This window comes from Proteiniclasticum ruminis (assembly GCF_900115135.1).
Lineage (GTDB): Bacteria > Bacillota > Clostridia > Clostridiales > Clostridiaceae > Proteiniclasticum > Proteiniclasticum ruminis_A.
In genome coordinates, this window is record NZ_FOVK01000012.1 from 1 (window position 1) to 57,671 (window position 57,671).

At 43.2% G+C, this 57,671-nt stretch carries 42 protein-coding genes (1 of these 42 running past the window's edge); 5 read left to right on the forward strand and 37 right to left on the reverse strand.

Annotated features, from left to right (window positions below; genetic code table 11):
• Positions 1–35: 35 nt before the first annotated feature.
• The 4 genes from cas2 to BM243_RS12535 all read right to left on the reverse strand — a co-directional run bounded on the left by cas2 (position 36) and on the right by BM243_RS12535 (position 5,594).
• Positions 36–344: a CRISPR-associated endonuclease Cas2 gene (gene cas2 / locus BM243_RS12520; RefSeq protein ID WP_207646202.1), complete on the reverse strand. Its 309-nt coding sequence runs from the start codon at positions 342–344 to the stop codon at positions 36–38.
• A 16-nt stretch (positions 345–360) separates the two neighbouring features.
• Positions 361–1,263, reverse strand: a complete 903-nt coding sequence (gene cas1 / locus BM243_RS12525; protein WP_074912689.1) for a type II CRISPR-associated endonuclease Cas1 — start codon at positions 1,261–1,263, stop codon at positions 361–363.
• The gene (gene cas9 / locus BM243_RS12530; protein ID WP_074912690.1) at positions 1,214–4,459 is read right to left on the reverse strand and encodes a type II CRISPR RNA-guided endonuclease Cas9; all 3,246 of its coding nucleotides are present in this window, start codon (positions 4,457–4,459) and stop codon (positions 1,214–1,216) included. Before cas9 ends, cas1 begins: the two co-directional genes overlap by 50 nt.
• 661 nt (positions 4,460–5,120) lie before the next feature.
• On the reverse strand, positions 5,121–5,594 hold the full coding sequence (locus BM243_RS12535) for a GNAT family N-acetyltransferase (protein ID WP_074912691.1): 474 nt from the start codon (positions 5,592–5,594) through the stop codon (positions 5,121–5,123).
• Positions 5,595–5,873: 279 nt separating this feature from the next.
• Here BM243_RS12535 and BM243_RS12540 point away from each other — a divergent pair, with 279 nt between their 5' ends.
• From BM243_RS12540 to BM243_RS12550, 3 genes are all read left to right on the forward strand, one after another.
• Positions 5,874–6,173 carry a hypothetical protein gene (locus tag BM243_RS12540; RefSeq protein WP_074912692.1) on the forward strand — a complete coding sequence of 100 codons (300 nt, stop codon included), beginning with the start codon at positions 5,874–5,876 and terminating at the stop codon, positions 6,171–6,173.
• Positions 6,174–6,481: 308 nt separating this feature from the next.
• Entirely contained in the window at positions 6,482–7,387 is a 906-nt protein-coding gene (locus BM243_RS12545) for a helix-turn-helix transcriptional regulator (protein ID WP_074912693.1), read from the forward strand.
• 126 nt (positions 7,388–7,513) lie between these two features.
• Positions 7,514–9,496, forward strand: coding sequence for an FAD-dependent oxidoreductase (locus BM243_RS12550; RefSeq protein WP_074912694.1), 1,983 nt, complete (start codon positions 7,514–7,516; stop codon positions 9,494–9,496).
• Positions 9,497–9,647: 151 nt separating this feature from the next.
• Here BM243_RS12550 and BM243_RS12555 read toward each other — a convergent pair whose 3' ends face one another.
• From BM243_RS12555 to BM243_RS12620, 14 genes are all read right to left on the reverse strand, one after another.
• Positions 9,648–10,682, reverse strand: coding sequence for an NAD(P)H-dependent amine dehydrogenase family protein (locus tag BM243_RS12555; protein ID WP_074912695.1), 1,035 nt, complete (start codon positions 10,680–10,682; stop codon positions 9,648–9,650).
• Positions 10,683–10,775: 93 nt separating this feature from the next.
• Entirely contained in the window at positions 10,776–11,609 is an 834-nt protein-coding gene (locus tag BM243_RS12560; protein ID WP_074912696.1) for a MerR family transcriptional regulator, read from the reverse strand.
• A gap of 228 nt (positions 11,610–11,837) precedes the next feature.
• Entirely contained in the window at positions 11,838–13,172 is a 1,335-nt protein-coding gene (nox, locus tag BM243_RS12565) for a H2O-forming NADH oxidase (RefSeq protein ID WP_074912697.1), read from the reverse strand.
• A 361-nt stretch (positions 13,173–13,533) separates the two neighbouring features.
• The gene (locus BM243_RS12570; protein WP_074912698.1) at positions 13,534–14,466 is read right to left on the reverse strand and encodes an ABC transporter ATP-binding protein; all 933 of its coding nucleotides are present in this window, start codon (positions 14,464–14,466) and stop codon (positions 13,534–13,536) included.
• Positions 14,456–15,544, reverse strand: coding sequence for an ABC transporter ATP-binding protein (locus BM243_RS12575; RefSeq protein ID WP_278335460.1), 1,089 nt, complete (start codon positions 15,542–15,544; stop codon positions 14,456–14,458). The genes BM243_RS12570 and BM243_RS12575 overlap by 11 nt, the downstream gene beginning before the upstream one ends.
• Positions 15,545–16,600, reverse strand: a complete 1,056-nt coding sequence (gene opp3C / locus BM243_RS12580) for an oligopeptide ABC transporter permease (protein WP_074912699.1) — start codon at positions 16,598–16,600, stop codon at positions 15,545–15,547.
• Positions 16,593–17,534 carry an ABC transporter permease gene (locus BM243_RS12585; RefSeq protein WP_074912700.1) on the reverse strand — a complete coding sequence of 314 codons (942 nt, stop codon included), beginning with the start codon at positions 17,532–17,534 and terminating at the stop codon, positions 16,593–16,595. Before BM243_RS12585 ends, opp3C begins: the two co-directional genes overlap by 8 nt.
• Positions 17,535–17,649: 115 nt before the next feature.
• The gene (locus BM243_RS12590; RefSeq protein WP_074912701.1) at positions 17,650–19,311 is read right to left on the reverse strand and encodes a peptide ABC transporter substrate-binding protein; all 1,662 of its coding nucleotides are present in this window, start codon (positions 19,309–19,311) and stop codon (positions 17,650–17,652) included.
• 461 nt (positions 19,312–19,772) lie between these two features.
• Positions 19,773–20,822 (reverse strand): SAM-dependent methyltransferase, encoded by a 1,050-nt coding sequence (locus tag BM243_RS12595; RefSeq protein ID WP_074912702.1) that lies wholly within the window; start codon positions 20,820–20,822, stop codon positions 19,773–19,775.
• 30 nt (positions 20,823–20,852) lie between these two features.
• Positions 20,853–22,415, reverse strand: a complete 1,563-nt coding sequence (locus tag BM243_RS12600) for a phytoene desaturase family protein (RefSeq protein WP_074912703.1) — start codon at positions 22,413–22,415, stop codon at positions 20,853–20,855.
• Positions 22,408–24,363, reverse strand: coding sequence for a phytoene desaturase family protein (locus BM243_RS12605; protein ID WP_207646203.1), 1,956 nt, complete (start codon positions 24,361–24,363; stop codon positions 22,408–22,410). The genes BM243_RS12600 and BM243_RS12605 overlap by 8 nt, the downstream gene beginning before the upstream one ends.
• Positions 24,308–25,036 (reverse strand): EFR1 family ferrodoxin, encoded by a 729-nt coding sequence (locus tag BM243_RS12610; RefSeq protein ID WP_074912704.1) that lies wholly within the window; start codon positions 25,034–25,036, stop codon positions 24,308–24,310. The genes BM243_RS12605 and BM243_RS12610 overlap by 56 nt, the downstream gene beginning before the upstream one ends.
• 61 nt (positions 25,037–25,097) lie before the next feature.
• Positions 25,098–25,595 carry a glycosyl-4,4'-diaponeurosporenoate acyltransferase CrtO family protein gene (locus BM243_RS12615; protein WP_074912705.1) on the reverse strand — a complete coding sequence of 166 codons (498 nt, stop codon included), beginning with the start codon at positions 25,593–25,595 and terminating at the stop codon, positions 25,098–25,100.
• Positions 25,596–25,608: 13 nt separating this feature from the next.
• Positions 25,609–26,706 (reverse strand): glycosyltransferase family 2 protein, encoded by a 1,098-nt coding sequence (locus tag BM243_RS12620; RefSeq protein ID WP_083422798.1) that lies wholly within the window; start codon positions 26,704–26,706, stop codon positions 25,609–25,611.
• Positions 26,707–27,271: 565 nt separating this feature from the next.
• Here BM243_RS12620 and BM243_RS12625 point away from each other — a divergent pair.
• Positions 27,272–28,225 carry an L-lactate dehydrogenase gene (locus tag BM243_RS12625; RefSeq protein ID WP_074912706.1) on the forward strand — a complete coding sequence of 318 codons (954 nt, stop codon included), beginning with the start codon at positions 27,272–27,274 and terminating at the stop codon, positions 28,223–28,225.
• A 140-nt stretch (positions 28,226–28,365) separates the two neighbouring features.
• Here the strand turns inward: BM243_RS12625 and BM243_RS12630 are convergent, their stop codons facing one another.
• From BM243_RS12630 to BM243_RS12675, 10 genes are all read right to left on the reverse strand, one after another.
• Positions 28,366–29,487 carry an anaerobic sulfatase maturase gene (locus BM243_RS12630; protein ID WP_074912707.1) on the reverse strand — a complete coding sequence of 374 codons (1,122 nt, stop codon included), beginning with the start codon at positions 29,485–29,487 and terminating at the stop codon, positions 28,366–28,368.
• Positions 29,488–29,616: 129 nt separating this feature from the next.
• Positions 29,617–31,221: a sulfatase family protein gene (locus tag BM243_RS12635; protein ID WP_074912708.1), complete on the reverse strand. Its 1,605-nt coding sequence runs from the start codon at positions 31,219–31,221 to the stop codon at positions 29,617–29,619.
• An 89-nt stretch (positions 31,222–31,310) separates the two neighbouring features.
• Positions 31,311–32,771: a GH39 family glycosyl hydrolase gene (locus BM243_RS12640; RefSeq protein ID WP_074912709.1), complete on the reverse strand. Its 1,461-nt coding sequence runs from the start codon at positions 32,769–32,771 to the stop codon at positions 31,311–31,313.
• A 65-nt stretch (positions 32,772–32,836) separates the two neighbouring features.
• Positions 32,837–35,050, reverse strand: coding sequence for a glycoside hydrolase family 2 protein (locus BM243_RS12645; RefSeq protein ID WP_074912710.1), 2,214 nt, complete (start codon positions 35,048–35,050; stop codon positions 32,837–32,839).
• Between the two features lie 129 nt (positions 35,051–35,179).
• A complete protein-coding gene (locus tag BM243_RS12650; protein WP_074912711.1) occupies positions 35,180–36,019 on the reverse strand; it encodes an HAD family hydrolase in 840 nt (279 codons plus the stop codon).
• Positions 36,020–37,771: a glycoside hydrolase family 3 protein gene (locus tag BM243_RS12655; protein WP_074912712.1), complete on the reverse strand. Its 1,752-nt coding sequence runs from the start codon at positions 37,769–37,771 to the stop codon at positions 36,020–36,022.
• The gene (locus BM243_RS12660; protein WP_074912713.1) at positions 37,771–38,805 is read right to left on the reverse strand and encodes an ABC transporter permease; all 1,035 of its coding nucleotides are present in this window, start codon (positions 38,803–38,805) and stop codon (positions 37,771–37,773) included. The genes BM243_RS12655 and BM243_RS12660 overlap by 1 nt, the downstream gene beginning before the upstream one ends.
• Before the next feature lie 26 nt (positions 38,806–38,831).
• Positions 38,832–40,106, reverse strand: a complete 1,275-nt coding sequence (locus tag BM243_RS12665; protein ID WP_074912714.1) for a hypothetical protein — start codon at positions 40,104–40,106, stop codon at positions 38,832–38,834.
• Positions 40,107–40,123: 17 nt separating this feature from the next.
• Entirely contained in the window at positions 40,124–41,083 is a 960-nt protein-coding gene (locus BM243_RS12670) for an ABC transporter permease (protein WP_074912715.1), read from the reverse strand.
• Between the two features lie 9 nt (positions 41,084–41,092).
• Positions 41,093–42,613, reverse strand: a complete 1,521-nt coding sequence (locus BM243_RS12675; RefSeq protein WP_242943563.1) for a sugar ABC transporter ATP-binding protein — start codon at positions 42,611–42,613, stop codon at positions 41,093–41,095.
• A 243-nt stretch (positions 42,614–42,856) separates the two neighbouring features.
• On the opposite strand from BM243_RS12675, the gene BM243_RS12680 reads away from it, so the two are divergent.
• Positions 42,857–44,080, forward strand: a complete 1,224-nt coding sequence (locus tag BM243_RS12680) for a helix-turn-helix transcriptional regulator (RefSeq protein WP_074912716.1) — start codon at positions 42,857–42,859, stop codon at positions 44,078–44,080.
• 277 nt (positions 44,081–44,357) lie between these two features.
• Here BM243_RS12680 and BM243_RS12685 read toward each other — a convergent pair whose 3' ends face one another.
• From BM243_RS12685 to BM243_RS12725, 9 genes are all read right to left on the reverse strand, one after another.
• Positions 44,358–45,599, reverse strand: coding sequence for a zf-HC2 domain-containing protein (locus tag BM243_RS12685; RefSeq protein WP_074912717.1), 1,242 nt, complete (start codon positions 45,597–45,599; stop codon positions 44,358–44,360).
• A complete protein-coding gene (locus BM243_RS12690) occupies positions 45,596–46,078 on the reverse strand; it encodes an RNA polymerase sigma factor (RefSeq protein WP_074912718.1) in 483 nt (160 codons plus the stop codon). Before BM243_RS12690 ends, BM243_RS12685 begins: the two co-directional genes overlap by 4 nt.
• 357 nt (positions 46,079–46,435) lie before the next feature.
• A complete protein-coding gene (locus BM243_RS12695; RefSeq protein ID WP_074912719.1) occupies positions 46,436–47,119 on the reverse strand; it encodes an RloB family protein in 684 nt (227 codons plus the stop codon).
• A gap of 10 nt (positions 47,120–47,129) precedes the next feature.
• On the reverse strand, positions 47,130–48,311 hold the full coding sequence (locus tag BM243_RS12700; RefSeq protein ID WP_074912720.1) for an AAA family ATPase: 1,182 nt from the start codon (positions 48,309–48,311) through the stop codon (positions 47,130–47,132).
• 196 nt (positions 48,312–48,507) lie between these two features.
• Entirely contained in the window at positions 48,508–49,527 is a 1,020-nt protein-coding gene (locus tag BM243_RS12705; protein WP_074912721.1) for a type II toxin-antitoxin system antitoxin SocA domain-containing protein, read from the reverse strand.
• Between the two features lie 401 nt (positions 49,528–49,928).
• Complete coding sequence (locus BM243_RS12710) at positions 49,929–54,350, reverse strand: SMC family protein (RefSeq protein ID WP_074912722.1); 4,422 nt, start codon at positions 54,348–54,350, stop codon at positions 49,929–49,931.
• On the reverse strand, positions 54,334–55,047 hold the full coding sequence (locus BM243_RS12715; protein WP_031577952.1) for a DUF6063 family protein: 714 nt from the start codon (positions 55,045–55,047) through the stop codon (positions 54,334–54,336). The genes BM243_RS12710 and BM243_RS12715 overlap by 17 nt, the downstream gene beginning before the upstream one ends.
• Positions 55,034–56,653, reverse strand: a complete 1,620-nt coding sequence (locus BM243_RS12720; protein ID WP_074912723.1) for a hypothetical protein — start codon at positions 56,651–56,653, stop codon at positions 55,034–55,036. The genes BM243_RS12715 and BM243_RS12720 overlap by 14 nt, the downstream gene beginning before the upstream one ends.
• Positions 56,646–57,671 carry the 3' portion of a Wadjet anti-phage system protein JetD domain-containing protein gene (locus tag BM243_RS12725; RefSeq protein ID WP_031577950.1) on the reverse strand. It continues 18 nt past the right edge of the window, so only the last 1,026 of its 1,044 coding nucleotides appear in the window; its start codon lies off the right edge, out of view — the gene reads right to left on this strand; the stop codon is at positions 56,646–56,648. Before BM243_RS12725 ends, BM243_RS12720 begins: the two co-directional genes overlap by 8 nt.

Below are 57,671 nucleotides of genomic sequence, written 5' to 3' on the forward strand. Positions count from 1 at the left end.
ACCAAAGGCTTCAGGGGTTCTAGGCCCATTAAATTCTAAAAAAATGAGATTTGACTTGCACTGACTTTCACTTCTTTTTTTGTTGGTTTTCCTACCAAAAACTTAATCTCACCATACTGTTTTTCTGTTATCTGCATACATCTAACAGATCCTTTTGATGGGAGATTTTTTTCTAATCGCCCTAAATGCTTATTTACACTTTCTTGACCGTTACAGATTCTCGAATACACTGAGAATTGAACCATATCATAACCATCTTTAAGAAGAAACTTCCGAAACTGAGTATATCCCTTTCTATCTTCCTTCTTTACAACAGGTAAATCAAAGAATACTATTAATCTCATAAATCTCCTCATCTGATCACTCATAGTCATGTACCTGTAGTTCAATAATTTTAGGGAGAATCAGGTCCGTATAATTTCCAGTTAAGCAGACCTTCTGGTATGTTTCTACTACGCGATCGATTGCGTTAAGCACAGAAATCTTCATTGACTCCATCTCAATTTGATAGTTTAGTAGATTTACAAGATGCCCTCTTAACTCCTTACTTAATTCTTCGTCCTTACTTCCATACAAATGAGTATAAACGAACAAATCTACCAAAGGTCTAAATACCTCTATGATGTCATCTGCAAGATTAAATGCATTCAGCTCACTATAATGTCCAACACCAATGGTTGGTAATAGACCATATGAAACTAATGACCTTGAAATTGCCCCTCGAAGTATGGCATATCCATAATTAAGTCCAGCATTTTGTAAAGTATCCTCTCTTCTTGACATATCAGGAAACAAAACCCTAAAGTATTCTCTTGCAGCAATACCCTCTCTTCTAGATTTATCACCTGATTGTACTTTGTTCGAATATAGCATCAAAGTTTTCGCCTCATTAAACCCAATTATCTCTAAGACACGACCCTGGTTCCAGATTTTTCTTTCGATTATCTTCTGCCAGACCCGATTCTTTGTTGGTTTGGACATACTACACTGTGCACTTATAATTTTTGTAATTCTAGAATGTTGAATGAAAGGTAAAAAAACACCTTGTGGCAAATGCTTTTCATCACATATAAAAACCAGAACATTTCTCTCCGCAAGCTTACTGAGTGTGTAAGTAGTAATCATCGATTGGAGACTTTCCAACACGATAACGCTGATATCTTCTACTGGTATTTTAATAGAATCATATGATGAAATACAAAGCTGATCTTTCTCAATTGAAAGCTGAACCTTGCTTGAAATGACGAGGCTTCTCCAACTCACGCCTTTGCTCCTTTTTTATTTGACTAATATTTCCCAATACATCAACAGACCACTTTTGAATCTCTTTGCAAGTCATAATTGATTTACGATACTTTTCAGATCTCGCATCATTCTCAATAGTGACACTCGCTACCGAACTATCAATCATTATATAATACCCAAAAATCTCTTCTCCGTTTTTGAATTGCAACTTAATAAGATCGTTTTTGTAAAGAGAGAACAAAAATTCGTAGGTATCATCGAGCTCTTTCCATTCGCTAAAAGGTCTTCCTGGATTTATCACTTTATTTGGTAGCGCTCCGTTCACTATGTGGTGAACATATACAGGAATTGCATAATGTTTTCCTTGTTTTTTGAAAATATCTACACGAATCATCTTTCCGTTATCTGCGACTCCAGTTCCATCATTAATAGGAACTCCTGCACTATAAGTTTCTCCAATCTTAATAGACTTTATTTCTGGTCCATTCGAACCATCCTTTTTCAGTTTATAAAGAGGTTCTTTAAAAGCTTCTTGCGGTTTATTATTATGCTGTAAAAGTCTCTCTTTAATTAGATTGTATGTTAGGCGATCCGTTTCTTTTCCAATCATCTTTTCAAGTTTTTCTAAGGTAATGTTACTTAAAACTTCTTTAGATGTTTTAATATTCTTATCGAGATATTTTGCCCCTCTAATCGTCTCCATATGCGCATGGCCTGTTATTTTTCTAAAAGGCATCCTAGAAACAAAAATCGGTTTTATCAGTTCAATCTCTTCAGGGTCGTAATTATAGAATTTTTTATGTTTCAACCCATACTGAGGATTCTCGGAAAGTCTAATCTCCACTTCTTGTCTAAAATCTACCCATGGCTCATTTAGCTTCGTATTGTTAATTTTCATATAGAGCTCTTCAACAATTTCTCCAGTCTCCGGATCTACATACTCTCGTTCAATTTTTCTCTTATAGAACTCTCTTCTTTTTGACGCACGTTCAATCTCCTGAACCATCCCGTCATTCATCACCCCAACGAGAACCGCATCCAATGCATGATGAAGATCATTACTTCGGTCTTTTGCTTCAAAACCCCATCGGTGACGAAGATAAGCTGTCATTTGCCCTTTATAGGTGAATACTCTTTTCTTTTGGGGTCCTTCAGCAAACAGAAGATTGTCTTCTAAATAGTTCTTCAAGTATCTTGAAATATAACGTGTATCATTGAGTGCTCTGTCTTTCATCTCTATACCCTGGTCTCGTTTCAATTGCATACGTAACAATTTTTGCTTTTTATCTCTAGGTAGTTTTGCCGCATTAACCCAAGCTTCAAATCGATGCCAACGGTCATTATCGTGGCCAAAGTACTCATAGGGTGTTCTGTTCAGTTTGTCACGATTCTCATCTGTTAGAACAAGAACTTTGTTGAAATATGAATTATCAAACGTTCTCGAATACGGAAGAATATGATCAATTTCTGTATACCCTGATTCAGTAAGACGATAGGGATCAATAGTTTTTAATGAATAGGCACATTTCCCGTCCTGTTCTTTCAAAAGTCTCCATTTTAAGATATCACTAGATTTCGGAACTTGGTGATAAAGCTCCTGAAAATGATTCGCAGCTCTTTCCTTCTCAGCCAAATTTTCCTTCTGTTTCTTTTCGATTTCCTTTCTGTCAGTAAATGATTTACTTAAATCTCTTGCAAGCTCGATATGGATTCTATATGGTGATCCATATATTCGTATAATACTATTTATAACTTTTCTGCATTGTGAAAGAGCTCTAAAAACAACTGGATTCTTTATCTCCTCTATTTCTAAAACCGGAAGAACTATATGCTTCTCTTTCGTGTTTCTGACACTATGATGATATCCAGCTTTAGACGCAGCCTCATCGTAACGAAAGCCTTCCATTAAATATGGTATCATCTTATTCATCGCTTTCAAGGATAGATTTTTTGTTCTTGAGAAGGAGAGTTTAAGAACACACTCAACAATCTCGGGATGAATATCTATCTCAGGCCGTATTACGTTTTTTCCATAGTTCTCTATGCCAAAAAAGTAGTTCCTTATATCTTCATCACTTTTTCTGAATGTGAGCGCATAAGCAATAGTATCAATCGACAATGGATTTTCCAATAGCTTTAACCAAGTCACTTCTCCAAGATCCTTCACAATGGTATCTCTCAACTTATGGTAATGCTTCAGCTCAATAAACGGGCTCTTCTCTATCTCTTCCCTAGATAGGAGCTCTCCTGCTTTATTCTTAGAGTTATAGTCCAAAAAGTTGAAGATATCTCCTTCTTCTAACTGAAGCACATTTCTTAAAGATGAGAATGTAACCTTTTTCTTTTTAAGTGCTTCGTCTTTAATCAACCGAATTTCTTCTCTATTGAGCTTTCGTTCGCCTTCCTGATTCTGTATAACGATACTGTTCGCTTTAGTTAGCACCATAAATATTTCAGATGTATACGCTGCTGATGGAGCACGTAACTCTGTTTTTTCGAATGTACATTTTCCAGTTAAATCTTCAATTGCACCAGGTTTTGCAAAGCTGCGTTGTGATGAGAATATTTCTGTAAATTCTCTTTCAAACTCCTCTGTGAGCTTATCATTTCCAAATTCACGTTGTTTCTCAAATATCTTAGTTATTTCATCAATAAGATTAGAGCGGAGTAAAGTGTTTTTATATTCTCCTCTCTTATTTCTTTTTATTTCAAGTTCGTTTAGAAGCTGACCCGGCGTAATTTCTCTTTCCTCAATAATTTTACGGTTCTGATCAATACTAGATAATAGGACCCCCATATCTTTCTCTTGCAGCTCACTCTTTCTATTCGACTTAAACCCACGTCTTTTTGATATGTGGAGAAGAATTCGCGCTAAATCCGCATCTGATATTCTTTCAAATAAAGCTTTATTTCTTAGTTCATATGGATCATAATTTACCAAGTTCATAAATAAGTTCTCTAAACTCACTTCATCTAGCAACCTATACTTCAGATAAAGCCTTCTAATTCGTTCAAGTCTGTGCTTCCTTCTCCGTAGTCGCCTTCTGGTGGATCTAGCCAATCTTCTAGGTACAGCTAACGATGAGCCATCTTTAGGATTTTCCGCAGCATCAAATATCCTGACGCCTAGATTCTCTATTCTTTTCTTCTCGTTATTTATAACAGCCCAACCTATAGAAGTAACTCCAATATCAAGACCTATCGTATATTTCATTTTTTACCCCCAATGTATAATATTAAGAATATAATACATGATATGTAAATTTTTGGGAAGTAAATTACAGAAATAGTTATAATTTTCAAAGAATTTACAAATTCCCCCGATAAAAAAGGATACCCCAGATTATAAATAATCTGGGGATACCTCACAGCATAAAGCTTTATTATAACAACATTAAAACCTTCGCTATGCTTTGATGTTGTTATATTTATTCTATCAATAACCTCGAATATAGTCAAGCTATTTATAGATATTTCTACTTATTTATTTTTCGCTCCTTAATTGTCATAGTAACTTCCACCCCTGACATACAAAAAGTAGAAGTACTATGGCAAATGCAGAGATGAAAATAATTCAGATAAAAGATAGTGTGAAGAAGAGGAACTCTCTTGGTAAGCTGAATCTGTTAGGAACTATATATAACTTGTCTAAGATGATAAGATATGAATCTCCGAGGGAAGAGTAGATCTCATCCTACATGCAGTTCTCATGATCTACACATTGTGAAATACATTCTATCCCCTTTCAAACTCTGGTGTTATCGTAGAGAGTTTTATCCAACAGTAGTCTACGTTCCAATAAATGAATGGTCTAAAAAAAGGTGCCTGGAGAATTGTAATGTCTCTAGGCACCTTCTTATTCTAGTTCTATCCGTTTATAGTTCCAGCAGAGAGATCACTTCTCCTCCAACTACATCCCCCGTTTCTTGAAACCCAAAGGAATTGTAGAGCTTTTTTGCAACTTCATTTTCAGGTTCATAAGAAAGCCAGCAGTACTTCGCTTTTCCGCAAGGAAAGGTTCTTAAATAAGCAAGGCAGGCTTCCATGGCTTTTTTCCCATAGCCTTTTCCTTGATGATTTTCATCGATCATAAACCTCCACAGACCATAGCTTCCCTTGATATATTCAGGATCCCCTTCCTCAAATCCATCGAATCCAAACATCACAAAGCCCACCAGTTCTTCTCCCTCATAAAGGCCAAAAGGAAGGGCAACGCCACCAGAAGTGATGGTGGTATACGCCTGCAGTATACTTTGCGTGTTGGTTGCAACGAATTTTCTCTGGTCTTCTCCCACACTAAGCTTCACAATCTGCCAAAGATTGCTGTCATGCACTTTTCTAAGGTCCATAGAATCACCTGCTTTTATTTTTTTGCTTTTATCATACCATAGGATGGAAAGATCCTCTTCACATCTTCAAAATTTATGATATAGTTAATATGTACAATTCAATAGTTCTTATCAGGAGTTGCGGTAGAGGATTAGCTCTACGACCGCATACCAACCTGCTTTTTTTATAAGTAAGGTGGTTCAGCTAATATCGATGAGGAGATGCATAGCTCCTTAAGAAGGGCTTTTTTTATTGCCTGAAATTCCTGCATAGAATAAAAATTATGAGGAGTGATCAATATGTACAACAGCACAAAAAGAGTCCCAGGAGGCAGCAGCTACGCGGATGCTGTTTTCCGAACCACTGCAGACGCCAAGTCTTATGCACAAAAGATGTTCCACCGGGTGATTGAGAGAAAGAGCTTTAACCCTCATGAAATCCAATTCTTTGCCACAGAAGATTTCTTTATGCTGGCCTATCAAAAAATACCATTTATCGTGGAGGACTTCAGTTTTGTGGAACTGAAAAGAAGTGAAGGTGTCCACGCTTTTGAAGAGTGGCTTTCAAAGACCATCTTTAAAGTCATCAGAGAGAAATAATCTCCATTTTTGAAAAGAGGTCAACTAAACTTCTACTGAAGAACAGATTTGTTACGATTGCAGATCTGTTCTTTTCTTATACAAGAATTCTCCTCGCAGGTTGATATGGCTTATTCTATCATTAGTTTCTATTTTTAATCTTCATTTTTCTCGCTTTATTTGTTCTAATAAGCTGGATAATTTCAACGAAACACACTCAAAAGAATGTTATATGAATCAACTGTATTAGAACACCATTGTTGACACATTAATAACAATGTCATATACTCAGCCTAATTTAAAAGATTGCTTCAGGGAGAAATTTTAAGATGAAATATAAATACAATCAGAGCATTTACGGACTGCAAGAAGATGAACTATCTGCCTTTCTTGGATTATTCACATCAAAAATAACCGGTTGTGGTTACCGCTGCCTTGAAAAGAAAGATCTTCTTCATCAGCTCCCTGTCCCTCAAAACCGTTTGATACTGATTTTAGATGGATCTGCTTCTATGGAAATCTGCGGACAAACTATTTTTCTTGAAAAAGGGGATTTACTGTTCACGAAAGCCTACTGTATTCTCAGTGCCTCTGTGGGACAGGAAGGCTGTAAGTTTGGGTACATCTATTTTCACTTGGACCCATTACATCTGCAAGAAAGCTTCTTTCAAAAACTTGGTATTCAGAAGGACAGCATGTTATGGCGCTCTGTCCAGACTCGGCTGATCTTTTTATTTGAAAGGATTCTAGAAGAATCCTCATCAAAAAAACCTGGATATCTATCCCTTATGGAAAATCTCTTCCACGCCATGGCTGTAGAAGTCTATCGCTCACAAATATCCATACAGAAGACCGATTCACATCACAACTGCTGCGACAGTGTTCAATCAGAATATCTAGGAAGAGCTTCCTCAATCATACAAGAAAATATCCAGAAGAATCTCTCAGTGGAAATCGTGGCCGCTAAGATAGGTATAACGGAAAACTACCTGTACAAAATTTTCAAGTCTATTTTAAAATGCTCTCCAAAAGAATATATTCTATCAGCAAGACTCGATTACGCCAGTAAAATGCTCCTAATGACAGAATACAGCATTAAAGATATTGCATTTCATATGGAGTTCTCTTCACCGAATCACTTCTCAGCTGCATTTAAAAAGCACTATGGACTCTCTCCAAAGGAGTTCCGAAAGCACACGCAGGTTCATAAAGTAAATGAGATTGAAAAAATTTAAACTCAGGATAAGATAACTCAGAGTATTTTCACCTTTTCTATATATTCATTCATGATTACTGTATTTTTAAAGAGCTCAATATTGTTATACTCAAATCGTCAATATTTTAACGATTTGGAGGTTGTCATGAAAAAAATACTATCCTTCGTCATGATTGCAATGCTCGCCATCGGTGCAGCAGGTTGTGCAAAGAAGACTGAAAAAGATCCTGAGGTTCCAGTTTCTCCCAATGAAGAAGAACAGGAACAGACTGCTTATGATGCGGAGCTCTCTGCTGATGTGATTGTCGTGGGTGCTGGTGCTGCTGGGCTTTCCGCTGCTATTAGAGCTGCTGAATATGGCGCTGAAAAAGTCATCATCGTGGATAAGATGCCCATGACTGGAGGCTCTCTTAATACTACCAGTGGAACAATTTCAGGTGCTGAAACCATCATTCAGGAACTGGATGGACTCACCGAAGACTCCCTTGAGTCCTATAAAGAAGATATCATAGCCGAAGGGTCCAAGCTGAACGGAAAGCCAAATGAAGAGCTCATTGATCTTTACGTCAGCGGTGCTCAGAAAATGGTGAACTGGATGTGGGAACAAGGTCTTTCCGATAATGAGTTCACCACAGATAAAGAAGGACATAAATCCGTTTTTGCTCCTGAACATACGCTATACTCCTATCCAAGATCCTACAAAATGAAGCCCCATACTGATCAGTACAAATCTGCAGTCCACGAACTCCTGGATGAAATGGTAAAGAAAAACCCAAACATTGAACTGCTTCTCAACACCGAAGTGACCGCCCTTCTCCCCAACGAGAAAGGACAGGTGCTTAGTGCACTTGCTTCCAGTGAAGGTAAGACACTAAAGCTTACAGGAACTAAGGGAATCATCATGGCAACGGGTGGGTATTCAGGGAATCCAAAGCTGATGGCGGAATTTAATGAATACGGCTCCGTAATCATCACTGGCGGACTTCCCAGCGCAGATGGTCAGGGATTACGCCTGATGCAGACCGTTGGCGGTGCCTTGGATGTGGATTCCATGGGATGGATTCCTACTTATCCGATGGGACTTGAAAGCCTTCAAATTCCTGGAACTGGGCGAATCGCCACCACCAAAACACAATTTGCCGGCGGTATCCTTGTGAATACTAAAGGTAAGAGATTCGTAAATGAAACAGACCAAGACAATGTCGCAAGAGAAGTGGCTCTGGAAAAACAGCCTGGAGGTGTGCAATATGAAATCTATACTGACAAAATCGCGGCAGATATCATCGCTGCAGGCCAAGGCGGTATGCTGCAATATTTATTCATGACAGACGCATTCAAACCTTATGTAGCCAGTGCATCCAGCTTGGAAGAACTTGCCGAAAAACTGGATCTTCCAAAGGATGAGTTCCTCCAGACTGTATCAAAGTACAATGAGTCTGTAGAAGAGAAATCTACAGATGAATTCGGCCGTGATTTTTCTGAGCCCAAAGCTCCCTTCAATGTGGCCATTAACAAAATAGAAGGAGAGACCTTCTATGCTGTCCGAATCAGACCTCTGGCCATCATTACTCTAGGCGGAATCAAGACCAACAACAAAATGCAAGTTCTGGATGAAAATGGCACGGAAATCCCCGGTTTATATGCAGCAGGAGAAACTGTGGGTGGAATCTGGGGAAGATACATTTCTTCCGGTACCGGTGTCATGGGACCTGTAGTGTATGGCGATATCGCCGCAGAACAGATCATGTCCACCACTCTTTCGGAAGGGTATACCATAAAGGAAGCAAGCAATATTCTTTCCGAGGATATATTCAAGAAAGAAACTGCTGAAATAACCCCTTCCGATTTCACCATGGCAGGTGCTAAAGATGGTACCTATGAGGCAGAAGTCGATGGACAGGAAGGAAAAATGACGGTGCAGATTACCATCAACACAGAAAAAATAACGGCTGTTGAAGTACTCAGCCACCATGAGACTGCAACTATTGCAGCTCCAGCTCTGGACACTCTGCCAGATCTGATTGTCAAGGAAAACTCCATTGACTTGGATACGGTCTCTGGTGCTACTCTAACTTCAAAACGCCTCTTAGAAGCTGTTAAAATCGCAGTGGATAATGCCAAGAAGTAGGATCTCTATTTATGGATTCCTTCTAAAAAGTGATTGACTACACCCTGTCACTTCATATACTAAAGTACGCCCCATTACTTCGACTTACTGAAGTAATGGGGCGTATTATCTTAATGTGTTAAGTTATTTTTTACTATTTTCCCATTAGAAATCAATCTAGATACATATGCATCGGATAAGTCAGATACTCCACAGAATCCAGTTTCTCCATGGTGACGAACCCTGGTTTTGCCATAAGCAGGGACGGTATCCGATTGACGATGGTGGCGCAGGTGTGCTCCACTGTGGCTGGTTTTTTCACAAAAAAAGTGGTATCAGGCTCACCTGTAATCTTCCAGTCACACATATCCCCATCTTCCGGTCCATATACTTTACCAATGCACTGGGTCTCTATGACAGGTCCCTGGAATGTTTCTGTAGTAACCACGGCGCTCATACCGATGCAATGTCCTTTAGGAATGATCTTCCCCAAGGTTTCAGAGTAAAGGTCCTCATCGTAAAAATAGGGGACGCACTTCTGGATCTGGGACTTGATGGTCCAGCCCATTTTGGAGCAGAGCGCTTCATTGGAATTCCAAACATAAGATGGTTCAAGGGTCTCCGGATGAGCAATCTGTGCTTCAAATTCTTCTGGCGTATATCCAGCACCATGTGCCTCAGCTAATGCAAGTCCATAATCTTCTACATTATAGCTTACAGCGCCCTCAATCTTCTTAATCGAATGAACTCCGCCAGCCACAAGACCTACCATATTGATCCAGAAAATATCCTGCATGCCGGAACCCGTGATGGTGCAGTGGTTATCCTTAGCCAGCTTATCCAGCTTGTTTGTAAACTCAGAAGCGGTATTCCAAGGGTATATGGCTTCCTCACAGGTGGTGATGACATTTATGCCTCTTTTCAGACACGCTTCGAAGTGAGGATACACATCCCCCATGAAACTGAACAAAGTAAGAACTGCCACATCAGCATCACAGGAATCAAGAACTTTTTCTGCATCACTCTGAATCGTTACGCCAAGTTTCACGCCAAGACCTGCATAGTCTCCCACATCCATGCCCACAATCTCTGGATTCACATCAATGGCTCCCACAATTTCCGCGCCTTTCTCATAGAGATAACGTAATGTGTACTTCGCCATCTTCCCACAGCCATACTGTACCACTCTAATTTTTTCCCTGACCATAAAGACACCTCTTTCAAATTCATTAGAAATTTCTTTCTTGTCTTTATCGTAGAGGTTATACCAAGTATAAGGTCAAGAAGAATTGTGAAAAAATTATCTTATTTTTATAGGAATTTGAAGCTTTAGGTACATAGACCTCTCTTCCCTTTCAATCATTGGTACTTCAGCAATGACCTCACATAGGTAATCCCCTGTGATGGTATAGCTCTTAGCTTTAATTTCCTCTAAAAGCCTTGTGATATACCCCTTCTCTTTGTTAAAATCATCGCAATAAATACATAGATAATTAGATGGAGCTATGGTGGTGGTGCTGGCGCTTTCGCTGAACTCCTCGTCTACAAATACAAAAACTTCTGTGGAAAGCAGTCTGCTACTTAACAAGTTATCCTTACGTAAAATGGATCCCGCATTACAGAAATAAATCTGGGGTAGATTCTCAGATATCAAACTGTCTTTTAGTTCTCTAAGCATCTTCTCGTAAACACTAAGATCATACTCATAAAAGTTGATGCCCGTGTCAATGGCATAGATTTTTCTTTTGGGCAAATACTCCAACACAATGGTTCCATCAGGCGGTGCATTCTCGTAGCGGTCAAAACTCTCTAAAGTGCGTTCGATGGCTCGCTTCTGACAAGAAAGCTCTTTCATCTGAAAATCAATCTGAGCCTGTCTTTTCTGAAGGATGTTTGCCAAATGTGCGATATCATAATCCTCCAACTGTTCTTTGATGTCTTTCAGTGTCATCCCTAAGGATTTCATGTACTGGATCATATCTAGCCTGGCACTCTGGCGGATATCATAAAGACGATATCCACTGTCTTCTTCTCTTTGGCAGGGTTTTAGAAGTCCCATCCGGTCATAAAGACGAAGGGTCTGCTCCGATATATGATTCAGTTTTGCCATCTGTCCTATGGTGAACTTATTCATCTTGCTGCTCTCCTTCCCAAACCATACATTATACCAACTATAAGGTTATCTTTATGATACCCTCATCACTCTATTTTGTCAAAATAATAACAATCTCTGCTAAGTAAACTTTGTTTCTTCGAGAGCGTGCCTTAGATGCGCTGCTGCGTTAAAAAAAGAGACAGGCTTCCAAAGAAACCCATCTCTATTATCCTAGTGAACGTTACCTGCAGTATGCTGGTAGCTTTCTTATTTAGCCCCAAGTGCAGCCATGGTGATGTAATTGTAAGGCTTATTGAAATGAGGGAGGAAGAAAATATCCGTCAGAGCCAGCTTGTCAATGGTGACTCTTTCCTGAATGGCCAAGGAGAATAGGTGGATCCCCATGGAAATATCATAGGTGGAGGCCATCTGAGCCCCAAGAATCACTCGGGTCTTCTTATCATAAACAATTCTAATCTTCACTTTAGGATTGTTTTCTTCAATGAACTCCGGTTTCTGCAGATCATCATAATCTGTGGCAGCTGCTTCAAATCCGCAGACATTGGCTTTTGCCAGCGTCATACCAGTAGACAGCATCTTCAGATCATAGATGCAGATTCCATTGGATCCCTGTACTCCAGCAGATTCCAGTGTTCCCCCACCAGCATTATGAGCAGCCACTATGGCAGTTCGAACCGCATTGGAAGCCAGTGCAATGTAGTTGGTATCCTGAATGCTGTTGTCAAAGACAGTAGCGCAGTCACCAATGGCATAGACATCCTTCATGCTGGTCTCCTGATGCTTATCCACCACAAACGCACCATTTCTGAACAGCTCCAGCTTTCCGTTTCCAAGAGCGGTATTGGGTCTGAATCCAATGGACAGCACGACCATATCAGCTTTATGGACTCCCTTGTCTGTAACCACTTCTCGTACCTTCTGATCTCCTCGAATCTCCAGCACTCTTTCACCAAAAGCCAGATGAATGCCATGATTCTTCAGGTTCTCTCTCATGAGATTGGTGAAAGGTTCATCATAATACACAGGCAGGCAGGTGTCTGCAATATCGATGAGAGTGACCTTCTTTCCTTTTCTTTCAAAGGCTTCGGCCAGCTCCACGCCAATATAACCTGCACCCACCACGACCACATTCTCAATCTCTTCTGTCTTCAGCTTCCTGATTACCTCATCCGCGTGCTGATACAGCTTCACTTTCTGCACATTCTCCAGATCTATGCCAGGAATATTGGGGATGATTGGCGTAGATCCAGTGGCAAGTATTACCTTATCATAGGATTCTTCCACCTTGGTGCCATCCTTGAGCGTTGCGTAAACAACTTTACGATCAAAATCAATATTTTCTACAGGAGCTTCCATATGGACCACCGCTCCTTGAGCTTCCAATTTTTCCTTGTCGGAATAAAAGAGCCCTTCTGCTCCGGCAATCTGCTCACCAATCCATAAGGCCATGCCACAGCCTAAGAAACTGATGTTTGAGTTCGCATCAAAAATTGTGACTTTGGCGTCCTTATAATTTGCCATCAGCGTATTGGCTGCTGCAGTTCCTGCATGATTCGCACCCACAATGACAATTTTGTTCATGATAAAATCTCCTCTCACTTGGTGAAATATTTATTAATAATTATAATTATGGTTATAGTCTAAACTTAAATTCAAACTAACTTAATAACCATTACAATCCAACCTCATTATAGCACTGGTTAAAAAAATAGCAATGAACAAACTGTGAATTGTCCTCCTCTTCCAGCACACCAACCCCTAGATTCATTTTCTCTATTTCATTGCACATCAATCTTTTTCACGATTATACGAGGTCAATTTTTCCGTATTCACTTATTCTGTAAGCATAGAAAAATGACCCAAACCGCTCTGATTTTCCAGCTGTTTGCGTCATTTTACCGTAAACTTGTTTATGTTTTTGTCAATCTTTTGTACTAACTCCCTATCCTACTGCTGTCCATCTCTGCAGTTCCTCTTCCGTTGCCAGAACCTGATGGGTTCCTCCCACATTCTGCAGAACTCCCTTGGCGTAGTCAATGCCACTGGAAGCATAGTCATAGGTCATGGATTTTCTCTCCCGTTCCGTCACAGGATTTGGATGAGGAATGGCTGAGAGCAGAGATTTTGTATAAGGATGAATGGGATTTTCAAAGATTTCCTCCGTGGTTCCTGTTTCCACCAGATGTCCAAAATGAAGGACTCCGATCCGATCAGAGATGTACCGCACCATGGAGAGATCATGAGCAATGAAAAGATAAGCAATGTTGGTCTTTTCCTGAATCTCCTTCATAAGATTGACCACCTGAGCCTGGATGGACACATCCAAGGCACTGATGGCCTCATCGGCAATGATGAGATCCGGATTCATCACTAAGGCTCTTGCAATACCGATACGCTGACGCTGTCCTCCAGAAAACTGATGAGGATACCGGCTGGCATGCTCATGAGAAAGGCCTACCAGGTCCAGAATATCATATACCTTCTTCTTTCTTTCCTCTGGATCCATCTTCGGATGATGGATATCCAGGCCAAGAGCAATGAGATCCAGTACTTTCTTTCTGGGATTTAAGGATGCCATGGGATCCTGGAAGATCATCTGCATCTTCATCCGAAGATTTTTCTCTGTCTTCTTGTCCATCTTTCCGGAAATGTCTTCTTCTTTAAACAGGATGCTTCCACCCGTAGGGTCATAGAGCCTAATGATGGATCGTCCAATGGTGGACTTGCCGCTGCCGGATTCTCCCACAAGGCCGTAGGTCTCTCCTGGATAAATCTCGAAAGAAACGCCATCCACAGCCTTGACACTGAACTTTCTGGAGACTTTGAAGTGCTGCTTCAGATTTCTCACTTCTAGAAGTGGCTTTCTATTTTCCATGCATCTTCATCTCCTTCCTCATCCCTTCGATTCTTTCTTTCAGCTGCTTTGGCATCTCCACCTTCGGTGCGTCCTCATGGAGAAGCCAGGTGCTGGCAAAATGGGTGTCTGATATTTTAAACATGGGGGGCTCTATGCGGTAATCAATGTTCAGCGCATAAAGATTTCTTGGGGCAAAAGGATCTCCCACCACCTGATGGAGAAGATTCGGTGGGCTTCCAGGAATGGCATACAGCGCTCCTTCTGTCTTTTCCAGGCTTGGAATTGCCGATAGAAGTCCCCAGGTATACGGATGTCTTGGATCAAAGAAGATTTCTTCTGTGGTTCCTTTTTCAATGAACTTCCCCGCATACATGACAGCCACATAGTCCGCCACCTTTGCCACAACTCCCAGGTCATGGGTGATGTAGATGACAGAGATGTTCATCTTCTTCTGGATCTCTTTGATGAGTTCCAAGATCTTTGCTTGAATGGTCACATCCAGCGCCGTGGTGGGTTCATCGCAGATGAGCACTTCCGGATCGCAGGACAGGGCAATGGCGATGACCACCCTTTGACGCATGCCACCAGAGAGCTGATGGGGATAATTCTTCATTCTTTTCTCAGGCTCTGGTATGCCTACCAGGTCCAGAAGCTCTATGGCCCGTTTCCTGGCTTCAGCCTTGGACTTCTTATGATGGTAGATCATTCCTTCCATGACTTGCGCTCCAATGGACATGGTGGGATTTAAGGAAGTCATGGGGTCTTGGAAGACCATGGCAATGCGCTTCCCGTTGATTCTTTTTCTCATCTCATTTCGGGAGAGTTTCAGAAGATCCTCATGAACCACCTCTTCTCCTCGATGATAGGTGAAATGAATAGAGCCGCTGTTCACGGTCTCATTGCCCGATAATATGCCCATGATGGCTTTCACGGTAACGGACTTGCCGCTGCCGGACTCTCCTACAATGGCCACGGTATCCCCTTTATATAAAGTAAAATCCACACCGCGGATGGCCTTCACTTCTCCTGCAGAAGTCTTAAAGGAGATGGATAGATCTTTCATCTCCAAAACAGTTTCCTTTTCCACAGTGTTCACCTACCTTTCTTTCATTTTTGGATCAAATGCATCCCGGAGTCCATCGGCCAGAAGGTTGAAACTCAGCATGATCACGCCAAGGACAATCACCGGAAACACAATCATATAGGGATGTGTGGTGAAGGACTTGAAAGCATCGCTGATGAGAGAACCCAAAGAAGCATTTGGTGCCGGAACACCCAGGCCCACAAAAGCTAGAAATGCTTCTGTGAAAATGGCATTGGGCACTGAAAACATGGACATGATGATGAGCTGTCCGAAGATATTAGGGAGAATCTCTTTGAAGATGATGAAGAAGTCCTTGGCTCCAAGGGTCTTGGAAGCGAGGATGAATTCCTGCTCCTTCAGCTTCAGCACCTGGGCTCTGGCCACCCGGCTCATGCCAATCCATCCCGTAAGGGCTAATGCTAGAGTAATGGTGAATAGCCCCGGTTTCATCACGATGATCAGCAGTGTCACGAGAACCAGCGTGGGGATACCATTCAGCACTTCTGAGAATCTTTGCATGGCCATGTCCACTTTCCCGCCAAAGTACCCGGAAATGAGCCCGTAGCTCATACCAAAAAGCATGTCCACCAGCACGGCCACCAGAGCAATATAGAGAGAAATTCTCGTTCCTGTCCAGGTTCTTGTGAAGATGTCTCTGCCAAGGACGTCGGTGCCGAACCAGTAATAGGTGTTTTCAAGACCTGTTTCCTTTTCAGGATTCACATACTTGTTCACTTCCACAACACCTGTGGAGGTACTCATCTTTTCAGATCCGTCGAAAATACCGATGTTCAGGCTTTCAATGGCACGGATTCTTGGTGCCAGATTCTGATGCTGAATGATCTGGGAATCATAGGTATGTTCATTCATGCCAGGTCCCACCACCGCCATGAGGATGATGAGGAAAATAAAGAAGAGACCAATCACTGCTCCTTTATTTTTTACAAATCGAGACAGAATATCCCTCCAGTAGGATTCCTTTGCATAGGCTTCATCCACGAAGTCACTCTGGTCTTCTCGCACCAGCTCGAAGTCGTCGGGTTTAAATAACGTATCCTGATTATTCATGGAGATCCTCCTTTGCAAGTCTGATTCTTGGATCAATGATGCCATATAAAATGTCCACCACCAGCATGATACTGATGAACATGACACTATAGACAAAAGCCAAGGCAATGATCACATTATAATCATTGGACTGGATGGCCGTGACCATGAGAGATCCGATCCCTGGAATGGAAAAAAGCTTCTCGATGACAAGGCTTCCTGTCATGAGGCTCACCACCAGTGGCGCCAGTACCGTGATGATGGGAATGAGGGCATTTCTCAGCGCATGGACAAAAATCAGACGGTTTCGATGCATGCCCTTGCTTTCTGCCAGCAGCATGTACTCTGAGCCCAGCACCTCCAGCATTTCCGTCCTTGTAAACCTCGCCACTGTGGCGATGGTGAACATGCTAAGGGCCACAGTGGGCAGCACTGTAGAGTGAAAGGGTGCCTCCAGCTCATAAAGAAGCGGAAACCACTTCAGTTTGAATCCCATGGAATATATCAGCGCCATGGCAAATACATAGGAGGGCAGACTGACTCCAAGGACTGAAATCACGGTGGTCAAAGTGTCAAAAATGGTATTGTGCTTTACTGCAGCAATAAGTCCCAGTACGATGCCCACAGCTGTACCGATGAGCACTGCTTGTCCTCCGATCCGAAGAGATAGAGGTAGCCTTGACTGCAGCAGCTGGGTGATGGGTGTATTTTTAGAAATATTGTAGGACACTCCAAAATCTCCGGAAAGCATGGCTTTCAGGTAATTAAAGAACCTGAGAAATACAGGCTTATCCAGACCGTATTTGGCATTGATGATGGCTCTTTGGGCATCTGTCAGTTTTTCATCGTTAAAAGGAGAACCGGGCATCAGTTCCAGCATGATGAAGAGGATGAACAGAATGACCAGAAGAGTCAGTGCTGCGATGCCGATTCTTTTCAATATATACTTTTTCATAAGCGCTACTCCTCACAGAAATTTGGCTGAAAAACAGAAGAGAGACGCTGTACACTTGATCCGTTCTAAACAGCGTCACACTCTTCTATTTCATTATGGTTTTTTCTTTAGTTCTTTAATTCTTTACTGCATTCTTGAAGACTCTGTTGATACCCACGGAGTGGAACTCAACGCCTTCAACGCCTGTTCTTACCATGACCGCATCACCTTTCTGATATACAGGAAGGATGACAGCTTCGTCCATGACAATCTTTTCCGCATCTTTTAAAGCTTCCCATCTGGCAGCAGGATCAAGCGCAAGCTCTCCTCTTTTTGCATCTTCGATGATGGCATCATAGTCTGCATTGGACCAGGATCCATAGTTATTGGAGCTTCCTGTGGTCCACATGTCAAGGTAGGTCATTGGATCTGCATAGTCGGGGCCCCATCTGGTCAGTACCAGCTCATAGTCTCCAGCCTGCATTCTTTCTACACGGTTTTTCTTTGGCATGGTCTGAAGTTCTACAGTAAGACCTGGGAGGGCTGCCTGCCATTCAGACTGAAGGAACTGTGCAACATTGATGGAAGCTTCTGTGTCCTCCACCAGCATGGTATAGGTCAGTCCTTCTACGCCAAGCTCTTCAAGACCCTTGGTCCAGAATTCCAAAGCGCTTTCTTTATTGGTCTCTAGGTACGTTCCGGAGGTTTCTCTAAAATCTTTTCCATCTGGACCTGTGGCCAGAAGAGTAGGTACTGGGAAGTTTGCTGGAATGGATCCATCCTTCAGGATGTTGTTTGCAATGGCATCTTTGTCAAAGGAAAGAGCCATGGCAGTTCTGATGTTCACATTCTCAAGACCCTTCACCAGCTGGTTTGGAGATACATACCAGAGGTATCCGGCTACTACATTGACAAACTCAGGATCGTTCATGAACTGCTCCACTTGCTCTCCAGAAAGAGTCGCAATATCAAGGTCTCCATTCTGATAGGAAAGCATGGTCTGCTGGGAATCCTTGATGACCTGATACTCAATACCAGAAAGCTTCACAGCATCCTTATCCCAGTAGCTGTCATTCTTCGCTAAGGTGATGGTGGTTGCTGCTGGCTCATAGGCTGTGACCTTAAATGGTCCGTTGGCCAGTAGGGTTTCTGGAGATGTTCCATAGTTGTCTCCAGTGGAAGTGAAGAATTCTTCATTCATCGGCAAGAAAGAAGGGAAGGACATGAGGGACTCAAAATATGGCACTGGTACATCCAGCTGGACCACTAAAGTCTTGTCATCCTCTGCTTTTACACCAAGATCATCCACAGGAAGTTCCCCTGCAGCGATGGCATCCGCATTCTTCACACCGGCACCGCCCATGATGAATGCATATTCACTGGCTACCTCAGGATCCACCAGTCTCTTCCAGGCAAAAACGAAATCCTTCGCTGTGACTGGCGTTCCATTGGACCAAACGGCATCTTTCAGCTTAAAGGTATAGGTCAGTCCGTCTTCACTCTTTTCCACAGTATCCACCATGGCAGGAATCGGTGATCCGTCCTTATCCACAGAGTACAGTCCTTCCGTAACGGCTGCGATGACTTCAAAAGAAGTTCCATCTGTGGCAATCTGCGGATCCATGGAAGCTACTTCCACATTGAACTGGACTTTTAATGTACTGTCTCCCTCTGCAGGGTTTTCTGACGGTGTCTCCCCAGGTGTTTCAGCAGGGGTTTCAGCGCCGCTGCTGCAGGCGGTAAAGATCATTACAGCCGATAAGGCAAGTGCCATGGCAAGTATTCTCTTTTTCTTCATGTTAATCCTCCTTCTACTCTTCTTTGTATTTCCCATTAGGTACATCTGTACACGCAACTCAGACAATTTTGTAAACAAATTGTATCGGGTCGCCTAATATTTAATAATTATACATCTACACATGCAAGCGTCAATAAATTTCTTGCATTATTCCTTATTATTATGACATTTGCTTAAAGTAAATCTTCATATTCTGATGTAATCGTATTTATTTTTCATGATTTTACGAATCTAATATCACATAAACCTGTTAATTCTCGGACAATTATAACCTTTCTCATTATAGCATTCGCTATATACGGTAACATGATGACAAATTCACAAAAACCATCCGCCTTATGATGCAGGATTTCCTTCATTAACATATTATTCATGAATAATTATACGCATGCATCTCATCCTAGAACAGAAACAAAAAAAGACAGCCAAAACCATGGCTGTCATTAGCTAAAATAGTTCTATCATATGCTTTTTTGAAAGAGATAATGACTGATGTACCATTCATTGCCTTCCCGGTAGGCAAAAAACTCAGAGGAGGCCAGGAAAAAGGTTCTCCAGAACACAAACCACTTCAGCGCTTCTTTCTTTCCTTCCACCCTTTCCATTAGGGGCATGATGTCATCTTTCTTGTCATCCATTTTCTGCAGCCAGGCTTCCAGGGTTTTACTGTAATGATTTCCCGACACAGCCCATTGCTTTTCTAAAGAAAACTTTTCCGAGAAATAATGTAGAAGGTCCTGACTGGGCATGGTTCCACCAGAGAAGAAATACTTGGTCATCCAATCGTTCTCACTTCTGACTTCATAGGAATAGGGTGTTGTTTTGTGGGTGAAGATATGCACAAACAGTTTGCCATCAGGTAGAAGAAACCCGCTGACCTTTTCCATGAGCTTCTCATAGTTTCTCATATGTTCAAACATCTCCACAGAAAGAACCCGGTGAAACTTCTTCTCTATAGCAAAGGTGTTGATGTCTTCAGTGTACACCGTTAGATTCTGAATACCTCTTTCCTTCGCTTTCTCATCAATATACGCTTTCTGAGTGGCGGAGTTTGAGACAGCCACAATTTGAGATTGTGGGTACTTTTCCGCCATATAGAGAGACAACGATCCCCAGCCACAGCCAAGATCTAGAATGCTCTGCCCATCTAGAATCTCTGCCCTTTGGCAGGTGAGCTTCAGCATGGCTTCTTCCGAAGCATCCAGATGATTCTTCCAGTCCCTGGCCGGAAGCTCTTCTTCCCAATACCCGCAGCTGTATTTCATATGGCTTCCCAGAACCTTCTCAAAAAACTCCGTGGGCTGCTCATAGTGCTGGACATTGGCATCCTTTGTGTTAATGGCAATGGGCTGATTTTTCAGCTCCTCTACATAAGACAGAAACTTTTTTCTATGCTCTTCAACATCCCTCACGGTAATTTCTTTGCATCGTGCTCTTGTAATGATTCGAGCACCCCACCGGATCATAAAATCCGGCAGCAGGTTCTTTTCTAAAAGTGGTTCAAATCTCATAACATCCTCCCTTTCTATCGCTTCTCCATATTATCTTTTCTTTTTCACCTGATCTGCGGCAAGTTTTCCCGTAAGAATAGACACCGGAAGTCCCGAAGGACTGAAGGTCCACTGACCGCACTGATAGACATCTGCTAAGGGCGTTTTCACAGAGTTTGCAATCTTTTTGAATCTGTCTTCAGAAGGCATGGTTGGGTTTGTAAAAGCCCAGCCCGTGATGGCTCCCTGATAATTATGTGTTTCTTTCTCCATGGTCAGTGGGGTAGCACAGAGGCTGAACCGGACCTTTTCCTGAAAACCTGGAAAGATGGACTCCTCCAGCACCCGAAGGATGGTCTTTACAGAAAATTCCTTAAAGCCCTCATACACACCGAGATCCTTCATTCTTTTCACCACGTCATAACTGAACAGCGTGCTGACCACAAGACCTGTGCATCCTGGAGGTGCCAAAGACGGATCCCTTAACGAAGGGCAGGACATCTCATAAGTGGTTTTCTCCAGGTATTCTTCTGTATAGCGGAAAAGCTCCTTATCTTTTGCTTCTCCTACATTTGCCGAAAAAGAGACCGTGGAAAGGCCTTCCAGACTTGGCGTGTGGAACCTGTGACTGCCGCAGCGTTCCTGAAAGTAAGTCCTATCTTTTTCAACGCCAAGAAATACCGTTAAAATGGTATCTCCACCACGGCTTCTCTCCACCAGCCGTTTCTGAGCCTGAAACTTTTCCCCGAAAGCTCCTTCTGTCATGGCATAGAAGGCACGCTGATCCGCAGCCCAGATGAGCTTTTCATAGGCTATCACTTCTCCATCCTCCAGTGTGACTGTATGGCTTTCAGGATCTACCTTCACCACACCAGTACCGGTTCTCATTTCTCCCTTTTTCTCCCTGATGTACTCTGCCATCTTTTCTGGAAGCTTCCCTGTTCCTCCCAAGGGGTAGGTGTAATCCAGATACAGGCTGAAGTAGCTGAGAGCAAAAAACGCTGGTGTGTCTTCAAAAAAGTGCTGGATGATCACATCAATGAGGGCCTGATTCTCCGTAAACCTTCGTAAGTATTCTCCAATGGGCTCCTGAAGCTTCGAGGCCTTCCGGATATTCACCTGATACTTCATGAACCAGGGAAGAAGAGTTTTCCGAAGATAAAGAGGATCCATTTTCTCCAGAAACAGAGGGTTGTCGATGCCATAGAGCACATCCATGTATCCCATGACTTTTCTGATTTCTGCCATGATTCTGCCGATGCTCTCTCTTTCCATGGGAAAAAGACGGGCAAGCATCGCCTCATACTGGACGAGACTTTCTTTTCCCTGCAGTGCCATGGATTCTTTCCCAATGCCTATGGATACTTCATTTTTCACAAAAGAAAAATCAATCCCCAAGTCCTTCAGCATAGGAAACACAATCCCTGAGTTCTCAAAGGCACGGATGCCCGCATCAAAGGCAAACCCCTGATGCCAGAAAGTCTCCACAAGACCTCCCAGTTTTTCACGCTTCTCCAAAAGAAGAGCTGAAATTCCATTCTTTCTCAGATAGGCCATGCTGGTGAGTCCTGCAAGGCCTCCACCAACCACAATGCATTCATAGCTTCTACTCATACTGTCCTCCCTCAAGATAGGAAATGATTTCTCTGATGTGCACCGGTTCTCCTTTCTGGTGCTTCAAAATGCACCGGTCCTCATAGAGTGACAGATCCAAGGTTCCATCCTTCGTTCTTTCCAGACACTTCTTGGCTCCATGGAGATTCCCTACAGAAACTCTTCTCATAATGCCCCGGACATCCAGAGCTTTTCCTTTCGAGCAGGAAGGATATTCACAGAATCTGCATCTCATGGCCTCCAAAAGGATCCCTTTCGTCTTCACCTCATAACCTTCATACATCCGGTCTCTGGTGAAGGGTTTCTCCACCGTATGCACATGGTTTTTCATTCCTTCCTGATACACAAAGGGCTCTTTGCCAAGACTTTTCAGCACCGCATTGGCTGCGGAAAGCCCGGAGGTGGTCACCGTTGGCGTCCCTGTCCCCATGACTGTAGATTCGCCGCAAGCATACAGATGCTTCCACTCGGTCCTGATGTGGAGCCTATTGAACATATGCTGTCCAAGCATCTGTTTGGGTCCCGCCACAGCGCCCCCATTTTTCATATTGTAGCGCTCAATGGTCCTTGGTGTTGCCACCTCTGTAAATCGGACTTTATCCAGGAGTCCAGGAAACCTTTTTTCCAGAACCTGTAGAAGCCGCTCTTTTTCTTCTTTCTTCTTCTCCTGATATTCCTTCTCCGAGAAGGTCTCCCAGGGAAGAAACGTAGGCCCGATGGCCATGACAAGATGCTCGTCCTCAGGACAGAGGGTTCTGTCATCGATGCTGAGTAGATACGCCGTCACTTCGCTTTCATCAAGCTTGTCCGGACTTCCCACCAGCATTTCAATGGGAGCGGTATCTTCTGGAATGACTTCACGGTCCACCGCTGCATAAAGCACCACACTGGGATAGGTGGGCACCTGATTTTTCGCCCAGGTCCTCTTTTTCTCTGTGCTTTCACTCTCTGGAATCATCTTCCCATAGAGATTCCAGACGGTACCGGAGTAAATGATGTCATTTCCATAGAGGGTTCTGCCATCCTGAAGCCTGACCCCACAGGGTTCTCCCTCCTGAAAAAGAATCTCAGAAGCTTCTGTTTCCAGATACATGTCTCCCCCGTGCTCTTCGATGACCTTTTCCAGTTTTCCTGGAAGAAACAGGGTGGATCCTGCGGGGTAATAGCTTCCCCCCACATGATTGTCCACAAACATCACCGAAGCCAGCACCGCAGGGGCCTCTTCCACCGTAGCATAACAGTAGGTGGACGTGAGCTTGTCAAAGAAGTTGAAGATTTCTGGGTCTTTGAAGTATTTCTCCAGAAGACTTCTTGCGCTTTTATTGAGATAACCAAGAAACCTCATATAAGAGATGGGGTGTTTTCTCATACTCTTCAGGGCACTTTTCGGATCCGTCTCATCGGCAGACGTATACGTAGGGTTCTCCACCATGATGTGCTCATACATCAGTCTCATGTCAACATAAAATCTTCTGATGCTTTCCTTCTCCTTGGGAAACAAGCTGGAAAGTTCCTCGATGAAGCGGTCCAGATCCTCGTAAAAGCGGATTCGTTTCCCTTCATAATTGACGCAGTACAGAAGATCATGATGAAGGATCTCTATGGGTTCCTCCAGACAGTTCATCACAAAGCGGTGGGCATTGAATCCTTTTTCTCCAAAGCCATAGAGCATGGCTGACCCCTGATCAAAGGTCCTGTCTCCTCTCTTAAAGATGCCACAGGAACCCCCGGGCATATAACTCTTTTCAATGACAGCTACTTTGCATCCTCTTTTAGAGAGTAAGCTTGCCGCGGTGAGCCCCGAAAGACCGCCACCGATGACAAGGACATCATAACGTTCCATGCTTTTTCCTACCTTTCTGCTGCTGATTCTTACAGATCTTCCTTCTCTTTTAGAGGGTGAGATCCCGAAACTGGTATCTGCCTCTTTTTTCTGTGCCTTTTCCATACTGGATGGCTTCTACAGGACACTTGTTGATGCAGGACGTGCACATATAGCACTTGTTCTTCACATAGACAGGCTTCCCCTCTCTCATTTCTATGGCTTCTGCAGGGCAGTCTCTTGCGCACTGACCGCAGGAGATGCAGGCATCGGTAACATAAAATGGTTTTGTGGTTCTTGCTGCCAGATTGAACCCAAAATGGATCAGGGTGGATTTCAGAAGCGGAAAGGTCCCTTCCTCCACTTTCACGACCTTCCTCCTGTTCTTCACTTCGTCTGCCATGTGGAAAAGATCCTCTTTGGCCTTTGTGATCTTTTTTCTAATTGAATCTTCAGGCTCCAGGTTGGAACCCACCACATAGTTGTTCGGCATGACCACGGTGTAGCAGGCGTCCAGTGGCAGCTTCTTCTGAAGAGATTTCATGGCATAGCCCGCTTCTTCTCCACAGGTGGCTATGGCATAGGTATAAGAAGGTTTTCCCTGAATGGTTTTTATAAAATCCAGGACCACTTCCGGTACTCCCCAGGCATAAATGGGAAAGACAAGCCCCAGCACCTCATCTTCTATGGAACGTAATGTCTTCTCTCCTGATAGACTCTTGCATTCATCCTCTGTTCTCCTCGCCATTTCTTCCGCAATCCATTTGGAGTTTCCTGTGCCTGAAAAATAATAAATCATACTTCTCTCTCCTCATTCTCTTATATAGCTCTTCTATTCATTGGGATTTCCTGGGTTTTCTCTAGCCCTTTTTTCTTCTCTTTCTTTCCAGAAGCCTCTTCACTCTGGGCCGGTTATACCGCTGCACTAAGATACAGGGCAGATTCACAAGAATCGCATAGACCAGCATATAAAAGACAATCATTGGGGGTGCAAAGAATCCAAACACCCAGAAAAAAGGAAGTGCCAGCCAGTGGGTGAGCTCCGCCCGCCGAGATTCCAGAAGAAACTTCTGAAGACCCTCTTCGGAAAAATCTGAAAGGTGCTTTTTCTCGTACCTTTCTTTTCCCCTCTTGATGCTTCCGTCTGGAAGAAGATGTTTCCACCGGTTCACCCGGAAGACCTTCACATATAACTGTCCCTCTTTCTCAAAAGAGAAGGTTCTGAATAGAAAAGTCCTTTCTGTGTAGAGGGCGTCCGGAAACTTATGGCAAAGAAGCGCTGCGGTATACTGCAGCAGTGGCCAAAGCACAAAGATGGAAAGGATGGTCCATCCTGGTGATAAAAAAATAATCTGCATCACTTATCTCCTTCTATATGGATCGTCCTTTCCAGACAACCTTTTTCTTAAAAATCTTCTTGTACAGGGATGTGAAAAAAACAAAAACCAGCACCAGGAGCGGCAAAGGATAGAAAAGAACCGCCAAAGGATGAAACTTCCCCACGTTTTTCGAAAGATTATAGAGAATCCCTACCCAAAGAACATAAAAAACAAGATACACAAAAAGCCAAGTTCCCTGCTCGCTTATAAAAAAGGTCAGTATATGGAGTGGTACAGAAATCAAAGAAGAGAGAAAAAAGAAAATCATCATAAAGAGCAGAAGAGGTATTCTCATGGCTCCAGAGGCGATATTTTTCGTCCATCCTTCCAGAAGGCTTTGAAAACCTCCGCTGTACATACGGAAGGAAATCTCCTCATCTCCCACATAAAGATCATATGGGATTTTTGCTTCTTTCAGTTTGACCCCCAAAGCCATATCTTCTACAATATTTTCTTTTACACTTTCATGTCCACCAATGGTTTTATAGTCATCTTTGGAGATAAAAATAAGTGGACCATACAGTCCGATGTTCTGAGGCTTCTTAAGGCTCACGCCGTTGGCGCCGATCTGAATCAGATTGAAGAACAGGGAAGCCTGCTCATAGCATTTCTCCGTTTTATGATAGGGCTGCACAGAAAGCGGAATCCCTTTTTTCTCATAGGTTTTTAGAATTCTTTCTACAGCTTGGGGCTTCAGCCTCACATCCGCATCCAGAAACAGAAGAAGTTCTCCTTCGGAAGCCTCTGCTCCTTTCTGACAGGCCCAGGTTTTCCCCAGCCATCCGGATGGTTTATCACAGATGGTGATAACTTTCACTCCAAAAGACTTAGAAATTTCAGCTGTTTTATCCTTAGAGCCATCGTCCACCACAATGATTTCAAAGTTTCCATAACACTGCTCCTTGAGATCTTCTAGTAGAAGAGGGAGATTCTTTTCCTCGTTTCTGGCTGGAATAATGACGGATAGGCTCCTTCGCTTTTTATCATCAGGTGGTTCTATGTGCTTTGGTATTTTGGGGAACCTGTAGTACAGGAGCGGTGTCACCCCGATGCCAAGAAGGACAATGAGAAGTTCTATGATGTGCTGCATGAAGTTTTTCCCCTTTCTTCTCTGTTTCTATAAATGCTTTTCCCTTGAAAGCTTCTCAAAGCTTCAATCAGGATGCTTTCAGGTAAGTACTCTATTTACAATCCATATGAGTTCATTATATCATTTTTAAACTTTTCTGTTAATTTATTATTTATAAGCTCTTCCATCAGGTTCCTACTGGTATCCATTGCTCACTGTGTAGAATAGCTCTACTGAATAGATGAAGAGAAGTGCTTCTCGCGGAGAGATTCTGGGGATTGTCAGTAAATAACAAGGTTTGAATTCTATGTTTATATTTTAACTATATTTCAATGAAATTAATGCACTTGCCTAAGGTAATATTCTGTCCATCATTTATTCTTTTTATTTTCACTTTGATATTTTATAATGAAGTAGATCCTGACTTCTCTCATGGAAAACAGGATCCGGGTAGATATGGTGCATTTTGATGACACAGGAACACAAAGTTCATGTTTTGAATCTGATTTCTTGACATATCCCATAAACAGAATGCCTCTTTATCACTACCGACGCTTTATCACAAAAGACGAAAGGAATGATATAAATGAGTACAGTAGTGAACAGCCGGAAAGTTGCCGTCATCGGCACCGGATTTGTCGGTTCCTCCTCTGCCTTTGCTCTCATGGAAAGCGGACTCTTCTCGGAGATGATTCTTCTGGATGCGGACCAAAATAGAGCTGAAGGAGAAGCTCTTGATATTTCCCATGGACTGCCTTTTGCACGCCCCATGAAAATCACCGCTGGCACCTACGACGATCTTGTGGATGCGGCCATCATCGTGATTACTGCTGGTGCAGGACAGAAACCTGGGGAGACCAGGCTGGACCTTGTGAAGAAGAATGTGGCGATTTTCAGGACCATCATTGGCGAGATTGCCAAAAGAAACTGTCAGGGGATTCTCCTCATCGTGGCAAATCCAGTGGATATTCTGACCTATGTGGCTTTAAAACTCTCAGGGTTCCCAGAGAACAGAGTCTTCGGCTCAGGTACCACCTTGGATACAGCAAGGCTCAAGTATCTCCTGGGTGAGCGCCTTAGTGTGGATGCCAGATCCGTCCATGCCTGGATCATCGGTGAACATGGAGACTCTCAGATTGCTGCCTGGTCCAGCGCCAATGTCTCCGGTGTTCCACTCTCGGACTTCTGCTCCATGCGTGGCTTTACAGAGCATGACCAGAATATGGAGGATATTGCAGAAGATGTGAAAAACAGCGCCTATAAGATCATTGAAAAGAAGAAAGCCACCTACTACGGTGTAGCGGTGGCGGTGAGAAGGATCTGCGAGGCCATCATCAGAGATGAAAAGTCCGTGCTTCCTGTTTCTTCCATTCAGCATGGAGCCTTTGGCATTGACGGCGTAGCCCTCAGCATGCCGGCCATTGTGGGCAAAAATGGAGTGGAAAAGCAGATCCCCATCAAGCTCAGTGAGAAAGAACAGGTAGAACTAAGAAAATCTGCGGACGCCTTGAAGGAAGTGCTCAAGAGTATAGATTTATAGTATTACAAAATATCCCATTTGAAAAAGCGGTTCTCCTTCTTTAGGGAAACCGCTTTTTTCTTATAGCCACCTTGATTCAAGCCTTGAATGAAAACGCCTCTTTGCATCAGTGTATCTTTATCCAGTTCTTTGGACTACCCTTAGATTTTTTTATAATATCTCACAAGCTGAGCAACTTCTCTCAGTCTTTCAAAAGAATACGCATAAAACTTCTTGTACGAACTGCAGTAGTAATTCTCTCTGGATGCAGCACTTTCAACATAGTGACGCTTACATCCTGATTTACAAAGTGCGAAATAATCACAGCTGAAACACTCCATGTTTTTAGTTTTGGACTCATCCACAAAATGGATCGCTCTATCCCTCTTCTTCAGTGACGAAAAGTCATCCTGTAAAATACTGCCCAGCTTCCACTGATCCAGCACGTAAAAATCACAAGGATAAACAGATCCATCTGCTTCTACGACTGTATTCACAGAACATACCCCCGCCATATCACAGCTCTCAGGGGAATACCCCAGAAGAATCTGGATCAGATTGTCAAACATTCTGACGCTCACAGGTATATTCTGTTTTAAGTCATGATGCCATAGATCAAAGATCTGACATAAAAAACGTCCATAGTCTTCTGGTGTCAGTGAAAACTTCTCCCCTCCCGGACGCACATCCAGTCTGTCCAAACAAGGGATAAACTGCATGTACATAAAGCCATTCTTCTTGAGAAACTGATACACTTTGCCAGGATGTCTTGCAACATTTCTTGTGACAACTGTAAGGACATTAAACTCCACCTTATGCTTTCTGAGCATCATTGCTGCTTTTAACACTTCTTTATAAGTACCATTACCTAAGTAATCCACTCTATTGAGGTCATGAATCTCTGCTGGACCATCCATAGACAGCCCTATGAGAAAATTGTGCTGTCTGAAAAATTCTGCCCATCCTTCATGGAGGGTTGTGCCATTGGTCTGTAAAGAATACTCTACATGAATTCCTTTTGTATTATATTTTTCTACCAGTCCTATGAAACCCTTGTAGAACTCTATTCCTACAAGAGTTGGCTCTCCCCCTTGAAACGCAAATCCAACGTAACTGTCTGCATAGGCAAATGCCTTCCTGACAAATTCTTCCACCGTATCCATGGTCATGAATCCGTAGTTCTTTGTTGCCCGATGATTTGTCACATCATTATAAAAGCAGTAACTGCAGTTCATATTGCAGTACCCTGATGCCGGTTTGATTAAAATGGTCTGATTAGGCATTTGCACAGCTCCTTTCTTCAGTCATACTACGGATGCGCACCAGTGATGCTATGTTCTTAAGCTCCATCAGTTCTTCTTACGCAGTACACCCTGCAGTAGGTTTCTTATAATTTTAAAATACAGAACTCATTATTCTCTTCCAAATCTCTTTTTACACTCATTCATCAGTACAAAAGGATTCACACCTTTTGCAATTTTCATCTTGATTTCTTCCTCGTGTTCTTTGGGTACCAGTCTTTTCAGTTTATGCCATGTCATTTCTGGGCTGAACCGCATATCATAGTCAAAAGGCACAACATCACTCGTATGCAAGTACCAAAACATCAGCAGCTCCTTGTGATGAAGGATTTCTTCCCGGTATGCTTCATCATCGATCACATTGATCAGCTCCTTGGGATCCTTCTCCAAATCATAGAACTCATCTTTCTCATATAGCCTTGCGATATATTTAAACTGTCTCGTTCGAATCATTGTGGCTTTACCATGGGCTGTAGCATCACTTTGTGCCAAGTGCCTTGGGTAATAAGGGTTATAGGGATTTGTCCCATGGGGTCCATTTGCATGAAACTCGTCGCAATGGAGTTCGTGGGAAAGTCTTCCGCCTTCACAGCAAACAAATTCCCGATTCTCGTTCAACCTGCTCCCAATGATCTCCTTTAGACTCTTACCAAAGTGCGTATGGGTGGAGGAACAATTTGCATAATCCAGAACAGTACCATAAAAATCAACGAGCTCCACCAAACTGTCACTGATGCCTGGATCAACCTTTTCCCAAGCAGGTGGTTTAACTAGGAGAGGCACATTGGTGAGACAGTCTTCAAAGGTATTCTGGGATTTTTCAGATATCCCATAGTCTCCCGTATAATCTCCATGATCTGACAGAAAGAATATAGCGCAGTCATCATAGATACCGGCGTCTTTCAATGCATCACAGAGCTTTTGAAACATATGATCCACTTTCATGACCATGCCTAAATAGCAAGCCCTAACTTCATTCCAGTCCGCTTCTGTTAAATGCGAAAGCTTCTGATTTCTACGGATCAGCTCCATCATCCGCGCTTTCTCTTTTCCATCCTCGGCTTTGATCCGAGGCGGCAGCACTTCTCTCTTTATGGCACTGAAATATGGATGTTCCACTTGATAAGGCGGATGCGGATTAATGAGACCAAGGAAGAGACATAACGGCTTCTCTTCCTCATAGGTTTTAATTCTCTTGATGGCAGCATCTAGATCCTCATCATCTGCTCCATAATATACACCGGCCTCATCCACACCCAATTCACCGTGATACATAGAATAATCTATAGCACCTTCCCCTGACTTAAATCCATCAGATAGAGGATCTGGAGGTGTTTTAGCATTGCCTCCATAATAGATTTCGGAAGCATGCTTTTCAAGAAGGCCTTCCATCTGTCCTGCAATGAGATCGTTTCTGGCGTTCATCCAGACATGGTAGCCTTGGTCTTTCAGTTCTTTAAATAAAGACTCCTCTCCCTCCCTCAGTAAGTGTGTCATGGTTCTGTGTCCATTTACATGGGGATAAAGGCCTGTTGTAAAACTCGCACGGCTCGGAACACAAACAGTATTCTGACAGAAAGCATTTCTGAAAGAGACTCCTTCCGTGGTAGCAAATCGGTCTAAAAATGGAGTTCTTGCCGCGATATTCCCAAGATGCCCCATACTGTCACTTCTCATCTGATCCGGGTTAAATATAATGATATGTGGTTTCTTCATTCTTACCTCCTAATTTCATAAAAGTTAGGTTTCTCACAGAGATGCAGCGTGTCTTTTCTTGTCCACTTCTTCTCCACGTGGCATCCGTTTCAGCACTGAAGATCCACCGCAAGGACACCGTGTGCTGGGATGCTCCATATCAGTTCAGACTGGATCTCCATATTTTCAGGAATCAGTTCAGATTCCTCATGGAGAAGCTGAATCTCTTTTTCTTTCAGATACTCCGGCTTTCCAAGCTCCATCCAGAGCTTTTTGGGATTTGCATGAGTGTCATCAATCCGATAGATCAGAACCTTCTTCAGCGAATGAACGGATGAGACGTTTAAAGATACCTTCTCCTCTTTAATCTCTTCCCCTGGGATCGTATGGTTATAGAAAATGATGCGGTACCCTGAAGCCGTCTTTGTGGCAATGGCTTCCACGGTACCATTGGACGTATCTGATGCTATCTCTGCTCTCTGATTGCCTAGTCCATGAAACAGCTCGAAAACTCTGTAGGATGGCTTTGCCACCCCATAAAAGGTCTGAAGTCCGAATCCACCATGAAAGGCTCCAGGCAGCTGCCCGCTTTCCTCAAAAATATCTGAGAAAGTCCAGTAAGAATACCCTTCTACCAGTCCATCCTGATCCGACAAGGTCTTGGCAATCATGGCCGCAGCATAGGGTTCATCCCGCTTCGCATCTCCTTGCATAGCAGAGGTATTCCACTCTGTGAAGTACACTGGATAATCCCCCGCTTCTTCACGGACTCTTCTTGCCATTTTTGTCAGTACACCACGTTCATAGGTACGGTTTCCAGCCAAGTCTGACTGAAAAAACTCCATAATATCCATACCTGATTTCCAGAGCGGATCATCCGTGGGGTAATGATGCGTTGTGATGAAATCCAAGGGCACATCATGGACTCTGCAATAATCTACCGTATCCTTGATCCAGGAGTTGCAGGAAGTCGCAGGCCCACCTACTTTGAGTTCAGGATGGACTCCTTTGATTGTTCTTGCTGAAACTTCATACAGTTTGAAATACTCCTCCTTGGTTCCATCAAAAAAGAAGAACAGATTCGGCTCATTCCAAACCTCAAAAAACCAGGTTTTCACTTCATCAATTCCGTAACGGTCCACAAGGTGCTCTATAAATTTACCTACAAGCTCTCTCCACATGTCATAAGACTTCGGTGGAGTTATGTTAGCATTGTAATGAAAAATCGTTTTGTCCCCTCTGGCAATGGCTGAAGGCATAAACCCCAGCTCAATAAAAGGTTTCATCCCGATCCTGAGAAGAAAATCAAAAATATTATCGATGTTAGCAAAATTATATACAAGTCCAAATTCATTGCCATGATGATCTTTTTTCATGAGAAGCGTACTCATCTGATCATCAAAAAGGCCATGAAACCGCACATACTGAAATCCCAGTTCGTCGTGAGCCCGCTTCAGCTGAATTCTGTAATCTTCTCTCAGTGCCGTATAGGCATTGCAGCTGCCTATACAATGTTCCCAGAAGTGCGGAAACGGATGAAGCTGGTCACTATGTAATGTAAATCTGATCATTTATTCTCCTGCCTTCTCGTGCATTTCGTTTAGAATTATATTTTCATCATTTGATGGTTGAATCATTATTCTCCTTTCGGGATTCTGATGAGTTCACCATTCATTTCCTTCACCGTTTCTTCTGAGAGAACACTCTTCATCTTATTGCAGACCCAAAGCAGCGTAACAGCTCCAGGCACTGCTCGCTCTGCAAGTTTTGGCGCGAACTTTTTCACAACATTCCACGCTGTTTCGCTTGCCATCAAGGCGTCTAATGAATCCAGTATGGAATAGAAGTTCTCCGGAAAAACATCCACTTCGCCCTGCTCTTGGGTAAACCAGTTTTTCACGTTGATTTCCGGATGAGGATCCACAAAGACATAAGAAGTATCCGGCTCCTCTACTTTCATAAATACAGCCTGATCTTCTACCCCTTTCTGATGAGCTCTGATGATGTTCTGACCCGGCTGTAAAGGTACATTCTTGAAGAGGAATACCGTATTTCCAGAAACCGGCTCCATCTCAGCACCGTTAACGGATAAGCTGATTCTTGATAAATTCGAATACACCTTGATGTCCATCAAATCCTCATGACGGTGGATAAACCGCTTTTCGCAGATGTGGATAAAGGGTTCCTTGGACCAGTTGGCCTTATAGAAATAAAAGGCATCCTTCCGGATTTTCCTGTCAAAAGTGACCAGTCCCTTACAGTTTTTACCTTTAGTTCCCCCTTCATTTCGGATGGCACTGCCAAAATCAAACATATTCCAAAGAAAACTGCCCCAAAGATAAGGTTTGGCATTAATTATGCTGTAGGTTTCTTCATGATAGATGCTCTGAAACTCCTCTGAATAATCCTTCACTTTCGGATGAGTAGAATGGAAGGCAAGGTTCGCATCTGCCCCGTATTCTGAAATCCCCAAGGGAACCTCTGGATTCTCCTGATGAAACGCCTCAATCCAAGGATCCAGATCTTTTGTCTCCCCATAGTACCATCCATAGTAGAGATTATATCCTGTCATATCTGTAATCTGATTCAGCTGACTGGCGTTTTTCACATAGTACATATTCGCACTGGCAGTCAGTTCGTTAGGTAAAAGTTTATGCACAGTATCATTCAGTTCATCCACAGATCTGTACATACTGAGGGACTCTCCACCCATGGCAATTTCATTCTGAACTCCCCAAAAGCAGATGGATGGATGATGACAGTTCTGAAGTACAAGCTCTTTCAGCTGCTCTATCGCATTTTTAAGAACACTTTCTGAATCAGGCATGGACATCATTGGAATTTCAGCCCAGACAACATATCCTTCCTGATCACAGAGATCATAAACGAGCTGATCATGCTGATAATGAGAAAGCCTTACAGCATTGGCACCAATCTCTCCAATCAGGTCAAAATCACGTCTTATGACCTCCGGTGTCACTGCATTGCCATATCCTTCACAGTCCTGGTGTTTAGCCACACCGTTGATCCGCAGGTGTCTTCCGTTCAGATAGAAGCCCTGTTCAGCATGTAAAGAGCACGATCTGAAACCGAATTTCAGGCTGATCTCATCATAAACAGTATCCTCTCCCAGGAGCTTTGCCTCCAACGTATACAGACAAGGGTTTTCCTTTCCTTGCCATAAAACTGGTCTCTCCACCTTCATTGTCATTTTTTTTACGGATGCATCTGCAAGTTTAGTCTCCACGATTTCATGGTGCTCATTCAGTACGGACAACTGAACCCGGACGCCTTCGCTGCATTTCGTATGCAGCTCCACATGAAGCAGCCCGTTTTCTTCCTCATCTACGTCACTTCTAAGAATCACACCGCTGGTGCCATAGTACTCCAGATCAAAATGATTTTGTTCTGCGCAGATCAGGTTCACGCCCCGATAAAGCCCGCCGTACATTGTAAAGTCTCCTGCCAAGGGAGATACATCTTCTGTTGGGCTGTTGTCCACATACACGGTCAGCTCGTTATCCTCGCCCCATCGGACCAGCTGTGTTATTAAAAATCGGAAGGTAGCGTATCCGCCCCGGTGTTCTCCAAGAAACGTGCCGTTTAAATACACCTGACATACGGAGTTTGCTCCCAGAAATTCGATGTAGATTTCTTGATCCGCATGCTGACTTCCTATAGAGAAGCTTTTCTGATAGACATACCTCCCCCTGTCGTTGTTGTCACCTGTATTCCAGGTATGGGGGAGATCTACTGTCTCATAGGATGATCTGACATAGTGACTCTTCTCAAGATCTGTATTCACTTTTTCAAACATCCAGTCTGTATTTAATGGATATAGTTCTCTCATTTTTTACCTCCGTATGATTATACTCATCCACCAAAACCGATCATAAACATAATGATTTTTTAGGATGAAACGAAAGAGACAAGGCATGGATTGCTTGTCTCTCCTCGTATGGTATGCGTCTTTCGTTTTCTATGATTCCTTTATGACATTAGATAGATTCTCATCCATAGTCCTCAAAAGCTCATCTTGAATCTGCTCATCAAAATCGCCATTCAAGAACATCTGAAAGTACTTGTCACTAAATACTTTCCAGGAAGAAGTTTCCTTGGCAGCCAAGATAGGATAAAACTTAATACTGTTGTTTTCAGCAGCTTTATAATCGCCCATGGCGTCCCCTATCATAATGATTTTATCATTTCTGTACCCTGAATCGATGAGTTTTCTGATGCATTCACTTTTGGTTCCATCATTCTGAGCAAAGAAATGCTGCACCAGACTGTATAGTCCGCTTGTCTCCCATTCTTCCTCAATGGCAGACCTGTTTGCTGAGGAAACCACTGCAATGTCCGCCTTCTCTCCAATGCGCACCATGGCTTCTTTGACTCCTTCAAAAGGAAGAGCCAAGGGCAGATCTGTAATCAGCTCATTCACTCGGCGAGACCACGCAAGTGCTTTGGATAGGATCTCAAGTCCGGTTTTATCATATTCTGTCTTCAAGGCTTCAGGTGATAGAACCTTCGTATGGTGAACCCACGCGTTAAACTGCTTCATTTCCTCATAATCCACCAATTCAGGGTAGTAGGATAAGATGGCGGAAAGTCCCTGAAATCTGTTGATTCCTCTGGTTTTTGTATAGAGATTCAAATCATTCCACAGCGTAAGGATCTCCTGATGTCTTTCAGTCGGCACTTCCCAAACATCAAGTAGTGCAGGTCCGAAAGCTTTTTCATGTTTTACTGTCATAGAATCGATGGCACAGCCATCAGAATCAATGCAGACCAAATATCTGTTTTCTTTTTGACTACTCATTTATAACCTCGTTTCCCACCTGCTGCAGAAATAATGATCCTTCACCTCTCCAGTGAACTCTGACTTTCCGCAGAGCTTGTCTACAGTGGCTCTGATATGTTCTCTCGTACTGCCAAAGGAGTTGATGAAAGTCTTCACCTGAGGTATATCAATCAGATGATTGGTATAGTTCAAGCTGATACCAATGGTAGGAACCTCTGAAATATACCAGGGCAGTTCTACACTATGATGCTGACTCCATTTGACACGGACAACATTTTCCTGAGCGTAGCCGCTGATATTGAATACGACGAGAACCAGATCGTACTTGTCTTTGAACTCTTTTCTGCTGGTTTTATTCAGCATCTTCACAAAATTCATCATGCTAGGACCGTTTTCTGCTTCCAGATCGTAAAAGCATGGTGCCAGTTCCACTTGGAATCCCGCTCTTTCAAGCTCTTCCACCATAACAAGGCGTTGAGGGTCTGGTCTGTAGGCGATGCTTGTGGGTGCAGATTGCACATAAACAAGCCAAACCTTCTTCCTTTTTTCTGGGTCCACAGGAATGAGACCTGCCGTATCCTTTACCAGGGTCACACATCTATCTGCAGCCAGTTTCCTGAAGCTTCGATGCTCCTCTGTATTTACTGTGGTGTAAAGAAGCTCTTTCTTCGGAATAGCCACATGTTCATCGGTCAGATTGAGCTTTGCTTTCAGCCCCAAAATTCTTGTCACCGCATCATGAAGGCGCTCTTCCGAAATGATATTTTTTTCAATGCCACTTCTTATGAATGCCATGTCCTCATCCAGATCATTGGCAAATAAAATCATATCACAGCCCGCAGCCACAGCCAGAGGCAGTGCCTCTTCTCTGCTCTTTACTGCGGACAGTCCGATCATATGGGTGGCGTCTGTAAGAAGCAGCCCATTAAATCCCATCTCTCCTCTGAGAAGATCAGTTAAGAGCTCTGGTGCTATGGTGGCTGGCATGATTTCTTCATCTTTAATGCCTGGTCTTAACTTTCTGCTCATTTCAGGCAGTCCAATATGACCCACCATGATGGTTTCCACACCATCTTCGATGAGATTTCTATATACTTTTCCAAAGGTTTTGTTCCACTCATCTACACCGAGATGATTGATTCCAAAAACCAGATGCTGATCGAGCTCCTCTACACCATCTCCTGGAAAATGCTTGATGCAGCAGGCCATGTTGGGATTTCCGTCTTTCACCCCGCGGATAAATGCTCTGGTATTTTTCAGGACGGTATCTGCATCAGCTCCAAAGCATCTGGTGTTCACGATGGTGTTTCTCCAGTTCATATAAATATCCGCCACCGGATTGAAAAGCCAGTTGCATCCTATACTTGTTGCCTCCCGAGAAGAGACCAGTCCCATATGGTAGGCTGTATCAGTAGATTCATGCGCTGCTGCCTGAGCTGCTGTTGCTACAAAAGTTCCTTTCTCAGGAATACATCCATTTCCACCATCATCGCAGTTTGCAGCAATGAGCAGCGGTATTTTAGACAGTTTCTGATACGTGGTGTTTTGGAGATAGACTGTTTCCATATCTCCTCCCTGCCAACGTAATCCACCTTGATGATAGTTCTTCAAGGACTCTTCGATTTCCTTCTCAACAACACCAGGCTTGCTCTTCAGCGTAATAAACAGCTGTCCTATTTTTTCTTCTAAAGACATTTCAGAAAGTGTCTTTGTGACCCAAGTGATCTTTTCTTCACTGAGCTCATACGGTTTCATTCTTAAATTGACCATTATAATCTCCCTATAGTAGTAGCGCTTTCAAGTTCTATTCTTTTTGCCTTCGCTTCCTTAATTCGTGCTCTCTCTCTCCTTCTCAACGCTGGAATCTTCTCATTGGCTAGAAAAGCAAGGAATCCGATAAACACCAGCATATTGATGACCGTATTCAGTGAGTTGGAGATTTTTAATGCTACCATTCCTATTCCGAAAAGCTTTATGGTCAACGACGCACTAAGAATCCCCACAGCAATGTTCGTTCTTCGTGCGAGATAAGTCCCAAGAAACATCGGGAAAGTCATGGCGATCACTGCACTGTTGCTGGTCATACCGAGCATCGGTGCAAGAGCACCGGTGAACGATGCACTGAACACTCCTGAGATTGCAACCAGCCCTCCGGCCAAGGTGTAACAGATGACCACATGCCTGAACACATTGATTCCGGAAGTCTTCGCGATCTTCTGTGATCCTCTCATGGCTTGCATCTCATATCTGAACTTGGTGAAGGTGAACAGGATAAACACAAACAATGTGCCCAGACCAAGAACCATCAGCGTAAAGTTTGGGTCTACCAGCATTTCTATGTTGGGCACACCAAAGAGCTGCAGTCCTTTTCCATCAGAACCTGCAAAAGCGAGGCTCTCATAGATCATAGCCATACCAAGGCCTAGAATTACAGGTGGGATTCTAAAGACACTGAAGATCATCCCAACGCCAAATCCTGCTAGAAGTCCGATGAGAATTGCCACGATCAGCAGTCCAATGCCATTAAACCCAAGACTCACAGCGATGTTGCCACCAATGATGGTGGCAACAAGCCTCTGAGCTCCTAAGGATAAATCAAATCTTCCACTGCCTAGATTTAAAGACAAAGCAAAGGCGATTACCGCTGTGACTCCCAGATCCCGTACTAAGTTCCGAAGATCCAGCACCGAAGAAATGAGATGTCCACCTGTCTGGGAATACACCAGCAGTTCCATAAAAAGACCAACAACCAGCGGTACTGAAATCAAATAGATGGCCTTATTGACAAATTGTTTAACATTCAATTGCAGTTCTCCTTTACACTACCGTCTTACTTCAGGCCACGTCTTTCCAGAATGTTTTCTGTGGTGAAGTTTCGGCTTGTTTCCATGAGCAGATCATAATCTGCAGCATCATTGTATTTCTTCAGAAGGGTTTTGATCTCTTCAGAGGTGTACACATACATCTCATCACTGGTATCCAGCTGCTCCAGCTTGCTGTAAGCTTCTGCGCCACTGGCAACAAGAGGTCCTGGTGCCATGGTGATGGCCTTGCCTTCCGGTTTGATGGCATCCCCATGTCCTGTGATGCCGTTATAAAGAAGAACTACACCATAAGCATCTGACGCGGATCCGGAGTTGATGACTGCACCGTCCAGCGTTGGGTTTCCTGTAGAGTCCAGAGTGCTGAATGCCTTCTTGGTGTTCTCTCCAAAGTTTGCCTGACAAAGAAGCTTGATGTTCTTGCCCAAGGCTTTCTCCACTTCATCGATGGCGGTTCCAAAAGTTTCAGCGGTAGGATATACAGAAACGATGACATCATAGTCTCCTGTCTGCAGCAGTCCTGAAACCCCTGAGACATATCCGTCCATATTGGGGAATCCTGGCACGATGGTGATTTTCACTTCGTCATTGCCTGTGGCAATCTCTGTAGTAGCGTTCAGTGTAGCAAGTTCTGTGACGTCCGCATCATAGGTCAGATCATATTTTGTCTGAAGGGTTTCCAGCATGGATTTTGCTCCTTCACGATGGGATGCAACACCCATGGCGGATCCACCAGATATCACAATGAAATTCGCAGGTTCAGCAGAATCAAACTGCGCATCTATGAGCTCTCCATAAGCATCAGCAACCTTGCTTAAATCAATTCCTGTGATGCCCATATAGGTGGGAACAGAGGCTACTTCCTCATAGAGTGTGGAAGATACCACTGCGGTGTACACACCAAGCTCGTCTGCTTTTGATACCAGCTGCTCTGTCCCATCTGTTACGAGGGAAAGCAATCCGTCAGCGCCAGCTGCGTAGGAGTTCTCAAGGAACGTCATAAGCTGCGCGGTATCAGAAATGGCTTCGGAGAAGATAAAGTCAATGCCCAGTGCAGGTCCCAGATGATCCTCCAGATACGTCATTCTTGTCTGAGTGGTTGCATCAATGGCATTCCAGGCTACAGCAATGGTCACGTTCTCTTCTTCAGATGGAGCAGGAGTCTCATTTTCAGTTCCAGGAGTGGAAGGAGCAGACGGATCTGGCGATTCCTTGCTTCCGCAGGCTGCAAGGCCCGCCACCATCATCACAGATGCCAGTAATAGTGCAAGTTTCTTTTTCATTTCATTTCCCCCAATATTTATATTTCATTATCTGGTAATCGATCCGGCCGTTTCTGACCTGCAAAGATAAATGTCAGAAAGAATATTCCTCTGACCAGTTGAAGAATTGTTGGACTGATGCCAACCATGAGCAGTCCGTTGTTTAGAAGTGTAACCGTAATGGCTCCAAGAGCTCCTGCATAGACATAAGATCTTGTTCCGCCAAACACAGACATGCCGCCAAGGACAATGGCCAGCACCACATCCATATTAAGACTCGAAGCAGTTCCAACACCGATGGTCCCGGTTCTGATGCCTGTCATGATGGCCGCAAGTCCAATTCCTACACCGGATACAGCAAAAGCAATCATCAGGTATTTATTCAGGAAAATACCGCTCTGCTCTGCACAGATTTTATTGGACCCTAAAAACTTAATAGAGCGTCCGATGGCTGTATAGTGAAAGAGCACCGCACATAGAATGAAGTAGGCTGCAAAGGCGATATAGTGAAAATTCGCATTGGTCAGAGATGCTGTCATCTCATAGGGCAGTGTTAAGGTTCCTGCACCCAGGATGGTCTGCAGAATCGCCTGGAACAGAACCATGACCACAATAGATACAAACATCACCGAAACTCTCAGAACTGTGCTCAGCACAGCTGTTACAACCATAATCAAGGTAGCCACAACGATGGCTGTTAGAATCATCACAGCTACGGATTCTGTCGCAAGGTATGCCTTGCTCATGATGGCAGCTGTTATGGCAGTGGTCGCTCCCAGAGCGATACTCACATTTCCTGTTCCAAATATAAACACTGCACCCGTAGCCACAGTACCTATGATCACCGCCTGTGTGATGATCAGCTTTAGATTTCGGACATCCCCAAATTTTCCATCTGTAGCGATGTTGAATCCAATGGCCATGACAACCAAAAGAAAGATCGGCACCAGACGAATGAAGAATTGCTGTTCATTTAACTGTTTTAATTTCTCCTTCATTTCTTCCTCCTACAACATGGCATTAATCAGTTTATGTTCGCTGAATCCTTCACTTCTGTGAATCTCAGCACTGATTGCGCCGTCTTTCATGATGATGATCCGATCACTCATGCCAATGAGTTCTGGAAGCTCCTCGCTGATGAGTAGAATGGACTTCCCGCTTTTTTTCATTTCATAGATCAGTTTATACATTGCTGCCTTGACCCCAATATCCACACCTCGTGTAGGACAGTCCATGATGAGAATATCGGAATCAACACCTATCCATTTACCAAAAACAATCTTTTGCTTGTTTCCGCCAGACAGCGTACTTACCAGATGATTTTCAGATGCGCATTTGATTGACAGGTCTTCAATTTGCTTTTTTGCATACTGTGATTCTTTTTTGAAGGACAGGAGGGGTCCAAAAGCTTTATTGATGTCATGGGCAATGCTGACAATATTTTCCTTCACTGTGGCATTGAGTGCCAGAGACTCCCGATCCCGATTTTTAGAAAGATAAGCCATTTTGTGCCTGACTGCTTTCTTTGTACTGTCAATGACGCTGCCATCTGCTAGAGTCACCTTCCCATCCAGCACTTTTTCCGCACCAAATAGCGCTTTTCCCAAAGTGTGCATGCCGCAATCTGATAGTCCACCGATGCCCAGCACCTCGCCTTTATGAAGCTCTAGATTAAAACAAAGCAAATCCTCCAATGTCGTAATCTGATCCGCCCGTAAGACCACTTCATCTCCGTAGCCTTCCTCATCTGCATGATAGTAGTCCCCTTCAAGGTTTCGTCCGATCATCATTTCCTTCATACGGTCAGTGTCAAACTGATTTTTTTCTAAGGTTCCAATATAATCCCCGTCACGAAGCACATGAATGATGTCACACTGCTCCATGAGCTCTTCCAGGTCATGGCTGATAAAAAGAACCGTTGTCCCCTTTGAGGTCAGCTTCTTCATGAGAGCATAGAGGAGTTCTCGGCCAATATGAGACAAGGCAGTTGTGGTCTCATCCACTATAAAAACTTTAGGATTCCAGTACATCGCTTTTGCAATCTCCACCAGTTTGCGGTCTTGAAGATCCAGCTTGGATGTAGGACTTTCAGCGTTAAAGGAAGTAATCTCCAGTTCATCCAGAATTCTCTGAGCAGCTGCAAACATCTTCTTTCTGCTGATGAATATTCCTTTGGAAAACAGCATTTCCTGGCCTAAGAATATATTTTCTGCCACAGAAATGTTCTCGATGGTCCCTGTTTCCTGAACAATCATCGCTACTCCATTTTTCTGGGCTTCCAGCACACTCCCGGGGTTCCATTTCTGTCCATCTAAATAAATCTTTCCACTGGTCTCATCTTGAATTCCTGCAAGTATCGATGCGAGTGTGGATTTTCCACTTCCATTTTCTCCAACGAGTCCGCACACCAGGCCTTTTGGCACGGTGAAGGATACTTCATTCAATGCAACGGTTACGCCAAAATGCTTGGATACTTTGCTGACTTCAATAAACCGATCATTGAAATCGTCACTCTTTACCATTTCCATAACATACACGTTCCTCCCCTGTATTCGTTAACATAAACAATGTATCATGTTTTTTTCTAGTCTGTTAGAAAAAAAACTTCGATATTAGTATTATTTTAATCTAATTGCATGAATTTGCATGTTTTCGTTGATTAATTCCTGTGTCTTGGTTATAATTTCTTCAAATAACTATATTCCCCTTGATAAAAGATATACATGAACTCTGTTCTTTATGAAGGTCAGTTTCATTAAAAGGAGTACCCTATGATCAGCAGAACATTAGACTTCATCACAAAGATATTGAAAAACACATTGAAACTGGACATGCATTATTTCCTTGAGCCTTACAATGATTTACCCGCGTTTGATCTTTATCTTCGGGACAGTCTGGAGAGAACGCAGGAGCTTTATGATGATGTTCGCGGTTTTATCCGAGAGATGGATCATCATACATTTCACATCGTCACCGACTCTTATATGCTGAACTATATTTTTTTCTATCCTTACGAGGACAAAAATGACCTTATCACCATCGGACCTTATTTTAATAAAACTGTCGATGACAAGTACTGGCAAGATCTCACAGAGGAGCACAATCTTACCATTTCTAATGTGCAGCATTTGAAAAGTTTTATTTACGGCATTCCAGTCATTAACACCAATCTGCATATCATCTCCACCATTGGTAATATCGTGAGCTACATCAACCCAGATGCCACACCATTTTCTATTCAGTACCATGATCTCTCAGATGTATCCAAGCTTGGAATCGTCTATCAGCCAAAATCTGATTTTGATGCCTACTCCAGAAAAGTGGAGCTGAGATACCGTACCGAGAAAGAACTTTTACAGCATATCTCCGCAGGAGACCGAAAAGCGGCATTGGAGGCTGCGAAAAGATTCGTTAGCGCACCCTTTGAACCCCGATTGACCAGCACGTTAAGAGAGCAAAAATCACTTCTTATCACCGCAAACACTCTTTTCAGAAAAGCCATTGAACCCAATGAGATTCATCCGATATTTTTACATGAAATTTCAAGCAAGTTTGTGAACTATATTGAAAACGCCCTTAGCGAGACGGCCCTTGACCACTTATATGAAAAGATGATTCGCGAATACTGCCTTCTTGTGAAGACAAAATCCACCAAGCAGTATTCCCATTGTGTACGGCAGACTCTCTATTTCATCGACTTCAATCTGGATGCGAAAATCAATCTTTCAGATTTAGCGGAAAAATACAATGTATCTGTCCCTTACCTTTCCAATCTTTTTAAAAAGGAAGTTGGCACGACCATCATCAAGTACATCAACAAGCTGCGAATCGAAAGAGCGAAAAGCCTTCTGAACTCCAGCTCCCTTTCCATTCAGGATATCGCCATCCATGTGGGTATTTATGACCATAATTACTTCACGAAGGTGTTTAAGAAAGAAGTAGGGGTAGCACCGACGGATTTTAGAAGCAACTCCTACCAAGAGAAAAATAAATAACCGAGCATGGTGCAATCCTCTTCTCGGTTATTTGAAATTCGTGACATATTTACTTCAGCTCTTTTTGTTACAGGAACTTCAATGGTCCTTGCCATATGTTTTTACTGGAAGATACTTTTCGCTCTTTTTCAAACATAAGAACGATATCAGATGCCTAAAACCAAAAACGGCTCCCTCTGAATAGAAGGGTAGCCGCTTTTTCGTTGTTATACTATTTGTTTCTAAGTTGCATTTCACTATACAATAACTCTTATCTTTTTTAGTTTTGTTTTTTTTCCTATGGCTGTAGCTCCTCCTGGAGGGTAAGCAAACTCACCATTCTCAACAGGACTTCCTCTGAATCTTCACTATAATAGCCACCACTTACGCTAAGTGTACCATTTTCTGATAGGAAAGTGATTCCACGTATGCTTGTGCTTCCACTGCCTTGTCCCAGATCAATGTTCATATCTACCTGCCATGTTCCTGTTTCTTTTTCATTCGAGTGTGCATTGGCAAAGGTAAAGGATTCTATTTTGATACCTTCTTTCTCGAGCTTCATCATATTGTCAAGAAAAACAGCCTTCTGCTTCTCCTGGTAAGTCTTAAAGCCCATATTCTGATAGTATTCTGTTCTCTCTAGGATCTTTTCTTCCTCAATCCCAATACTGTCTTGCATCTCTTCGAACGTTGATGCCGGGATCAGTGCAGCTAGTCTGCCCATGAGGTTTTCTGTAAAGGTGACTGGACTACCATAGGCTGCTGGCAGGTAGTATTCTACACCTTCAGCGTCTTTTTCAAGGATGTAGTCATACCCGATATTCAAATAATCTTCTCCTTCAGATACCACCTGGAGTGCTCCATTAATCAGGGACTGAACAGTTCCTTTATTTTTCTCATAGTACTCCTTGGGAATCGGCGCATAGGTGATTTCATGACTGTTCATTACCATCAGGGAGGACCAGAAAGCATTGATATCCTTTGATTGAAGGTACATCTGGTACTCGCTCTGGTGTATTTCCTTTCGGATATAATACGTCTCCCCACCTAAGTCCACCTTTTTGTATTCCTCCTCCCAGTCAAATGAGAATCGGGCATCCGCATCTGTCATTTCTTTATAGAGACCTTCAATGTCTAGATAGCGGAAGGCTTTCTCATAGTCTTTTTTTTGTAAAGCACTTAAGAACGCCCTGCTGGCCAAAATTTCATCCACACTGGTGAAGGCAATGCCTTGCCCTCTCACTTCATTCCTTGTGAGAAATCCTGCCCCCATTAGTGGAACTATGAGGGCGACAATTAGAAGTGATGCTGCCCAACGATGCCTGATTTTCCGAAAACTTTTTTGAAAGGTCATATTCTGCTTCTGGATTTCTGGACTGATCTTTGTCTCTGATATGATTGGTGCTTGCAAAGTATCTAGTATGCTTTTGCATTTCTCACAGGTGGCAAGATGCTCTTCCACCATTTTTTTTGTTTCTTCAGAGCATTCGTCTGACACGTAAAGAATCAGAAGATCCTCTATCACATGGCAAGGTATCATAATAGCGCCTCCATTTCTATTTTTAGTTTCTGTTTTCCTCGAAAGAATGTGACCTTAGCCCAGCTTTCTGTACGGCCATACATCGCAGCAATTTCTGAAAATGGCAGCTCTCCATAGGTCCTTAGAATCATCACATCTCGATATGGTTCTGAAAGCCCCAGAAGAGCTTTTCGCACCATATCAATCTGATGCTTTCTAATATACTCTTCTTCCAGATGGTTCCCAGAGCTCCTGTCTGCCATGGCATCTGTAGAAAGGAGTTTCTTCCTTCTCAGCTCTTGAAGCCATTCATTCTTCGCAATCTGACAGAGCCAAGTATAAATACTGCTTTTTCCTTGAAACTGATTCATGGAAAGAAGCGCCTTATAGAAGGTCTGCTGAGTGAGTTCTTCTGCAAGCAGTTCATTTCCAGTGAGCGCTAGTAAGAACTTATACACTTTTTTTGCTTCCTCTTCATATAGTTCAGAGAAATCTCCCATAGGCAACCTCCTTTCATTCACACTCAATCATTAGATGCGCTTCTATGATAAAAGTTACAATTTTACTGAAATATTTTTTCTATTCTAACTATATCTTGAATTCTCCTTACTGAACACACGGGTATGTGAAACCAGAGAAGTTTCTTTTTTCCCGCAAATGTGTGCTGAGTTCAGTTTACGCAAGAGCTGTACTCCGCATTATGAAAGTTTCCAGCACAATCTACTTATCAACTTTAAAAGGGTTATTTGAAGTGTTTCTTCAGATAACCCTTTTAATATGAATGGCATAATTGATGATACCTCCAGAAATAGTTCATCATAACATTTCGTTTCTTTTATGTAATGCCCTTCGAAAACCTATTCTTCTAGAAATTTATTAAGATCCTCCATCAGAAGATGCATCGTGGTTCCTGGATCAAACTGTGAAGGTCTCATCTGATCTCCTTTAAATATACTCATTCTACGTTTCGCATGCTTGATGGCAATAACCAAACCTTCTGAGGAAGCCAGCTGTTCATAAAGGTCATGAGCGTTTTTTTGGTACTTTCCTCCTCCTAACTTTCGTTCCGAAAAAATAGCATCCAACTTTTTACACCATTCATCCCGACGCAAAGCAGAGTCACTATAGAAAAAGTGAAGATAAGCCCAATATTCAAAAGACTGATTGCTCCAAGCCACCTGATATCCCTTCTTCGTTCCTTCCGCGATAGCCTCATCAAAGTCCTGAAAATCATCTTTGTCAAAAACAACCCAGATATTCTGATAGAGCACTTTTGCTTTCTTTACAATCTCTTCTGTTTTTTCAACCAGCTTGCATGTGGAGCATCCCTCTCCTCTAATTTCAAAGATGGGAACTTCTATCAGCTTCACATTTCCACCAATACTTTTTTTTATTTGTTTCACAATTCCTTGAAGGTACAGTGGTTCACTCTTTTCACCTTCTGTCACAATTAGAAAGGAGTTTGCTCTCGGCTGACGGAATCCACTGTCTCTTTTTTTTCGAACTTCTCTCCTTTTCTTAAAAAGATCATCACTGCCCATGATTCGCCTCCTACAACTGATAGTTACTGAGACTTGGAATACCACCATAAACCCCTGCCAGATAATCCTTCTCAAAGGATGCATCAGACCGCACCTTATAGTCGGAAAGGGCTACTAACTCTGAACGGCCAAACTCATCCTTATTTACAAAGAGAATCTGGTCCCGTCGGAAAAACTGGCGATCCAAAAGCGTTGTATCATGAGTAGTGTAAATAAGCTGAGCCTGGGTGTTATGCTCATAAAATAAGTCAATGATGAACTTCAGCAGCAGAGGATGCAGCCTGGTATTTAGCTCGTCTATCACCATAGTATATCCATTATTAATTGCCCACTTGCTGAGAATGTAGAGCATGATACTCTTGTTCGTCCCATGAGATTCTCTCAGAAGACTCAACTTATAGCAATTCCCTTCCACATCATGATACTCTGTCCACACTAAAGTTTGATCCTCTGATTTCTCATAATAGATGTCTTTGATACCGCTATCAATGGCATCAAGAAATCGTAAGAGATTCTCTTTATCTGTATCAATGACCCCTGGCAGAAACTTCGTGAGATACGCTTTGCTCTCAAAATATCTTGAATCACCTACCATAATATCAGTAATAGTATCCGATGCATCACTAAAAGTATTCATCGGAAGCTTCAGTTTGCTTAAAAAGGTAAGTGCAAGAGTCTCTTTAGGAATCTGGTGTCTATAAGGTTCACAGTATTTTCTTACAGATGCACCAAATTGAATCTCGTCCATATTCCTTTCAAATACTGTAGTGTTCCGGTTAGTTTTCGTATTTTTCTTATAGAACCATTCCGTCGCAATTTTTTCGCTGTTGTATTCAAACCCATATTTATATTCATAGTGGTCGTGAATCCAAACCAGTTCCAGCTCGGTATTTTCTCTTTCCTTAGTGAATTCAAAAGGCAGATAGTACTTTGAAACTGCCAGATCTTCTTTCTCCTTTGCGCTGTTTAGTGATTCTTCAACCAATTTCTTGAAATTGTCCAACGCTAAACAGAGATTGGATTTCCCACTGGCATTGGCACCATAAATAGATACTACTTTGAGAAACTTATCCTTCAGCCCCAAATCAATAAGATTAGATTCATGTTCTTTATATGCATGAACCGCTGAAAGATCTAGTGTGACTTTATCCTTAAATGATGTAAAGTTCTTGATGCTGAACTGAATAATCATAGAATCCACCTCCTTTTCTTTATCCTACCTCAAAACGAACTCTACATCAACATTTTTGTGATTTTTTCTCATTTTATGTAATCTGGTATTGATTTTGCTGTTCAAGTCCTTTGGTTTTATACTCTATCTCCAAGTTAGCCAGTAATGATACATATAGAAAATACAGACCAATGACGCTACACAGACATACTTTTGTCTACTGCTTCAAACTTACAAGCAGAATCCTTTGTTGACGGATTTCCTCATATAAACCCAAAGCATACTCTTTGATGTCACTAACATTGATCATATTATACTTTTCTCTTACGCTGCTGAAGTACCGGGTCATGCTTTCTTTCTTTATCACTTCACTTGAAGGGGCTCCTTCATCCGTATTTCTTCTTGCATTTCTCCAGGGCTCTTCTTCATGAGTCATCCGCTCCAAGACTTTTCCACTATAACATCCAAAAAACTCAGCCACTGCCTTCAGTGTCTCCTTTTCTTCAATTGATAATTTATTACATCTGCTTTGGTGATCTTCCTCTATTGGGAGACAACCATAATTTCTGTATTTTTCATAGATTCTTCTATACACTGGTCCATGGCTCCAAGCTTCACAGTCTTCTTCAAACATAAATTCGCTATGAAACGCCTTTTGAAACCCTTGTGCAAAATACAGAAGCTTTTGAAGCGCAAGAGGCGTTATCTCCACTGCTTCTTCAAGTAAGCAGCACACAGCTTCTTCCATCTTGCTGAGTTCTTCCTCTTTCCGGCCCATGACTTCTTTCACTGCTGCCAGACTTTTATGATAGGCCTCAAGAGAAATCTTCTCTTTATGGTGCTCCAGTAGATTCTGGTAATAGGCTGCATTTTGAGAGATCAGTTTTAACATCTCCGGATAGTCTTTTGTCGGAAGATCCCCAGTGGCATACCTGCTTAAGGTGTTTTCTTTCCAACCTAGAAGAAGTGAAAGGGGTCTTTTCCCGATGTCATATTTCTTTAGAATCTCTTCTATCTCCTCTGCCTTTATGAGCTTAAGCGCCTCCCTGTAGTCATCGCGAGCTTTCCTCAACGTATCATCCCTCAACGCTGGCAGATAACCTTCTGACGCAAAGGTGCAGCAATAACCGGATTCACGCACAGCCTCTGCTGTGATTTCTCTACTCTTCTTTATGGCTGTTTCCGATTGGACGCTGCAGCTCTTGATCTCTCTGCAGTTCTTACAAAAACGCATCATATGAACTCCATCCCCTTTCCATTTCAGACTGCCTTTTCCTCACCTGAATCTATCAGAACCTCAAACTGCTTTTTGTGAAATGAGGCAACAGTAGAATACGCTGTACCCGCTTTCCTTCTCACCCTATGGATTTCGAGGTATCTGTCAGTAGCACCCAGGATCCCATAACCCAAACCATCTTGTATGAAAATACAAATAAGATCTCGCGCGGTAGATGCTTCATCCTATGAGAACGGTTATTTCAGCAAGATATTCTAACTCATCATCAGTTCATACAAAAAAATGGACCAGAAATGGGCTGCCCACCTTCTGGTCCGTGATTCCCTCGTGATGAGCTTCACCACACATTATAGGAATCAGAGTCGTATCTATTCAGTTTTTAACGTAGGCAATGGAAGGCTCTATTCATCCCCCAACAGACTCATCTGCTCCACTTCCTGGTGATAGTGAAGCATCTCCAGGTTTTCTTCTGCTGGTTCCTCTTCTCCGTTATAGGTGCTTTCCTCCACCTTCAGATACTCCATGGTGCCTGAAGTGTTCTCCACAATCTTCATCATGAAAATCACCTTGAACTGGTTCATGATGGAGTTCTGTTTGAGATCCGTAAGGCAGATGAGCTGGGTGTTGTACTTCTTGGCAATATCAAACAGCGGCTTCAAGAGATGATCCGATGAAATAGGCCCAAAGGGGTTGTCCATGAGGAGCACCTTGGCATCCTGATTCTTCCTGCCATAATCCTCCGTATCCTTTCTGCTGTTTCTTGCATAGGACATGAGGGCAATCATCACGGCAAAGAAGGACACAAACCGCTCCCCACCAGAGTTTTCCCGCATGACCTTCTCCCAGTCTTTCGCCTTGCTGTTCTGGGCATTGATGTCCACTTTATAGGCCTTGATGCGAAGATCCGAAAGGTTTGAGATGACATTGAGAAGCTCTTCACTGGACATGAACTTTGAAATCAGATCCCTCACTTCTTTTTGCCCTTTCCCGGCCTTCAGCTGATCCTTCACCTCGCTGGCACACTCTTTGATATAGCTTCTCATGGACTCTATGCCTTTTTCCTCAGGCTCCAGATCCCGAAGAAGAATCTCAATCATCTTCACTTTACGGTTTCTGCCATCCAGCTGGATGCTGGAGTCCTCGGCAATGCGGTTCACATGGTCATAGATTTCCTTGGAAAGGTTGTAGCTTTGCATCACCATATCCTGGAAAGTGTTTTCCATTTTCTCCAGCCGTATTTCCTGAACATGAATGAGCTTTCTCAAAACTTCCAGCTGATTTTCCATATACTCATAAAGATAGTAATAGTTGTCAGGATCCCTTTCCGCCATCTCCTGCATCTTGCCCACCTGATGCAAAATTCCGGTGATATTCTGATGCTTTTCCTTGAAGCCGTCCCTTAGATTCCAAAAGCTCTGCTGAATCCTGATTTTCTCTTCTTCCATCTTTCTCAGGAGCTCAGAAAGTTCGCCGGATACCTCTTTAAAGCCCGTCTCCACATCCCGGTCTCCTGGCCAGACCATGGTGCTGATCTTAATCTTACTCATGCGCAGCTTTTCTTCAATCTGGATTCTCACATCCACATAGATTCTCCTGGTGTTTTCGAGGTTTTTCACCTGGTCTTCAAGCCTTTTCCTGCTTACGCCGCACTCTGCTTTTCGCTCTTTATACCTGCCGTGAATGTCCTCTTTAGGCAGGAGGGCTCCCCCTCTCGACTTGAGAGACTCAAGCATATTTTCACAAACCCCAGAAAGCTTGTCCGCTTCAGAAGATGCCTCATCAGAGATTTTCCGTTCTTTCTTATATGCAGTCTCCAGTTGCTTTCTAAGACCCAGGAGCCTGTCTCCTTCGGACTCCAGATACTTGATATGGAGATACTCTTCAGAGGGAACCTCCTTCTTTAGAAGCTCCTTCTCTTTGGATTTCAGCACCTGGACTCTTGCCCTCAGCGTCTCTTCCAGCCGCTTCATATTTCCATCCAGTTTTTCCTGATACACCTTATATCTCTTCTGGAGCTCTTCAATACTGCCCTCTTCCATGACTTTTTCAGGAGCTGATGCATAATGTCCATATTCTTTTTGGCATCTCTCTTGTTCCTCAAGGGTCCTGAAACTCTCCCGCTCCAGTTCCAGCTGCTTTTCTGTAAGAAGGCTCTCCTCCTTCTCCAGATCAAGAAGACGTTTACTGAGCTCCTCCATTTTTTTCTTCAGATGATCTTTTTCCTGAAGGTGCCTTTCATAGGCCTCATTTTCTTCCAGATGCTCCTCCAGTATCCGAAGCTTTTTGGATGCCTCTTCCAAGAGACCTTTCTTTTCGTCTTTCTCTTTCTCCATCTCGAACCTGATTTTCTTGATCTCTTCTCTTCTTTTTAAGAGGCGCTCTTCTTCCTCCTTGAGCCTTAGGATGTCAGAACGAAGTTTTTCTTCTGTAGCGGCAGCTTCGCTGAAATAGCTTTCCGTATAGGTAAACTCAGCCAAGAGCCTTTCATTTTCACGCAGCTCCTGAAGATGGTCTTCGTAATGTTTTCTCCGTTCCTCTTCTTCTCTCAGCCTTCCCTCCAGTTCTTTTTTATAGGCATCCAAGCCATCACTTTCAAACAGTCTTTCATCGGGCTTTGAAAAAATCATCTTTCCAGGACCGAGGAGAAGGAAGCTTCCTGAATCCTCCTGGTCTCCTTGCAGGCTTCCATAAGTCATCACAGGCACCGGTTCAAGGAGAGGTCTTTCCGGCATAGCGTTTTTCAGCTTTTCCAGTTCTTCCTCTGTCATAAGAAACGCATAGGGAAGAAGGGGCATGGCATGCAAGAGTTTTCTTCGGAGGTCCATGGTGTGTTTCTGAAGGTAATTTTCCCCCGTATCAAACTCAATACCAGACTCCTGAAGATGATGAAAGAACTCTTTGGACACATGAAGCACGCCGTTTTCCATGGCATTTTTTCGGCTCATAAGGCTCCGGATCTCTTCCTTTACCTGATCGAGCTTCTCCTGACCCTCCTCCAGGAGCCCTTTTAAGACGCCTTTCAGATACGCCTTCTGAAACCGCTTCGATGCACTGATCTGATATTTGCTGAGGCATTGAAGCACCCTTTCTTCTATCTTCTCAAAGTCTGAAATCTCTTTTTGGAGCTTCTTCAGATCGTTCTCCTCATCCTTTGTTTTCAGTCTTATCCTTGGAATCTCTTCCTGCAGCGCCTCTTCTTCCTGGTAAAGGTTCTCCCTCTTTTCTTCCAGGGCCATCAGATTCTTCTTGGCTCTTTCGATGTCTTCCCGGATTCTTTCCAAAAGGGCTGCAGTGCTCTTCTCTTCAAGACCCTTCATGAGATTTCTTGAAAGGATCACCTGATACTTCTCTTGGATCTCCTTCTCTCTCATTTCAAACTGGTGAATCAGCCCAGTAAGGGCGCTTTCTTTCCCCAGGACTTGTCTTTCTTCCTTACGGATGGAGGCAGCCTCCAGCTTCCCTAGTTCTTTTTTCTCCACCACATCTTCCAGCTGTTTTTTCAGATCAGACTGCTTCTGAAGAAGATTCTCCATTTTTTCCTCCAGCAGCATCTTTAACGAGTAGGCAATCCGCGCCATGGTCTCCTGGTCTTCGGAAGGCTCTTTCAGCCTTTTCAGTTCTTCTTCTATCCCTGCGGTTTCCACTTGAAGTGAGAGGATCTCCTCGTAGAGTTTCCGGGCATCCAGCACTTCAATGTCCTGCTGCACCTTCGCCCGTCTTTCTTCCAGCTCTTCCAGCTGAGACCTGTATCGATCCGCCTGCTCCTTGCTCTTTTCAAAGCGCTCTTTCGATACATAGTACGCTTCTGATTGCTCCTCTGCATCAATACGGGCAAGCTCCTTCTGAATCTCTAAGAGTTCCGCTTCCCCTTGGCTCCTCTTTTCTGTGATCCGCTCCAGTTCCACATGAAGAAACTGCTCTAAAGATCTCAGTTCTTTTTCTTTTTCCATCTTCTCCGCCTGGGTGCTGGCTAAGCTGTAGGCAGATACGCTGAGCCCTTGGAGCTTCTTGGAGAACTCTAAAAGAAGATCTCGCTCCAGGATAAATGCTTCATTGTCAATCATAGACTGGCCCAGATTTCCCATCATCTCCGTGAGGCTTTGGGATTCCTTCTGGTTGTCATAGAGGACTTTATTCACGGTGTTCAGGATCCATTCTTTCAGAAGTAGCCTTGGGGTTTTGCATTTCTCAAAAATCTTGATGAGACCGCCTTCTTCGGAGTTTATGGGCAAAAGCACCGTTTTCCACTCATCGGGATGGATGTTAAAGCTTTCCAGATGCCTTTTATAGTCTCCCCGTTCAGAATCACTGAAATAGGACACGTTGCCGCCTCTTTTTCTCTTGGTGTCCTGAAGAAACCTCTGGGCTTCCTGATATCCTTTCACTAGAACTCTGTTTTTTTCTTTGGTGGTGAGCTCCATGTGTCGGATGTCCATAGGGTCACTGAGCTTGTAGTGCACCGTGAAGGTGAAGTACCGGATGGCATGGCTTTCTTCTTCCTGGTCTTGGGAGACACTTTCCTTATTCATCATGGCGATGCCTGTGAGAAGATATCCGCCTCCCTGATCCAGTTTCCACTCGATGAGGATGTAGGCTGGCTGCTTTTTTCGGATGAAAAAGTCGCTCATTTTTCTTTTTTGAAGGGGCTGATTGGGCAAGATCGGCTGCATCAGTGCCTGGACCAGAACACTTTTCCCGCCGCCATTTTTTAAGCTGATGAGCGTATCTTCTCCCTGATGAAGATTGAAAAGCTCATCCAGAATCAGTCTCTTGTCGCCGTTGTAGGAGAAGTTTATGATACGGATTCTACTGATTTTCGGCATAGTCTTCCTCCCTGAATATCTTCTGAATCTCCTGGACCCGTTCTTCGTTGAGATAGTAATGGAGCATGAGATCGTCCAGCTTTTCTGTGGTTCTTACCTCTTTCTCGTCTTCTGAGATGCGGAGAAGCCCTTCCATCTGAAGGAGCTTGACCACCCTTAAGAGAAAGCCCATCTTTGTGGTGATTCTGCTGTTTTCTTCATGTCCCTTCTTGATGTCCCATACCTGTGCGCAGATTTCAAAGTTCATGCTGATCTTCTGGTCCAGCTCTTTGGCTGCTTCTTTCTTCTGAAGCACTTCTCCTGTTCTTCTGTCCATTTCCTCCACCACGTGGAGAAGGGAGAGAAATTCTCGTTGCTTGGGATCTCTGTTTTTTCCGCCGTAAAAGAGATTGAGAATCACAGCTGCAATATAATAGGCAAGGAAGGCATCTGCCTGACGAGCACTGCTTCCGAGCCATTCCCGGGTGTCCCTGTGTTTAAAACCCAGGAGCTCATTGTCCTCTGAAGGAATGAGATAGAGGGTGTTATTTACTCTCTTCACTTCTGCCTCCAGCTCTTCCGCCATGGTTCCAAGGATTTCTTCCACCTCCAGCTCACTGATGTAGGAAATAAAGAGATCCTTATGGCTGGTTCTTGTGAGTTTTCCATCTGTCATGAGCACTTTCAGAATCTGTGAAGCTGTTCTAATATGTTCCATATTTTTTCACCACCTTGATGCTGATATTGTCGACTTCTATGGTCCTTCGATAAAGAACTGCGTCTGTCTTTTCTTCCAGAAGGATCGTGAAGCTTTCTTCTTCAATCTTCTGGAACTGTATTTTGTCTATGGATTCAAAGGCTGATCCACGGTAGAGAAGCTGATAAAGCAGGGCATCCACGTTGAACTCTCCCGTAGGATTTCCTAGAAATGCCTTGTCTGATTCCCGGAAGGCCTTCACATCCAACGTCTCCATTTCATAGAGTTTCAGCATGGTGATGAAGAGGAGATTCTCCTTGGTAAGTTCTTGAAACTCTTCCGGATCTTTCTGAAGGGCTTCACAAAGGGTTTTAAAGTCTAGGGTTCCTTCTCTTTTTTCTGCTTCCTCCACCATACTCTTTAGGATGTTCAGATAGACTTCACTTCTCTTTTCATTTCTTTCTTTTTCCACATCTTCTTTCATTTCCTCCACAAGGATCCCCACAGGATCCTCCGAAGCTTCTTCTGAAAGCTTTCCCTGGGGCTTGTAGAAAAGACTCAGGGGAAGGTGCCGATATGGCTCCACATGGAAAAGTGGGGTGAAGATCTTCCAGAGATCCTTAGTTCTCTCTTCTTCCATACGTTCCATGGGCTTTAGGATCTCTTTTTCAAAGTCGTATCTTCTTTGAGTGGAAAACTGAAAACTCTCTTCCAGAGTGGACTTCAAGATTTTATAAGATCCTTCCCGGCTGTTGATGAGGTGCGCCTGCTCTTTTCTGGCTAAGGCAAGGTTACTCACAATCCTCTTCATTTCCATCTGGGCTTTTCTCAGGTCTTCCGTAAGCTCTCCACGCTTTTCATAATCTTCCCGGATTCTTCCTTCTGAGCGCCGAACCATGTTCTGGATCTCTCCCAGGGTCTTGTACTCCTCCTGCAATAGCTTATAGGTGCTGGAGATGAGTTCATCAAATTTTGTGAGATCCAGATCCATGATGTTTCCTCTGGCCGCCTGGATAAACTGCTCCAGGTCTCTTTTTTTCTGACGGACCATCTGCACCAGATTGCTGCTTTGCTGCAGTGCTTTCCTATAGTTCTTCCTCTTAATGAGTTCCCGCAGCTTGAACTCTTCCACGGAGAAGCTGATTTCATTGTCCACTTCTTTGGTTCGGAAAAGAAAATCATAGCCTTGATCCGTCAGGGAATAGACGCTCACATACCCCTGAGGCCGGTCTTCCACTTTTTCATTGAGAAGCTTGATCCGAAGCTCTGTCCATTCTTTGGTCTCGTAGTTCATCACCGGATAATAGGTGTTCTTTCCTTCAAACTGCAGGATGGTTTTGATGATGTACTCTGTGACTGGGAGTGCCTGGTCTTTGGCTTTTGGATAGTGGTAAAACTCTTCTAGAACATCCTCCACGAAGACCGAAATGGTTTTTATGGTGCACTCTTCCTCTTCTGTTAAGGTCTTTTCCATGATAAAGACCAGCACGGAGAAAATGAGGTTTTCGAACTCCTTATCTCCAATGGGGTGTTCCAGTTCCACTTTTTTGTTTCTTCGGTTGATGAGGGCATCCACCACGCCAATGAGCTGCATCCGCTGATGAAACCCTTCTAAAAACTCATACATGCTCTATTCCTTTCATTTTGGATTTCAGAAGACTCCAGTTCAAAATCTCCTGGGGGATGTATCGCCCCTTCTCCAAAATCTGTAGTATCTTCTTCTGATGCTCTTCACTGAAATTTGCAAGAAAGCCTTCAAGGTCTGCCCTGGGTGTCCTATGGTCTCTTGTTTCTGGGTAGGCTTTCTGAAGCTTTTCCTCCAGCATAGCCTCATAGGCTTTTAGAAGCAGTTTTACGTTCACTTCCGGGTTCTTTTCTTTGGCTTCCTGATAGATGGAGATGCCCTCATAATCCAGGTCTCCAAAATAGTAGAAGTCATTTTGATGTTCTCCCAGCACTTCTTCCATATACTCTCGAAGTCTTCCTGACTGCCTGGTGATTTTCTTTCCTTCTCCGTAAAGGAGAACCTTTACGGGGATGCCAAAGACTACAGGCTTATTTTCTTCTCGCATGATTTTCCGCAAGGTATACCAGGTGTCTTTATTTTCCACAATGAGGATCTGGCCTTCTTTAAGACTTGGATGAATGTACTCAAAGAATGGCTCCGGCGTTGGATAGGTATGAAGATCCTCAAAACTGAACCCCTGCATTCTAAAGTAGCTTGAAAACTGGTTTTCAATGGATTTCAGGAGCTTTTCTTTTCCAAAGATGGAGAAGGATCGTTCATTGATGGACATGGGCTCCAGAAGCTCTTCTGATCTACTCCACAGAAAACTGCTCAGTGCTTCTATTTCCTCTGAGATTCTCTCATACTGCTCTGGGTGGGTGAGATAGTACTGATGATCAAATCTTCCGTGCAGAAGCTTTATTTTCTCAAAAGACTCTCTATGGTCTTTTTCAGGTTTCAAAATTTTATACTTATTATAAAGGGCTGGTCTTCGTCCATTGAGGCCTGACGATTTCACCGGTAGTAAAAACCCTTCTTCCACATAGCACCTGATGGTTTCCGCCATCTCCTCATAGCTGTTTTTAGACTGGTTGATGATTTCAGAAAGCTCTATGATTTTCTTTGGATAATTCTCTAT

Bases quoted from the DNA above. Each gene is read 5' to 3' on its own strand.
- BM243_RS12650 (WP_074912711.1), bottom strand. From the start codon at position 36,019: ATGAGTAGTCAAAAAGAAAACAGATATTTGGTCTGCATTGATTCTGAT.
- BM243_RS12585 (WP_074912700.1), bottom strand. From the start codon at position 17,534: ATGAAAAAGTATATATTGAAAAGAATCGGCATCGCAGCACTGACTCTT.
- nox (WP_074912697.1), bottom strand. From the start codon at position 13,172: ATGAACAAAATTGTCATTGTGGGTGCGAATCATGCAGGAACTGCAGCA.
- BM243_RS12545 (WP_074912693.1), top strand. From the start codon at position 6,482: ATGAAATATAAATACAATCAGAGCATTTACGGACTGCAAGAAGATGAA.
- BM243_RS12550 (WP_074912694.1), top strand. From the start codon at position 7,514: ATGAAAAAAATACTATCCTTCGTCATGATTGCAATGCTCGCCATCGGT.
- cas2 (WP_207646202.1), bottom strand. From the start codon at position 344: ATGAGATTAATAGTATTCTTTGATTTACCTGTTGTAAAGAAGGAAGAT.
- BM243_RS12695 (WP_074912719.1), bottom strand. From the start codon at position 47,119: ATGGGCAGTGATGATCTTTTTAAGAAAAGGAGAGAAGTTCGAAAAAAA.
- opp3C (WP_074912699.1), bottom strand. From the start codon at position 16,600: ATGAATAATCAGGATACGTTATTTAAACCCGACGACTTCGAGCTGGTG.
- BM243_RS12665 (WP_074912714.1), bottom strand. From the start codon at position 40,106: ATGAAAAAGAAACTTGCACTATTACTGGCATCTGTGATGATGGTGGCG.
- BM243_RS12610 (WP_074912704.1), bottom strand. From the start codon at position 25,036: ATGATTTATTATTTTTCAGGCACAGGAAACTCCAAATGGATTGCGGAA.
- BM243_RS12630 (WP_074912707.1), bottom strand. From the start codon at position 29,487: ATGCCTAATCAGACCATTTTAATCAAACCGGCATCAGGGTACTGCAAT.
- cas9 (WP_074912690.1), bottom strand. From the start codon at position 4,459: ATGAAATATACGATAGGTCTTGATATTGGAGTTACTTCTATAGGTTGG.
- BM243_RS12710 (WP_074912722.1), bottom strand. From the start codon at position 54,350: ATGCCGAAAATCAGTAGAATCCGTATCATAAACTTCTCCTACAACGGC.
- BM243_RS12595 (WP_074912702.1), bottom strand. From the start codon at position 20,822: ATGAGATTTGAACCACTTTTAGAAAAGAACCTGCTGCCGGATTTTATG.
- BM243_RS12680 (WP_074912716.1), top strand. From the start codon at position 42,857: ATGATCAGCAGAACATTAGACTTCATCACAAAGATATTGAAAAACACA.
- BM243_RS12640 (WP_074912709.1), bottom strand. From the start codon at position 32,771: ATGATCAGATTTACATTACATAGTGACCAGCTTCATCCGTTTCCGCAC.
- BM243_RS12535 (WP_074912691.1), bottom strand. From the start codon at position 5,594: ATGGACCTTAGAAAAGTGCATGACAGCAATCTTTGGCAGATTGTGAAG.
- BM243_RS12555 (WP_074912695.1), bottom strand. From the start codon at position 10,682: ATGGTCAGGGAAAAAATTAGAGTGGTACAGTATGGCTGTGGGAAGATG.
- BM243_RS12605 (WP_207646203.1), bottom strand. From the start codon at position 24,363: ATGGAAAAGGCACAGAAAAAAGAGGCAGATACCAGTTTCGGGATCTCA.
- BM243_RS12590 (WP_074912701.1), bottom strand. From the start codon at position 19,311: ATGAAGAAAAAGAGAATACTTGCCATGGCACTTGCCTTATCGGCTGTA.
- BM243_RS12685 (WP_074912717.1), bottom strand. From the start codon at position 45,599: ATGATACCTTGCCATGTGATAGAGGATCTTCTGATTCTTTACGTGTCA.
- BM243_RS12705 (WP_074912721.1), bottom strand. From the start codon at position 49,527: ATGATGCGTTTTTGTAAGAACTGCAGAGAGATCAAGAGCTGCAGCGTC.
- BM243_RS12645 (WP_074912710.1), bottom strand. From the start codon at position 35,050: ATGAGAGAACTATATCCATTAAATACAGACTGGATGTTTGAAAAAGTG.
- BM243_RS12675 (WP_242943563.1), bottom strand. From the start codon at position 42,613: ATGGAAATGGTAAAGAGTGACGATTTCAATGATCGGTTTATTGAAGTC.
- BM243_RS12635 (WP_074912708.1), bottom strand. From the start codon at position 31,221: ATGAAGAAACCACATATCATTATATTTAACCCGGATCAGATGAGAAGT.
- BM243_RS12625 (WP_074912706.1), top strand. From the start codon at position 27,272: ATGAGTACAGTAGTGAACAGCCGGAAAGTTGCCGTCATCGGCACCGGA.
- BM243_RS12620 (WP_083422798.1), bottom strand. From the start codon at position 26,706: ATGCAGCACATCATAGAACTTCTCATTGTCCTTCTTGGCATCGGGGTG.
- BM243_RS12720 (WP_074912723.1), bottom strand. From the start codon at position 56,653: ATGTATGAGTTTTTAGAAGGGTTTCATCAGCGGATGCAGCTCATTGGC.
- BM243_RS12615 (WP_074912705.1), bottom strand. From the start codon at position 25,595: ATGCAGATTATTTTTTTATCACCAGGATGGACCATCCTTTCCATCTTT.
- BM243_RS12600 (WP_074912703.1), bottom strand. From the start codon at position 22,415: ATGAGTAGAAGCTATGAATGCATTGTGGTTGGTGGAGGCCTTGCAGGA.
- BM243_RS12655 (WP_074912712.1), bottom strand. From the start codon at position 37,771: ATGGTCAATTTAAGAATGAAACCGTATGAGCTCAGTGAAGAAAAGATC.
- BM243_RS12670 (WP_074912715.1), bottom strand. From the start codon at position 41,083: ATGAAGGAGAAATTAAAACAGTTAAATGAACAGCAATTCTTCATTCGT.
- BM243_RS12560 (WP_074912696.1), bottom strand. From the start codon at position 11,609: ATGAATAAGTTCACCATAGGACAGATGGCAAAACTGAATCATATATCG.
- BM243_RS12570 (WP_074912698.1), bottom strand. From the start codon at position 14,466: ATGGAAAATAGAAAGCCACTTCTAGAAGTGAGAAATCTGAAGCAGCAC.
- BM243_RS12715 (WP_031577952.1), bottom strand. From the start codon at position 55,047: ATGGAACATATTAGAACAGCTTCACAGATTCTGAAAGTGCTCATGACA.
- BM243_RS12700 (WP_074912720.1), bottom strand. From the start codon at position 48,311: ATGATTATTCAGTTCAGCATCAAGAACTTTACATCATTTAAGGATAAA.
- BM243_RS12540 (WP_074912692.1), top strand. From the start codon at position 5,874: ATGTACAACAGCACAAAAAGAGTCCCAGGAGGCAGCAGCTACGCGGAT.
- BM243_RS12690 (WP_074912718.1), bottom strand. From the start codon at position 46,078: ATGGGAGATTTCTCTGAACTATATGAAGAGGAAGCAAAAAAAGTGTAT.